This window comes from Labrenzia sp. OB1, assembly GCF_001624695.1.
Classification (GTDB): domain Bacteria; phylum Pseudomonadota; class Alphaproteobacteria; order Rhizobiales; family Stappiaceae; genus Roseibium.
The window spans coordinates 1-57,671 of sequence record NZ_JSEP01000002.1; the positions used below are offsets into that span (position 1 = coordinate 1).

At 58.8% G+C, this 57,671-nt stretch carries 52 protein-coding genes (1 of these 52 running past the window's edge); 32 read left to right on the forward strand and 20 right to left on the reverse strand.

What is annotated here, in order from left to right; genetic code table 11:
• The 4 genes from OA90_RS02375 to OA90_RS02395 form a co-directional block, all read left to right on the forward strand.
• Positions 1 to 236 (forward strand): integrase core domain-containing protein (locus tag OA90_RS02375; protein WP_156510359.1); only part of this gene is annotated, 236 nt, incomplete at its 5' end.
• Between the two features lie 580 nt (positions 237 to 816).
• Positions 817 to 1,362 carry a heme NO-binding domain-containing protein gene (locus OA90_RS02385; RefSeq protein WP_068406670.1) on the forward strand — a complete coding sequence of 182 codons (546 nt, stop codon included), beginning with the start codon at positions 817 to 819 and terminating at the stop codon, positions 1,360 to 1,362.
• Positions 1,332 to 2,720 carry an ATP-binding protein gene (locus OA90_RS02390; RefSeq protein ID WP_082836800.1) on the forward strand — a complete coding sequence of 463 codons (1,389 nt, stop codon included), beginning with the start codon at positions 1,332 to 1,334 and terminating at the stop codon, positions 2,718 to 2,720. Before OA90_RS02385 ends, OA90_RS02390 begins: the two co-directional genes overlap by 31 nt.
• A gap of 208 nt (positions 2,721 to 2,928) precedes the next feature.
• The gene (locus OA90_RS02395) at positions 2,929 to 4,425 is read left to right on the forward strand and encodes a bifunctional diguanylate cyclase/phosphodiesterase (protein ID WP_068406676.1); all 1,497 of its coding nucleotides are present in this window, start codon (positions 2,929 to 2,931) and stop codon (positions 4,423 to 4,425) included.
• A 13-nt stretch (positions 4,426 to 4,438) separates the two neighbouring features.
• Here the strand turns inward: OA90_RS02395 and OA90_RS27910 are convergent.
• A protein-coding gene (locus OA90_RS27910; protein WP_156510360.1) for an IS5 family transposase occupies positions 4,439 to 5,193 on the reverse strand; the annotation gives its coding sequence in 2 pieces (ribosomal slippage) (positions 4,439 to 4,863 and positions 4,863 to 5,193; 756 coding nt in all).
• Positions 5,194 to 5,391: 198 nt separating this feature from the next.
• Here OA90_RS27910 and OA90_RS02410 point away from each other — a divergent pair.
• The 11 genes from OA90_RS02410 (at position 5,392) to OA90_RS02460 (ending at position 19,260) form a co-directional block, all read left to right on the forward strand.
• Positions 5,392 to 6,384 (forward strand): response regulator, encoded by a 993-nt coding sequence (locus tag OA90_RS02410; RefSeq protein WP_068406681.1) that lies wholly within the window; start codon positions 5,392 to 5,394, stop codon positions 6,382 to 6,384.
• Between the two features lie 490 nt (positions 6,385 to 6,874).
• Entirely contained in the window at positions 6,875 to 8,428 is a 1,554-nt protein-coding gene (locus OA90_RS02415) for an ABC transporter substrate-binding protein (RefSeq protein ID WP_199823574.1), read from the forward strand.
• Positions 8,429 to 8,524: 96 nt separating this feature from the next.
• Positions 8,525 to 9,445 (forward strand): ABC transporter permease, encoded by a 921-nt coding sequence (locus tag OA90_RS02420; protein WP_068406688.1) that lies wholly within the window; start codon positions 8,525 to 8,527, stop codon positions 9,443 to 9,445.
• On the forward strand, positions 9,438 to 10,313 hold the full coding sequence (locus OA90_RS02425) for an ABC transporter permease (RefSeq protein ID WP_068406691.1): 876 nt from the start codon (positions 9,438 to 9,440) through the stop codon (positions 10,311 to 10,313). The genes OA90_RS02420 and OA90_RS02425 overlap by 8 nt, the downstream gene beginning before the upstream one ends.
• Position 10,314: 1 nt before the next feature.
• Positions 10,315 to 11,307: an ABC transporter ATP-binding protein gene (locus OA90_RS02430; RefSeq protein ID WP_068406694.1), complete on the forward strand. Its 993-nt coding sequence runs from the start codon at positions 10,315 to 10,317 to the stop codon at positions 11,305 to 11,307.
• A complete protein-coding gene (locus OA90_RS02435; RefSeq protein ID WP_068406698.1) occupies positions 11,304 to 12,281 on the forward strand; it encodes an oligopeptide/dipeptide ABC transporter ATP-binding protein in 978 nt (325 codons plus the stop codon). Before OA90_RS02430 ends, OA90_RS02435 begins: the two co-directional genes overlap by 4 nt.
• A 90-nt stretch (positions 12,282 to 12,371) precedes the next feature.
• Positions 12,372 to 13,184: a sugar phosphate isomerase/epimerase family protein gene (locus tag OA90_RS02440; protein ID WP_068406701.1), complete on the forward strand. Its 813-nt coding sequence runs from the start codon at positions 12,372 to 12,374 to the stop codon at positions 13,182 to 13,184.
• Positions 13,185 to 13,837: 653 nt separating this feature from the next.
• On the forward strand, positions 13,838 to 14,857 hold the full coding sequence (locus tag OA90_RS02445) for a response regulator (protein ID WP_068406704.1): 1,020 nt from the start codon (positions 13,838 to 13,840) through the stop codon (positions 14,855 to 14,857).
• Entirely contained in the window at positions 14,854 to 16,062 is a 1,209-nt protein-coding gene (locus OA90_RS02450) for an HD domain-containing phosphohydrolase (protein ID WP_068406707.1), read from the forward strand. The genes OA90_RS02445 and OA90_RS02450 overlap by 4 nt, the downstream gene beginning before the upstream one ends.
• 364 nt (positions 16,063 to 16,426) lie before the next feature.
• On the forward strand, positions 16,427 to 17,323 hold the full coding sequence (locus tag OA90_RS02455; RefSeq protein WP_082836803.1) for a phosphate/phosphite/phosphonate ABC transporter substrate-binding protein: 897 nt from the start codon (positions 16,427 to 16,429) through the stop codon (positions 17,321 to 17,323).
• Complete coding sequence (locus tag OA90_RS02460; protein WP_068406710.1) at positions 17,308 to 19,260, forward strand: ATP-binding protein; 1,953 nt, start codon at positions 17,308 to 17,310, stop codon at positions 19,258 to 19,260. Before OA90_RS02455 ends, OA90_RS02460 begins: the two co-directional genes overlap by 16 nt.
• A 216-nt stretch (positions 19,261 to 19,476) precedes the next feature.
• Here OA90_RS02460 and OA90_RS02465 read toward each other — a convergent pair whose 3' ends face one another.
• From OA90_RS02465 to OA90_RS02495, 7 genes are all read right to left on the reverse strand, one after another.
• Positions 19,477 to 19,917: a GAF domain-containing protein gene (locus OA90_RS02465; RefSeq protein ID WP_068406713.1), complete on the reverse strand. Its 441-nt coding sequence runs from the start codon at positions 19,915 to 19,917 to the stop codon at positions 19,477 to 19,479.
• A complete protein-coding gene (locus tag OA90_RS02470; RefSeq protein ID WP_068406715.1) occupies positions 19,914 to 21,068 on the reverse strand; it encodes a Xaa-Pro peptidase family protein in 1,155 nt (384 codons plus the stop codon). The genes OA90_RS02465 and OA90_RS02470 overlap by 4 nt, the downstream gene beginning before the upstream one ends.
• A 10-nt stretch (positions 21,069 to 21,078) precedes the next feature.
• The gene (locus tag OA90_RS02475) at positions 21,079 to 22,392 is read right to left on the reverse strand and encodes a TRAP transporter large permease (protein WP_244274525.1); all 1,314 of its coding nucleotides are present in this window, start codon (positions 22,390 to 22,392) and stop codon (positions 21,079 to 21,081) included.
• Positions 22,385 to 22,882, reverse strand: coding sequence for a TRAP transporter small permease subunit (locus OA90_RS02480; protein ID WP_068406718.1), 498 nt, complete (start codon positions 22,880 to 22,882; stop codon positions 22,385 to 22,387). Before OA90_RS02480 ends, OA90_RS02475 begins: the two co-directional genes overlap by 8 nt.
• 85 nt (positions 22,883 to 22,967) lie before the next feature.
• Positions 22,968 to 24,098 (reverse strand): TRAP transporter substrate-binding protein DctP, encoded by a 1,131-nt coding sequence (gene dctP, locus OA90_RS02485; protein WP_199823576.1) that lies wholly within the window; start codon positions 24,096 to 24,098, stop codon positions 22,968 to 22,970.
• Between the two features lie 34 nt (positions 24,099 to 24,132).
• Complete coding sequence (locus tag OA90_RS02490) at positions 24,133 to 24,774, reverse strand: TetR/AcrR family transcriptional regulator (RefSeq protein ID WP_068406723.1); 642 nt, start codon at positions 24,772 to 24,774, stop codon at positions 24,133 to 24,135.
• A 220-nt stretch (positions 24,775 to 24,994) separates the two neighbouring features.
• Positions 24,995 to 25,636, reverse strand: a complete 642-nt coding sequence (locus OA90_RS02495) for a TetR/AcrR family transcriptional regulator (protein WP_068406726.1) — start codon at positions 25,634 to 25,636, stop codon at positions 24,995 to 24,997.
• Between the two features lie 139 nt (positions 25,637 to 25,775).
• On the opposite strand from OA90_RS02495, the gene OA90_RS02500 reads away from it, so the two are divergent.
• The 6 genes from OA90_RS02500 (at position 25,776) to OA90_RS02525 (ending at position 32,553) form a co-directional block, all read left to right on the forward strand.
• On the forward strand, positions 25,776 to 26,609 hold the full coding sequence (locus OA90_RS02500) for a xanthine dehydrogenase family protein subunit M (protein WP_068406729.1): 834 nt from the start codon (positions 25,776 to 25,778) through the stop codon (positions 26,607 to 26,609).
• The gene (locus OA90_RS02505) at positions 26,606 to 27,106 is read left to right on the forward strand and encodes a (2Fe-2S)-binding protein (RefSeq protein WP_068406732.1); all 501 of its coding nucleotides are present in this window, start codon (positions 26,606 to 26,608) and stop codon (positions 27,104 to 27,106) included. Before OA90_RS02500 ends, OA90_RS02505 begins: the two co-directional genes overlap by 4 nt.
• On the forward strand, positions 27,103 to 29,484 hold the full coding sequence (locus tag OA90_RS02510; RefSeq protein ID WP_068406735.1) for a xanthine dehydrogenase family protein molybdopterin-binding subunit: 2,382 nt from the start codon (positions 27,103 to 27,105) through the stop codon (positions 29,482 to 29,484). The genes OA90_RS02505 and OA90_RS02510 overlap by 4 nt, the downstream gene beginning before the upstream one ends.
• A 47-nt stretch (positions 29,485 to 29,531) precedes the next feature.
• Positions 29,532 to 30,587, forward strand: coding sequence for a C4-dicarboxylate TRAP transporter substrate-binding protein (locus OA90_RS02515; protein WP_068406739.1), 1,056 nt, complete (start codon positions 29,532 to 29,534; stop codon positions 30,585 to 30,587).
• A gap of 77 nt (positions 30,588 to 30,664) precedes the next feature.
• Positions 30,665 to 31,228 carry a TRAP transporter small permease gene (locus tag OA90_RS02520; protein ID WP_068406742.1) on the forward strand — a complete coding sequence of 188 codons (564 nt, stop codon included), beginning with the start codon at positions 30,665 to 30,667 and terminating at the stop codon, positions 31,226 to 31,228.
• Positions 31,225 to 32,553: a TRAP transporter large permease subunit gene (locus tag OA90_RS02525; RefSeq protein ID WP_068406745.1), complete on the forward strand. Its 1,329-nt coding sequence runs from the start codon at positions 31,225 to 31,227 to the stop codon at positions 32,551 to 32,553. Before OA90_RS02520 ends, OA90_RS02525 begins: the two co-directional genes overlap by 4 nt.
• Positions 32,554 to 32,705: 152 nt before the next feature.
• Here OA90_RS02525 and OA90_RS02530 read toward each other — a convergent pair whose 3' ends face one another.
• Entirely contained in the window at positions 32,706 to 33,620 is a 915-nt protein-coding gene (locus OA90_RS02530) for a PhzF family phenazine biosynthesis protein (RefSeq protein WP_068406748.1), read from the reverse strand.
• A gap of 85 nt (positions 33,621 to 33,705) precedes the next feature.
• Here OA90_RS02530 and OA90_RS02535 point away from each other — a divergent pair, with 85 nt between their 5' ends.
• Positions 33,706 to 34,638 (forward strand): LysR family transcriptional regulator, encoded by a 933-nt coding sequence (locus OA90_RS02535; RefSeq protein ID WP_068406751.1) that lies wholly within the window; start codon positions 33,706 to 33,708, stop codon positions 34,636 to 34,638.
• 57 nt (positions 34,639 to 34,695) lie between these two features.
• Here the strand turns inward: OA90_RS02535 and OA90_RS02540 are convergent, their stop codons facing one another.
• A complete protein-coding gene (locus OA90_RS02540) occupies positions 34,696 to 35,610 on the reverse strand; it encodes a DNA-binding response regulator (RefSeq protein ID WP_068406753.1) in 915 nt (304 codons plus the stop codon).
• Complete coding sequence (locus tag OA90_RS02545) at positions 35,600 to 38,989, reverse strand: ATP-binding protein (protein WP_068407699.1); 3,390 nt, start codon at positions 38,987 to 38,989, stop codon at positions 35,600 to 35,602. Before OA90_RS02545 ends, OA90_RS02540 begins: the two co-directional genes overlap by 11 nt.
• Before the next feature lie 363 nt (positions 38,990 to 39,352).
• Between OA90_RS02545 and urtA the strand changes: the two genes are divergently transcribed.
• The 8 genes from urtA (at position 39,353) to OA90_RS02590 (ending at position 49,511) form a co-directional block, all read left to right on the forward strand.
• The gene (urtA, locus tag OA90_RS02550) at positions 39,353 to 40,639 is read left to right on the forward strand and encodes an urea ABC transporter substrate-binding protein (RefSeq protein ID WP_156510361.1); all 1,287 of its coding nucleotides are present in this window, start codon (positions 39,353 to 39,355) and stop codon (positions 40,637 to 40,639) included.
• A 166-nt stretch (positions 40,640 to 40,805) separates the two neighbouring features.
• On the forward strand, positions 40,806 to 42,428 hold the full coding sequence (urtB, locus tag OA90_RS02555; RefSeq protein ID WP_068407703.1) for an urea ABC transporter permease subunit UrtB: 1,623 nt from the start codon (positions 40,806 to 40,808) through the stop codon (positions 42,426 to 42,428).
• Positions 42,425 to 43,654, forward strand: coding sequence for an urea ABC transporter permease subunit UrtC (gene urtC / locus OA90_RS02560; RefSeq protein WP_068406758.1), 1,230 nt, complete (start codon positions 42,425 to 42,427; stop codon positions 43,652 to 43,654). The genes urtB and urtC overlap by 4 nt, the downstream gene beginning before the upstream one ends.
• A 4-nt stretch (positions 43,655 to 43,658) precedes the next feature.
• Positions 43,659 to 44,405 (forward strand): urea ABC transporter ATP-binding protein UrtD, encoded by a 747-nt coding sequence (gene urtD, locus OA90_RS02565; protein ID WP_068406762.1) that lies wholly within the window; start codon positions 43,659 to 43,661, stop codon positions 44,403 to 44,405.
• A gap of 100 nt (positions 44,406 to 44,505) precedes the next feature.
• Complete coding sequence (gene urtE, locus OA90_RS02570; RefSeq protein ID WP_068406765.1) at positions 44,506 to 45,201, forward strand: urea ABC transporter ATP-binding subunit UrtE; 696 nt, start codon at positions 44,506 to 44,508, stop codon at positions 45,199 to 45,201.
• Between the two features lie 133 nt (positions 45,202 to 45,334).
• A complete protein-coding gene (locus OA90_RS02575) occupies positions 45,335 to 46,633 on the forward strand; it encodes an ArgE/DapE family deacylase (protein WP_068406767.1) in 1,299 nt (432 codons plus the stop codon).
• A 190-nt stretch (positions 46,634 to 46,823) separates the two neighbouring features.
• Positions 46,824 to 48,131 (forward strand): UDP-glucose/GDP-mannose dehydrogenase family protein, encoded by a 1,308-nt coding sequence (locus OA90_RS02580; protein ID WP_068406769.1) that lies wholly within the window; start codon positions 46,824 to 46,826, stop codon positions 48,129 to 48,131.
• 627 nt (positions 48,132 to 48,758) lie between these two features.
• Positions 48,759 to 49,511, forward strand: coding sequence for a sugar transferase (locus OA90_RS02590; RefSeq protein ID WP_068406774.1), 753 nt, complete (start codon positions 48,759 to 48,761; stop codon positions 49,509 to 49,511).
• 70 nt (positions 49,512 to 49,581) lie between these two features.
• Here the strand turns inward: OA90_RS02590 and aroQ are convergent, their stop codons facing one another.
• A complete protein-coding gene (gene aroQ / locus OA90_RS02595; RefSeq protein ID WP_068406777.1) occupies positions 49,582 to 50,025 on the reverse strand; it encodes a type II 3-dehydroquinate dehydratase in 444 nt (147 codons plus the stop codon).
• Between the two features lie 194 nt (positions 50,026 to 50,219).
• Here aroQ and OA90_RS02600 point away from each other — a divergent pair, with 194 nt between their 5' ends.
• A complete protein-coding gene (locus OA90_RS02600) occupies positions 50,220 to 50,438 on the forward strand; it encodes a hypothetical protein (protein ID WP_068406780.1) in 219 nt (72 codons plus the stop codon).
• Positions 50,439 to 50,470: 32 nt separating this feature from the next.
• Here the strand turns inward: OA90_RS02600 and OA90_RS02605 are convergent, their stop codons facing one another.
• Positions 50,471 to 50,992 (reverse strand): response regulator, encoded by a 522-nt coding sequence (locus OA90_RS02605; RefSeq protein WP_082836831.1) that lies wholly within the window; start codon positions 50,990 to 50,992, stop codon positions 50,471 to 50,473.
• Positions 50,993 to 51,270: 278 nt separating this feature from the next.
• Here OA90_RS02605 and OA90_RS28450 point away from each other — a divergent pair, with 278 nt between their 5' ends.
• Complete coding sequence (locus OA90_RS28450; RefSeq protein ID WP_156510362.1) at positions 51,271 to 51,459, forward strand: hypothetical protein; 189 nt, start codon at positions 51,271 to 51,273, stop codon at positions 51,457 to 51,459.
• Positions 51,460 to 51,471: 12 nt separating this feature from the next.
• Here OA90_RS28450 and OA90_RS02610 read toward each other — a convergent pair whose 3' ends face one another.
• The 7 genes from OA90_RS02610 to OA90_RS02640 all read right to left on the reverse strand — a co-directional run.
• Entirely contained in the window at positions 51,472 to 52,140 is a 669-nt protein-coding gene (locus tag OA90_RS02610; protein ID WP_199823578.1) for a class I SAM-dependent methyltransferase, read from the reverse strand.
• A 76-nt stretch (positions 52,141 to 52,216) separates the two neighbouring features.
• Positions 52,217 to 52,369, reverse strand: a complete 153-nt coding sequence (ccoS, locus tag OA90_RS02615; RefSeq protein ID WP_068406785.1) for a cbb3-type cytochrome oxidase assembly protein CcoS — start codon at positions 52,367 to 52,369, stop codon at positions 52,217 to 52,219.
• Between the two features lie 7 nt (positions 52,370 to 52,376).
• Positions 52,377 to 54,623 (reverse strand): heavy metal translocating P-type ATPase, encoded by a 2,247-nt coding sequence (locus tag OA90_RS02620; protein ID WP_068406787.1) that lies wholly within the window; start codon positions 54,621 to 54,623, stop codon positions 52,377 to 52,379.
• A gap of 10 nt (positions 54,624 to 54,633) precedes the next feature.
• Positions 54,634 to 55,146: a FixH family protein gene (locus OA90_RS02625; RefSeq protein WP_068406790.1), complete on the reverse strand. Its 513-nt coding sequence runs from the start codon at positions 55,144 to 55,146 to the stop codon at positions 54,634 to 54,636.
• 10 nt (positions 55,147 to 55,156) lie between these two features.
• The gene (gene ccoG / locus OA90_RS02630) at positions 55,157 to 56,620 is read right to left on the reverse strand and encodes a cytochrome c oxidase accessory protein CcoG (protein ID WP_199823580.1); all 1,464 of its coding nucleotides are present in this window, start codon (positions 56,618 to 56,620) and stop codon (positions 55,157 to 55,159) included.
• Between the two features lie 167 nt (positions 56,621 to 56,787).
• A complete protein-coding gene (gene ccoP / locus OA90_RS02635) occupies positions 56,788 to 57,666 on the reverse strand; it encodes a cytochrome-c oxidase, cbb3-type subunit III (protein WP_068406792.1) in 879 nt (292 codons plus the stop codon).
• 3 nt (positions 57,667 to 57,669) lie between these two features.
• On the reverse strand, positions 57,670 to 57,671 hold a 2-nt sliver of the coding sequence (locus tag OA90_RS02640; protein WP_068406794.1) for a cbb3-type cytochrome c oxidase subunit 3. The gene runs 154 nt beyond the window's last position; just 2 of its 156 coding nucleotides fall inside the window; its start codon lies off the right edge, out of view; the stop codon is cut by the window's right edge — 2 of its three bases fall inside, at positions 57,670 to 57,671.

Here is a 57,671-nt window from a genome sequence, read left to right on the forward strand (position 1 = left end):
TCTCGATGGACGGCAAGGGCGCTTGGCGGGACAATGTCTTCGTCGAGCGGCTTTGGCGGTCTATCAAATACGAGGAAGTCTACCTCCACGCTTACAAGACGGTGTCCGAGGCCCGCGCTGGCATCGGCCGCTATCTGACCTTTTACAATACCCGACGCCCTCACTCATCCCTTGACCGGCAGACGCCGGATCAGGCTTACTTCAAAGCGCTGGCGCCGATGATGGTGGCGGCATAATTGAGGCGGAAATCCACTTAGCAAAACGCCCGAAACTGTTCAGACAAACCGAACCACCTCTGTGTGCCGCATGGCCGGTATCAGCAACACGGCGTTCTATAATTTGCGCAAGCGCTGTGGCGGCATGACACCATCGGTGGTGTTTCGAGCGTCTTCACCATAGCCCGCCCAAGCCCGTCAACGGCCGCTGCGGGCTCCGGGTTCGGATGGGCCGGAAGGCGCGTATAAAGGCAGTTTACGCTTCCAAGGCACTCACCGCCCGCCAGGAGCGGAAAGTTGACGATTGCCGGGATTCAGAGCGCGATGATCGCCGCGTAGTCGTCGAAATGGGCGCGGATGGCCGAATGGTCATTCGATATCAGGGGGCTTTTGCGGTGGATCAGGTGATTTGCCCAGGGCGCACCTGATCACATGCACGATGCCGGAAAAGACACTTGCATGAACCTGGGCGTCCACGCATGGAGCCTCCGGCAGACCCGGCACGGTTCAATAAAAATAAATTTTCACCTTTAGCTCCCCAAATGGGTACTGCGGACGATTGAATAAGAGACTAGGTCTTGTCTTAGAAAAGGAGAACACTATGAAAGGTATCGTTTTCAATGAGTTTTTCTCTTTGGTCGACGAGGCATTCGGTGCAGAGGTGACCGAAAAGATCATCGTTGATGCAGAGCTCGCGAATGATGGGGCTTACACAGGCGTTGGCAACTACGACACAGCGGAAATGGTTCGGCTTGTCAAATGTTTGCACGCGGAAACAAACGTTCCTGTCGCCGACTTGCTGCAGACATTCGGAAAACATCTTCTGGGAATCTTCAAGGCAGGGCATACTGCCTATTTCGAATCTTGCAAAAGCCTGTTTGAATTCGTCCGGTCGGTCGAAGATCAAATCCATGTCGATGTCCTGAAGCTTTATCCGGATGCAGAATTGCCGCATCTGACAGCCACACAGGTCAGCAGTGACGAACTCAGTCTGGTTTACCGCTCAAGCAGGCGTATGGCTGATCTGGCCGAGGGCCTTCTGTGGGGCGCAATCGACCACTACGGTGAGACAATAGAGCTTACGAGAACCGAACTGCCGGACGTGGATGGCGACCAATGCGCCCAGTTTACACTCGTGAGGAGGTGACCCTGACAAATCTGCCTTACGACACTTTGGTCAAACGGCTTGCAAGGGAGCGGAATGCTCGACTGGAAGCCGAGAATCTTTTGGAACAAAAGAGCCTTGAGCTCTACGAAAAGAACCAGGATCTCGCCGCCTCACTTGTCATGTTCGACAAGGAGAGGACGCTGATGAGTGCTGTCTTCAATGCACGCTCTTCAGGGCTCGTCCTTACGGACAATGCGCTTCGAATTGTCAGATTGAACCTGTCGGCATCCACACTTCTGGACGTGCCGCAAAAGCCGGAACTGGCAGCGCCACTGACCACGTTTCTCGGAGGGTCCGAGGACACCAATGCATGGATAAGCGCGCGCTCCGGGCCGCAAGCCCGTTTCGATGACAGCACGGTGGAAGGGGAAGTGACGCGCCCGGATGGCGAGAAACTGCCTGTCAGAATTTCATGCACCGAGATCGGGCACGATGGGTTGCTTCTATGGATACTGGTGGACATCAGACAGCATCTGTTGATCGAAGCCGAGAAGGAATTGCTGGAACACAGCCTTAACCAGGCACAGAAGATGGAAGCGCTGGGCACGCTCGCGAGTGGCGTTGCGCATGAAATCAACACGCCAATTCAATATGTTGGAGACAACGTAAAGTTCTTTCAGGAATTCTACGATGGTGTTGTCGGCTTACTGAAGGCCTATGATCCGCTGAGAGAGGCCGTGATCGAAAAAAATATCCTGGCCGACCTGACGACCGCTATCGCGGAACAGTATGAAGAAGGCGATATCGATTTTCTTCTTGAAGAGGCTCCGGTCGCCATCGAGCAATCCCTTCATGGCCTCCAGCAGGTTGCCTCCATTGTCTCGGCGATCCGGGAGTTTTCGCATCCTGGCGATGCTGAACTTCAAACCGTGGATATCAATAGCGTCATTGAAACCACGCTGTCCGTTTCACGTAACAGTTGGAAGCATGTGGCTGAATTGGAGCAGGACATGGACGAAGACCTGCCCGAGATCATCGGTCAGCCGGGCGACCTGCACCAGGTATTGCTGAATTTGATAGGTAACGCGGCGGATGCGATCGAGGAGAGCTCGCCATCAGCGGGCGGCCAGATCCGCATTGGAACACGCAAGGCCGGAAAATGGGTCGAGGTTTCGATCTCGGACAATGGCACGGGTATCGACGAAGCCACCCGGGAGCGGATTTTCGACCCTTTTTTCACCACCAAGGCACCCGGCAAGGGAACCGGTCAGGGTCTCGCCATCGTCTACAAGATCGTTCACGTCAAGCATGGCGGCCAGGTTACGGTAGACAGCAAACCCGGGGAAGGAACGACCTTCCGGCTAAAGTTTCCACGTGCGCAGCAAACAAATCACTGACGCAACCAGTGTGAAGTTTAGGTGTGGACGCCGATCCCGCAAGACAGGTTTCGGATCATGAGCATTGTCACCTGTTTTCGAGTTTTCTTGTCCAATGTATCCAGGCGTCCCCAAATGAGGATATCGTTCGGCCCGTCCGTTCAGTTTTAATGCCAGAACAAACAGTTCGGTCCGCCAGAGTGGCGGTTCGACCGGGAAGGCAAGTTGAATGGTCAAGGGCAATTGTAGAACGGATCTGGTATCCAGGATATCGAGTGGTATTGCCCAGGCCCTCGGGAACGCGGCAAGCGGAATTGCGGTCTTGCTCCCTCAGGGTACGGGTGCGCAAGCCAAGGCCCGGCTTTTTCAGAGTGATCCTGAATCTTGTGGCCACCATTCTGCCGACCGGGATTGCAGCAGACAATTCGACACCCTTACGCGACTGCCTAATCGCAGGGTTTTTTTCGATCATGTGAACAAGGTCTTCAGCAGCGCCGGTGACACTCCCTCTTTTGGGTTGATTGTTCTGAAACTGAGCCGTTTGAAACATATAAATGCTCATTTCGGCTATAGCTGTGGAGACATGATGCTGGCCCATGTCAGCAACGAACTGGCAACATACGTTCGTAAACTCGATCAAAGGAACTACATTGCACGCACCGGAGATGCGGAGTTTTCGTTTTTAGTGCACAATGTGGCGGATGATTGTGACCTGAAGGTCCTTGGGCACATCCTGCTGACAATCGCAAATGTTCCGCAAATTCATCAGAACTTCTATGCACGACTAGATGGGAATGTCGGCGTTGCCGTCGCCAACGGTGAATGCTTGTCCGCTCGTGAACTGGTGCTTAGAGCTGATCTGGCCATGCAAGAGGCGCGCAAGAACGGGAGCAATGAGGCCGCCGTTTATACGCCTTCCCTTAAAAGCGGCCCAAATCGAAATCGAAAGATCGAGAGCGAGATTCAGTTGGCGATTAAATCCCGGGAGATTTACGCCGTCTATCAACCCCAGTTTGACATTCTCAGTGGCCAAATGGTCGGCATGGAGGCACTCGCACGTTGGAAACACCCGGAATTGGGAATGATTCCGCCAACTGAATTCATTGACGTCGCGGAGCGCGCGGGAAGTATTGTTCCGCTTGGACAACACATCTTGCGGCTCGCTTGCGAAGACGCGGTTGCCATGCGCGGTGCCCCATGTGTGTCGGTCAATCTCTCTGTGCTCCAGATTGTTCAGGATGACTTGCCGGAGTTCATCAAACATGTGCTCAACGCTACGGGTCTGGAGCCTTCGCGACTAAAGCTGGAAGTCACTGAATCCGCCATCATCAAAGACAGCAAACGGATTTTCGACACGCTCGCCAGTTTGAAAGCGCTTGGCGTTTCGATCTCGCTGGACGATTTCGGGACTGGCTATTCGGCGCTGTCCTATCTGACCGACTTCGATTGGGACGAATTGAAGATCGACAGGAGTTTTGTCGCAAAGGCACTGAAATGCGACAAGGCACGACATGTTGCACAGACGATCGGCGGAATCGCTGAGAAAATGAAGGCCCGACTGACAGTAGAGGGAATAGAAACTTCCGCGCAGCGAGATTTGTTTGCGTCCATTGGTTACCAGGTTGCGCAAGGCTTTTTTTATGCCAAACCGATGGCATACGCAGATCTCAATCTATCGCCGTATGTCTTGAACAATCAGCAACACGCCCTCGCGGATTTTCACTAGGGCTGAGACTCATTCATAACCAGAATGCGACGAGGATTGCGAGGGCGACGGCGGAGAGGAAGTTTCTGGCGAGCTTGTCGTAGCGCGTTGCGACGCGTCTGAAGTCCTTCAAGCGGCAGAAGGCATTCTCGATGAGATGGCGGCTTTTGTATCGCCTGACGTCGTAGCGGATCTGGCGCTTGCGGTTTGAGCGGCCTGGAATGACGGGGACGATTGCCGACTGGCGCAGATGTTTTCGCAGGCTGTTGGCGTCGTATCCCTTGTCGGCGAGCAGATATCTCGCGCCTTTCAGATCGGCCAACAAACGTGGTGCTACCGGGCTGTCTGCCGCGTTGCCGCCGGTGAGCATGAAGGCAAATGGGCGTCCGATCACGTCCGAGAGGACATGGATTTTGGTGGTTTGCCCGCCTCGCGACGGCCCGATAGCCTGATTTTTCGCCCCCCTTTGCCGCCATGGGCTGAACGGTGCGCCTTGACGTAGGTGCTGTCGATAGAGGTGCTTTTTGTCACCGCACCAGACGTTGCTAGCGCCTCGACCAGATCAGTCCAGAACCGTTTGCGAGACCAGCGGTTGAAGCGGTTGTATATTGTTGTCGACGGTCCGTAGTCGGCCGGACAATCGCACCACCGGCAACCAACCTTGAGAACATGGATGATGCCGGAGATCACACGGCGGTCATCGACCCGGCGCGCGCCACCCTTGTTATGCGGCAAAAGCGGCTCGATGACTGCCCATTGTCCATCCGACAGCCAAAACAAGTGACCCATCAAAGCCTCCAATCCGTTAATTGGAGCTCTTGAATCTGATTTGCTTCAGAAAATCAATGTGATCAATGGGTTTTGACCCTAGGGAACGCAGTACAAAGAGAAGAATAACATCGCCCTTATTACCTGTAAATATTATCAATATGTTTTCTTATTATGCGCCTAAACACTTGTTTTACTTTGTAGGACTAGTGTTGCCGCATGAATGCAGATCGGCAACGTATCCTTTTCGTCGATGACGAAGTCATTGTACTGGATTCCCTTCACCGGGTCCTGCGGGGCGAGCGCGAGCGTTGGGAGATCGTCTTTGAGTCCGATCCGCTGAAGGCAATCGAGCTAGTACGTTCAGAACATTTTGACGTTGTGGTCAGCGATCTGCGCATGCCCGGCATGACGGGCATCGAAATGATCGAGAAGATACGTCTGCAGCAAACTGCGGATACAGAGTTCATCTTGCTCACCGGCAATGCAGACCTGGCATCTGCGATAGATGCCATTAACAAGACGGGCGTTTTTCGTTTTTTGACAAAACCATGTTCCGCAGAGAACCTGGTGGAGGCTTTGGATGTCGCCCTGTCTGCGATCAAATGCCGTCAGGAACACCCCGGAAATATGGCGACGGCGGCGCTTTCCGCCATGTCGCCGGCGGTTGCCGTCGTCGACGGGGAATGCAGGATTATCTACTACAATGACAGTGCCGCCGAAGTTCTGAAAACACACAGCGGCATCGTTGTTGATCGCAACGGCGCTTTGAAAGTCAATGCCTCGGTAGACCGGCAGGAGTTCAAAGAGGCCGTGCAGAAGGCCTCCATGGACATCGACAAAATGCCAAAATTCGTGTCGCTGACCGACCCGCATGATCTTGACCCGCTTACCGCAGTGATCACACCACTGGGACAGAAACGGGTTGCAATCATGTTCACTGTGCCTGGGCGTTTTGAGCCGCCTTCAGCCGAAAGTCTGATCGATCTGTTTGGATTGACCCCAGTGGAAGCCGTGATTGCGCAGACAATAGCCAACAGCGGAACTGTCGAGGACGCGGCAGCCAACTGTAATGTCACCCAGGAGACAGCCCGGACTTATCTCAAGCGCATTTTTCAGAAAACCGGTGTCCGACGTCAGGTCGATCTGGTGCAACTGATACTGACGACACCTGCAGCATTGGTTCGTTCGCGGACCGTAGTGACTGACTAGGGCGTAAACTCATAAATTCTTCTGACACATTTTCTGCCGATCCGTCAGCGTCCGTTGAACCCGACCTGCCGCTTTTCGATTTGATGCCTTACACCAACCGCAACAAACAAGACCCTATTGGATGGCTTGTTCAGGACCGTCTGCAAGGCGCGGCGCGCAGATCGACCTGGTTGGCCGCCAGGGACGTGGGCGTAGTCAGGCGGGCCTGAACAAGCCACCGGAGGCCATGACAAAGCTGGTGTGAAAACTTCCGACTTGCCAATGACCTGCGTTGCCATTGGCAAAGGCGATGACATCAATTGATATAGATATTACCTCATCCGCAAGCCACCTCCCATAGTGAGAGCGTCAAATAACAGCAAGCCCGGGTCGCTTTGACCCAAAAAAAGGGATGCTCTCCAGACAGGGAAAATCGATGTTTTATAGAGACCTATATATCAAATGTACCCCAAAGCGCTTGCTCGCAGCCGTGCTGCTTTCGGGAACAGTCTTGACCGCTGGCGGCCTGACCAACACGGCCTCCGCAGAGGAAAAAGTCGTGGTTGCCGTGAGCCCTCTAGGGGCGGACTCCAATCTTTATTGGGCCACAACCGGTGCCTTCATTTTTCCGTCCATGCAAACACTTGTGGGCAATGATGCGCAGACCGGCAAATATGACAACAGCCAACTCGCAGAAAGCTGGGAACACAACGAAGACTTCACCTCCTGGACGTTCAAGCTTCACCCGGCGGCCAAGTTCAGCGGCGATTGGGGCCCTGTGACTGCGGCAGATGTGGTGCATAGTTTTAACCTCCATATCGGAGAAGACGCCAAGCTCAGCGGGATCAGCAATTTCCGCAAAATGGAAATCACGGCTGTAGACGACCACACAGTCCGTTTTGATCTGCCAAATCCGACGCCGAACTTCCTGTTTTCTCATGCAGGACGCGGATCACTGGTGATCTACAGCAAAGCACAATTCGACGCTGAAGGTCTGGCTGGATATGAGGCTGCGCCTGCCGGCTCCGGCCCCTTTGAATACAAAGAACGTGAAGTGGGCCAGTCACTCACGTTTTCCACCATCGCGGATCACTGGACTGGTGTTAGCCCCGAATTCGACGAGATCGAATTTCGCTGGGTGAGCGAACCTTCGACCCGTCTGGCGATGCTGTCTGCCGGTGAAGCCCATGCGGTGACCCTGCCGCGCGATCTGCAGGACGATGCTGCAGAGGCTGGCCAGAAAGTGCTCTCCTCCAGCGAGGGTGCAATGCAGTCCACCATGTTGTTCACCGGGCAGTTCATGAATCCGGAAGCAGAGGAAAACCGTGATGCACGGACCTATGCCTGGGCTGACCAACGCGTGCGCGAAGCTGTAAACCGCGCGCTGGACCGGGACGCGATCCTGGAAGTGCTTTATGGCGAGGGCGTGCGGGCACTGCCTGTCTATACAATGGATCCACGGTTCCCGGGCTTCTCGGAAGAGATTGCGAAGGGCTTTGACGACGCCTATGGGTATGACCCGGAAAAAGCGATGGCCTTGTTGGCCGAGGCCGGTTACCCGGATGCGTTTGACACCCCGGAGATCCCTCTGGTTGTGACCTCCCTGGCCGGAAACCCGGAATTTGCGCAGATGGCGGAACTCGTTCAGGCCTATCTGGACGTGGTTGGCATCAAGACCCAGATGCGCGAACAGGACTGGGCAACAGGCAACACTGCCATCCGTGGTTTTACTGCAGATTTCGTGACCCCGATGCGCAACGCCCCTGTTCGTCCCAGCGCCCTGGGTGTGCAGATCTTCTTTACCAAACACGCCAGCCCGCATCTCGATATCGGCGATCCGGAACTCAATGACCTCGGTGGCAAACTGATTTCCGAGACGGATCCAGCAGCACGGGATGAAGTCCTGAAGGCGATGTTCACGCGCATCTTTGACAGCTATGCGCATATTCCCATGGCGACGGTTCCGGCCTCAGTTGTGGTGAACGGCGATCTTGTCGAAGGCTGGAACTTCCCGGGTGCATCCTCTTCCGGCCTGAGCCACTACCACCTGATCGACCTGAAGTAACACAGCTTCGGACAATCGTGCTGCCTTGAGCGCGGCGGGACCTCTTGCGGGGCCCCGTCAGCCCATTGCTGCGCCGAAATATTAAGGATTGCCCGAGTGTTGAAATATCTCTCACGCCGGATCGCATCGAGTCTCTTTGCGCTTCTGGTCATTACATTCATCGTGTTTTTGCTGACCCAATTGTCTGGCAGCCCGGTGGATGCCCTTTTGCCGGACGACGCAACCCAGGAACAGATTGACAGCTTCATTCGTGAATGGGGTTTAGACAAGCCGCTTTGGCAACAATATCTGACGTTCCTTGGCAATGCCGCGCAAGGCGATTTCGGCACCTCACTGAAGTGGCCCGGACAAGATGCCATGGGCTTTGTCCTGGACAGGATGCCTGCCACCCTGGAACTTGGTGGCCTCGCCATCCTGATGAGTGTGGTGATTGCGCTGCCGCTGGGGGTCGCCGCCGCTGTCTATAAAGGCGGATCGATTGACAATGGCGCGCAGATCTTCGCGCTGGTCGGGCAATCGATGCCGAGCTTCTGGCTCGGGATTATCCTGATCTGGGTATTTTCGGTCTGGCTTGGCTGGTTGCCAACATCCGGCATGGGCAGCTTTTCCCATGCCATCCTTCCCGCCATCGCCATTGCCTGGTTCCAGATCTCCGCGCTGGCCAGGCTGACCCGCTCTGCGATGCTGGAAGTGCTCGATGTGGAGTACATCAAACTCGCACGGGTCAAAGGCGTTTCGGAATGGAGCGTGGTCTGGAAACACGCGCTGCGCAATGCCGCTGTGGTTCCCCTGACCTACTTCGGCATTCTGGCTGCCTCGATCCTGACAGGCTCAGTCGTGATTGAAACCGTGTTTTCATGGCCAGGCATGGGGTGGGTTGCAATTGAGGCTATCCGGGGACGCGACTTTCCGGTCGTTCAGGCAGTCATCATTGCCTATGCGGTCATCTACATGATCTCAAACCTTGTCGTAGACCTGCTCTACGTCGTTGTTGATCCGAGGGTCCGGCATGGCTGAGCTTCACCTGCAATCCCACCGTTTACAGAACCTCTGGCAAAAAGCCCGCGAACTGCCGCTTTTGCCAATTGGGGTCCTGCTCATAGTTTTCATCATTCCGGCCCTCTTTGCCGAAGTGATCGCCCCGCATGATCCTTATGTGCCAAACCTGCGTGCCCGGCTACAGCCGCCCGTTTTCTTTGGCGGCACATGGGATTATATGCTCGGCACGGATCGTTTGGGGCGCGACATCCTCAGCCGTATTCTGCATGGCGCATGGTACGTGCTTGCGGTCTCAATGATTGGTATCGCGGTGGGGGTCGTTGTCGGCACCACGCTTGGTCTGATTGCCGGCTATGCACGTGGCTGGTTTGACGGGCTGGTCATGAGGCTTGTCGATATCTCGCTGGCGCTGCCTGCCATGTTGCTGGCCCTGGCGCTGGCTGCAGCGATCGGCGCGAGCTTTCTATCAGTGGTGATCGTGGTCGGCTTTGCGCTTTGGGCCTATTTCGCGCGGCAAGTACGCGCCGAGGTTCTGCTCTTGCGCAACAGCGATTTCGTTGCGCGTTCGCAAGTGGCCGGCGCTTCTCACTTGCGCATCCTGTTTCGCCACATCCTGCCAAATGTGATGAACACCATCGTGGTACTGGCCACCCTGCAGGTGGGCATCGCCATCATGCTGGACGCCAGCCTGAGCTTTCTGGGCATCGGCATTCCGCGACCAACACCAACCTGGGGTCTGCTGGTCTCCGATGGGCGCGATTTCATCGCAACCGACTGGTGGATTTCGTTCTTCCCCGGCCTCGCCATCCTTCTGACCGTGATGGCGGCGAACATGCTGGGGGATTGGCTGCGCGAACAGCTCGACCCGCGACAAAGGCAGATCTGACATGACACATACACAAGAAACGCCTTTGTTGGAGGTCCGTGACCTGCGCGTGGAAATCTCCACCAAGGCAGGCAAGTTCTTTCCGGTCAACGGCCACAATTTCACCCTGAACTCTGGCGAAACGCTTGGCGTTGTGGGTGAATCCGGGTCGGGGAAATCGATGACAGCCATGTCGCTGGTGCGTTTGCTGCCCAAACATGCTGCGCGCGTTACATCGGGCAGCATCAAGTTGGAAGGCCGTGAGCTGCTCTCTCTATCGCGAAGCGAGATGCGCAAGGTCAGGGGGCGAGACATCGCGATGATCCTGCAGGATCCGCAGACGTCATTGAACCCCTCTTTTACGGTCGGAAATCAAATAACCGAAGCGCTGCGCCTGCACGCGCCCGGGCCCCGCAGCACATTGCGGGAGCGCGCAATCGAAGCCTTGCGAAAGGTCAAGGTGGCGGCTCCAGAACACCGCGTGGACTCCTACCCAAGTCAGTTGAGTGGCGGCATGCGGCAACGGGTCGTGGGGGCCATCGCCATCTCCTGCGCGCCGAAGGTCATCATTGCAGACGAGCCGACAACCTCGCTCGATGTGACCGTTCAGGCGCAATACTTGCGGCTTTTGAAAGAGTTGCAAGAAGATACCGGCATGGGGATCATCTTTATCACCCATGACTTTGGCATCGTCGCCAATCTCTGCCACCGGATCGTGGTGATGTATTTCGGCCGGATTGTGGAATCCGGCACGGTGGAGCGGATATTCGCCAAACCTGCGCATCCCTACACCGAAGCGCTGATTGCCGCCGTTCCCAAATTGCATGGCCACAAAGGACGTTTGCGGACGATCCCCGGTTCTCCTCCACCGCAGTCCGAACAGCCCCCCGGCTGCCCTTTTGCGCCACGCTGCGAAATGGCAGATACGCGTTGCTTTACCGAGCTGCCTCCCACGGTCGACGCCGATGGCGACGGAGAGCATTTGGCAAGTTGCTGGAGGGTGGCCGGACAATGACCAACACTCCAATCCTCAAAGTCGAAAACCTGTCCCAGCACTTTACCTTTCAAACCGGGATGCTCAAACGGCAAACCCGAACCGTCAAGGCAGTAACCGGGCTGAATTTTGATATCTGCTCAGGCGAAACTCTCGCCCTGGTCGGCGAATCCGGTTGCGGCAAGACCACAACCACCCGTTTGCTGCTCCGCCTGCAATCACCGACCTTGGGGCGGGTGCTTTATGATGGGCAGGATATCAACGAGCTCAAAGGTGCCGGGCTCAAGGCTTACCGCTCCAAGGTACAAGCGGTTTTTCAGGATCCATGGTCCTCAATCAACCCGCGTGTTCGTATTCGCGATTTTGTAGCAGAGCCTTTGGTCGTCAATGAAAAGCTGACTTCGGGCGAAGTCGAGCGCCGGGTGCATGCCGCCCTCGATGCAGTTGGATTGCGGCCTCAGGATGCACGAAAATTCCCGCATGAATTCTCAGGGGGGCAACGCCAGCGGATTGCCATTGCCAGCGCCATCGTTTCGCGCCCACGGCTGATTGTTCTCGATGAGCCGGTATCAGGGTTGGACGTCTCGATACGTTCGCAGATCATCAATCTGTTCAAGGATCTGCAGGCCGAATATGGGCTGAGTTATATTCTGGTAGCCCATGATCTGGCCACCACCCGCTATCTCGCCGATCGGGTCGCCGTGATGTATCTGGGCCAGATCATCGAACAAGGAGCCACTGACGACGTCTTTGATGCCCCCGCTCACCCCTATACCGAGGCGCTGTTGTCAGCCGCGCTCTCGGCAGATCCGGGTGAGGTGCGCAACGAGATCCCCATGAGCGGCGAAGTTCCTTCTCCGCTGAACCCGCCCAGCGGTTGCGCGTTCCATCCGCGCTGCCACCGCAGCATGGGAGAAATCTGTCAAAGCCGTAGCCCCGTCCTTGGGGAGCAAGCTCCAAATCGCGCCGTCAGCTGCCATCAATACGCCCCATAACCCGAAACCCTCCGCAAGTCTGCACCTGTCCGCCTCGGCGGGCAGGTCGCACGCCTGCGCTCGTGTCTCTATCAAGAAGAAAGACCAACTATGAAAATTACTGCCGTCACCAATGAAGTCTACCCTGACATTTCTTCTGCCAGCCTGCCCAAGATCTTTGGCCGGGCGACAGAAGCAGGCATTCGCTCGTTTGAGCTGCGTGTGGTTGAAGGCAAGCGCTTTCCCATGTTCGAGCCGGACGCATGGGACCGTTTGAAAGCACAGTCGGAATCCTATGGTATCCAATACACCGCCGTCTCCCCCGGCCTGTTCAAAGCTCCCCTGCAAAGCGAACTGATGCAGTTGCATGCGGACCATCTGTTGCCGATGGGTCTGGATCTGGCCGATGCGATCGGCGTCAAGACGCTGATCCTGTTTGGCCCGACCCGCTCGGAGCCCGAGCTGCCTGGTGAGTTCGAACAGGTCGTCGAGTTGATCAAAACCGCCGTTGACAAGGCGGTTGCGCGCGGCTTCACGGTTCAGCTTGAGAACCTGCCTGGCAGTTGGGCAGATACCTCAGACGCTTGTCTGGCCCTGCTGAAGGCCGTTGACCGGCCCGAATTTGGCTATGTCTGGGACACGGGCAACCTTTATGAAGCCGAACAGGAACACTTTCGCGCAGGCTATGAAAAACTCAAACCCTACATCCGCAATGTCCATCTCAAGGATGGCGCTGTGGTTGACGGCAAAATGGTCTGGAAACGCTACGGCGAAGGCGTCACCGATGTGAAAGGCCAGGTCGAAGCCCTCATTGCAGATGGCTATGAAGGTACCCTGGTGCTCGAGGCGGCGTGCCAGCCACACGAATTGGAAGATTTTCCGACGTCGATGGCCTATCTGAATTCCATCCTCGCCCGAGACTGATCTGCTTCCGATGAATCCGACCAGCCCCCTGGTTGGTTTGGATATGATGCGGCTTTTCAGGTGAGATTTCATCAAGCCGCATTGTGCCCGATCCAAGGCGTTGTTGCCCGACAGGCAACAACGCCTGACGTTTGAACGTTGTCTTTGCCGTCATGTGCGCTTCCTCGTCGGTCAGCCCGCTGATGCCATGGCGCTGTAAACAGCGATGCAGAGACGACCCCTTCCGATTGATACCGTATCGCTTCGAAAGTCGAACTCACGGAATTGTTCCGGTCCCGGGCTCATTTGCACCGCCTTTCTTTCGAAGAAAGTGCGCTTTTCCATTCCAATGCCGTGGTCGCAACAGTCTTCAAGACGTTGAAGGCCGAGCTGACCTGGCCCGTCGCATGGACGACGCGTCGTGACCTGAGACCCCAGAACTCCTCCAATTTTGTGTAGAGTCCGTTCCAACCCGGTCAGACGGCATTCACCGCACGCATTCAATAATTTAACCGCTGTGAACCCTGCTACTCGTCATGGGCAGCAGCGGCAAGACACTCCAAATTTGAGTACAAAAATGATCGCGAGCAAGCGTTGTTCCCAAATGGGGATATTGGCGCACGCGCCTGGCGTTTATCTTCGTCGCTGTGAGTAGCAAAAGGGTAAAATCAAAAATGTCCCGCAAAGTGAGCATTCTGTTTGTTGATGATGAACCCAACATCTTGAGAGCGGTGCGCCGTCAAGTGCGTCACTATCGGGATCAATGGGACATGCACTTTGCGAATGGCGGAGTTGAGGCTGTTAAGGTCATCACTCTCGAAAATATCGATATCGTTGTTACGGACATGCGTATGCCCGAGGTGGACGGGTCGAAATTGTTGGAATGGATATCCTCACACCATCCGACAATCATTCGCATCGTTTTGTCGGGAGAGGCGAAGCTCGAAGAAATCTATCGTATCGTCGGCCGCAGCCATCGTTTTCTGGCCAAACCATGCTCACCGGAGGCAATCCTCTCCGTGTTGTGCGATATTGTCGATGCTCAGCTGCATGACAATCTGGAGAACGGCAGCTTCGAGCTGTCCATGCTCGACAAACTTGGAACTCCGGCAAAGACCTTTGAAGAGCTGCGCTGCGCGCTCAATGCTGATGAACCAAACATCGAGCATGTGCATCAAATTGTGGGCAGTGACCCAAGTTTGTCACTTCGCGTGCTGCAGCTCAGCAACTCTGCCTATTTCAAAAAGCCTGTCAGCACATGTTGCGTAAGAAGGGCCGTAGCGAACCTCGGGATCGACCGGCTTCGCGATCTCATGGATGTGGCGCGCCTGGGACAGGACAGCAGAGCACCGATTGAAAGTGAGCTGGCTACGGAAGAGGCATTTTGGCTCGCACGTGCTTGCCGAAACCAATGCGCAGAGTCCACGAATGACCCCGAAGCATTGGCGGCAGCGTACCTGTTAGGACTGGCCCTGCGATGCGGCGCCGTCGATACCACAGGCTCACTTGCCCAGGTCGCCAAGAGAGCGGCGTTTTTGACTGTTTTGTTCGGACTGCCCCAAGTGCTGCATGTCTCTCTTTTGGGCCTGGCATCAACCAATGCGGCAGCTCCTTTTGAACAATGGCCGCGGCTGATAGCCAACGCCATCATCGAGTTTGGAAACCAAACCAACAACAACGAGGCCGCAGCATGACACAGAACCGCAAAGTTCTTCTTGTCGACGACGAGATTCATGTTCTCAACGCCGCCAAACGCGTGTTGCGCCGCTCAGTAGAAGTTGTAACAGCCAACGGACCTCAGGAAGCGCTGGAGAAAATCAAGAGCGTAGGTCCGTTTGCAGTTGTGGTTAGCGACCAAAACATGCCCGGTGTTGACGGTATTAAACTGCTTGGTCACATATCAAAAAAAGCCCCATCGACCACGCGGATTATGCTGACTGGGAACAACGACCAGGAGACGGCGATGAACGCCGTCAATGATGGGCGCATCTTTCGCTTCTTAACCAAACCCTGCGATTCCGATGCGCTCGCCAAAGTCATTGAAGAAGGAATATCACACCACCAGGCAGTCACAGCTGAACGGGAACTGCTTGAACAGACATTGTCAGGCAGCGTCAAGATACTGGTCGATGTCATTGCCATGTCGCGTCCGCGAGCTCACTTGCGCGCAACGATCATTCAGCGTTGGGCGCGCAAGGTAAACAAGGCTCTGGAAGCCAAGCCTTCACTCGAACAGGGTATCTCCGCGATGCTTTGTACACTTGGCTATCTGACCTTGGCCGACGACCTTTCCGAGCGATATTTCTGCGGCTCTGCGTTAACGCCCGAGGAAAAGAATGTCGTGAATGAATCTGCGGCCATGGCACGCGACCTTATGCTGCACATCCCCAGAATGGAAGGCATCGCCGATGCGATCTACTACTGCCGCAAGGGATTTGACGGCAGCGGGTTCCCAAAAGACGACATTAAGGGAGAAGACATCCCTGAGGCGGCCCGGGTATTGTGTGCACTCATCGATCTGGCCGAGATTTCGACAGGCGAGTCGCCATCTTATTTGGCCTGTATGGAGGAGCTGAAACAAAACGCTCCGCGCTATGATCCGCGCATACTTGAGGCCATGCAAAAAGTTCTTGGCGGAGACCAACATTTTGCTGGAAGCCCGAATGCGCAACGTATTTCTGTACCTGTTCTGCAGCTTCAGGCGGGAGATCTTCTTGCCTCCGATATTCGCGATGCAGATGACAGATTGTTGCTCGCGACAGGAAGCCTGTTAAGCGAAATCACGCTGAAAAGACTTCGCTCGATACGGACACTTGTAGAGGCCAATGCCTCCATCGATGTTTGGCGTGAAGGCGCGCAAATTTCAGACGAGCCGCAGCAAACGGCGCTCGTTTCCTAGGGCGTAAACTCATAAATGAAGATGAAATGGTTTGAGGCGAATTGGTCTTCATCAAGGAGCGAAAGCGCAGGAAATGTGGTTCATTTTCAAGCCTTTTGCGACGCAGAGGAGGACCAATTCGGTCAAATCCGAAGGACATGGAAATGGCTTCACCCCTTGTCGTCAGCGTGCTTGACCGGGCAGGAAGCCCGCTCATCGCACGCTTCCTAACGGGGTTTCGCCATTTCCCATGCCATTTCGTCTTCATTTATGAGTTTACGCCCTAAGCGTTTACCAAGGAAGAAAGGAGTAAATTTTGTCCCTATATGGGGATCGTTCCTCCTAGTCCGTTTCGGCACACTGTTGAAATCGAAAGGAACGATCCATGACCATTTTATCAGCTTTCCATGTACCCACAAACAACTCGCGGCTCTCCGCTTTGTCTGCTCTTTTGCTGCAAAGTGGAGCCGCTTTTTTGTTGTTTGGAAATCAACCTGTTCATTCTGAAACGGTCTATACTTTCGGTGTGGTGCCACAACAGTCTGCAAGTCGGTTGGCGCAGGTCTGGATTCCGCTCCTGGAAGAACTGGAAAAGTCGACAGGCTACAAGTTTCAGTTCGCAACGGCCAAAGACATTCCCACTTTCGAAGCCTGTCTGAATTCAAAGGCTTATGATTTCGCCTATATGAATCCCTACCATTACACCGTGTTCCATGAGCGCGCGGGTTATCAGGCTTTTGCACATCAGGCTGACAAGAAGCTCAAGGGCATTCTGGTCGCTCGTAGCGACAGCAACATCGACGATCTCAGCCAGTTGAATCACAAGAAAGTAGCCTTCCCCTCGCCTGCCGCATTCGGTGCCAGTGTGGTCCCGAGGGCCGAACTTACTTCGAAAAATATTTCCTTCGAACCGTCTTATGTGAAGTCGCATGACTCGGTTTATCGCAGTGTTGCTCTTGGACTTTTTCCTGCGGGCGGAGGCGTTGGAAGGACATTCAACAATATTCCTGATGAACTCAAAGCGCAGTTGAAGGTGATTTACAAAACAGATGATTACACGCCGCATGCGTTCGCAGCATCCGCAAAAGTGCACGCTGATGATCGCAATGCAGTAGCAACTGCGCTTCTAGGCATGACTGAAGAAAACATCCTCAAGTCGCTCGGAATGACGGGTTTTGTTTCTGCTTCAAATGACACATGGGACGATGTCAGAGCCTTGAACCTTTCAGTGGGACAAACGGAAATTGTTTCAGCAGGAGAAGAAAAATGTCATTCAAGCTAAAAACCATACTTGGGATTGCGCTGATTGAGGTTTTTGTTCTGGCGATATTGGTCGGCACAAGTCTTCATGATCTTAGATCTTCCAACGAAAGAGAGCTAAAGTCACGGGCGCATACATCCGCCCAGCTACTGGCGACAATGACTGCAGACGCAGTGGTTGCTTCTGACCTGGCAACCCTTGACATCCTCGTGGAACAGGCACTGTCGAACGAAGGGCTCATGTATGTTCAGATCAAGAATGATGCCGGACTTGTGCTGGCAGAAGGCGGAGCAGTTCCAGCTGCCCCCGACACCTCCGGGAACACCGTAAACGGCGCGCGCCTGGCAGATGACACATTTGGCGTGAGCGTCCCCATCGAAGTCGGAAAGACTCCCTTTGGTTCCGTCCAGATCGGCCTGTCAACATCCGTTATAGATAGCGTGGTCGCAGCGGGTTCGAAACGCATGCTGACGATCGCCGGCGTGGAAGTGGTTATCGTCGCGATCTTCGGATTTTTCCTTGGGACGATCTTGACCCGGCAGCTCAACCAACTGCGCGATAGCGCAGCTCGAGTGGCCAAGGGCGAGTTCGGGTATCTTATGCCGGTAAAGGGCAACGACGAACTGGCTTCCACTGCCCGGTCGTTTAACAAGATGTCCACTGCGTTGGAACAATATGCAAAAATTGCGAAAAATGAAAAAGACGAAGCGGAGGCGGGTCGGAAATTCGCGGAAACCTTGCTTCATAACGCGATAAACAGCGTCTCCCAGGCCATCTTCATCGTTTGTGAAGACCAGAAACTTCGTTTTGTGAACAAGGCTGCTCTGGACCTCTACAAGTTGCCGGAAGACAGCGTGCTTACGGGCGTCCCGTTCAAAGACTTACTCCATACGGCCTACGCGGCATCGGCTACGGACGATATGGAAAGTCAGATGCTTACCGTCGACGACCGACTGGGGCGCCTGGCCCTGGGTCAGGTGCAAACCTGGCAAAGCCGTTGGGCAAAGGACCAGATGATCCTCCATACCCAGCGCCCAATGATCTCCGGCGGATTCGTCCTGGTGGATACTGACATTTCGGAGATGTTTGAAGTCAACGAGAAGAACCGTCGGCTTGAAATGGAACTTATGGAAACCCACAAACTTGAATCGCTGGGAACCCTGGCCAGTGGTGTCGCTCACGAGATCAATACGCCGACACAATTCATCGGAGACAATTTGAAGTTCCTGAGTGAAGCCTTTGACGATTTGACAGAGGTTTTGGATGATCAGAAAGGCACAACTGTCGAAGCACAAGCGGAAAAACTCGAGGCCATGGATTGGGACTTCCTGAAGGACGAAATCCCGGCGGCCTTGTCTGAAGCGGCACAAGGTGTTGTCTCAATTGGGAAAATCGTTCAGTCGATCAAGGAATTCGCACATCCGGATGATTCCGAAACAACTGAAACCGACGTGATCAAACTCGTCGAGAACGCGACAACCGTATCAAGGTCGCAATGGCGCCACAGTGCGGAGCTCGACTTTAAAGCTGACGAAAACGAGATCATGATCCCCTGTTATCCGGGAGATGTTTCTCAGGTCATTATCAATCTGATTGTCAATGCGGCGGATGCCATTGCCGAACATTCCCAGTCTCGCGACTATGCTGGCGGGATGGGCGAGATTGCGGTGAACGTAACAAAGGACGATGCATATTGTACAATCACCATTGCCGACAACGGACCGGGTATTCCAGGAAAATCCCTGCGCCGTATCTTCGACATGTTCTTTACGACCAAACCGCCAGGAAAAGGAACAGGTCAGGGACTGGCCATCTGCAAATCCATTGTGGAGATCAAACACAAGGGTAAGCTGACGGTCCATTCGGAAGTTGGTAAAGGCAGCAAATTCATCGTTCGCCTCCCACTCGATCCCGCGTCCACGACAGAAACGCAACCGACGCGGTCCGAGGCTGCCTGACAGAGGGACGCAACGACAGGATCTACTGAGGGACTTTGTCGAAAATTCCTGTGCAATCGGTGTGATGAAATCGGAAGAGAATTCCCCGCTCTCACGGAGCGGGGAATAACGATTTAAACTGCCCCATCCTGATCAGTCATTCATAGACCAGTTCGCCGGTTTTCAGATCTCTCCGGCAACATCATCAAAATCCAGAATCAATCAACACTAGAAATATCAGACCCCTTGATCGCTCGGCGGTGTTTCGAGTGTCTTCACGACAGCCTGCCCGAGCCCGTCGACGGCTTTTGCGAGCGCAGGGTCCGGATGGGACGGGAGGCGCTGATAGAGGCAGTTCAGGCTTCCAAGGCACGCATCGCCCGACAGGAGCGGGAAGTTGACGATGGCCTGGATTCCGAGCGCGAGGATAGCCGCGTGGTCGTCGAAATGGGCGCGGATGGCCGCAGGGCCATCCGATATCAAGGGGCTTTTGCGGCGGATCACGTGATTGGCCCAGGGCGCGCCGGCAAGCGGCTTGGTGCCCCGGGCGGAGAAGGCCTCCGGCCGCGAGGAATACACGCGGCGCGCGACGCCCTGCTCATGGTCGTAGAGCAGGATGGTGAAGGCCGCGCATCCCGTCAGAGCGAGGATGTCTTCGGCCGGGGATTTCGCGGTCAAAGTGTCAGATCCTCAAGGGTCTCCGGGCCGTGTGTGAGAGCCTTGACGCCCGTCTCCGTCACGACGGCGGTGTCGGAGAACCTGAATCCGCCGAGACCGGGGAAATAGATGCCCGGCTCCAGCGAGAACACCATGCCCGCCTGAGCCACTGTGTCATCGCCGTCGGCGATATACGGCCCCTCGTGCGCGGTGACCCCCATGCCGTGACCGGCCCGGTGGATGACATTGTCGCCGTAGCCCTGCCCTTCGAAGAAGTCGATCACGGCGCGGTCGAGATCCTGCAGCACTACACCGGGCTTCAGACCTTCGAAAACCATGCGCCGCGCTTGCAGCATGGTTTCAAACGGGGCCTTGGCGACTTCGGGAACATGATTGATGAAGAACGTGCGCTCGACCTCGGCGCCATAGCCGTTGATCACCGAGTTGAAAACGGTGACATGCGGGCCGCCTTCCTTCATCCGGATATCCAGATCGGTGAAATTATGGGGATCGTGACTGACGTCGGCATTCTGCACCAGGGTCATGATCGAGGTGGCGTAAGGGTTCACCGAGGGATTGTCGGCAACCATCTTGGAAAACACTTCCCTGCCGATGGTAGCGTTGACTTCTGACTGGCTGAAACCGGCACGGGCTTCCGCCAGAAGACGGTCGTGTGCCTCGCATTTCAGCCGGCAGCCATAGGCGATGCGGCCAAGTTCGTAGGAGGACTTCACCTGCCGGAGGGTCTCGACCAGATCGGAGGCAACGGCGTGATCGCCGATCTCGGCGGCGATGGCATGGGGCAGCATGCTCTCGACACCGACCCTGCCCGCGGCGGGAAGCGTGTCCGCGAGACGGTCCTGCCATCTGCCGCCTTCGGGGGCCGGAAACTCCCGGTAGGCGCACAGGTCGAGAGCGCCGACATGCCGGCTGAGAACATGATCGACCTCGAGCCGGGGAATGACGAACCGGGGCGCGCCGGAGGCCGGCACGACCAGAATAAACGGGCGCTCGTGGATGAAGTTGGCGAAGTTGGTGAGCCACAGGATGTTGGAGGGCATGACCGTGACATAGGCGGCCAGCCCTTCAGCTTCCATCTGCATCTGGACACGGGCCAAACGCCCTGCCATTTCCGCCGGACTGGGCGGAGAAAAGGTTTCAACGATATCCATAATCTGTCCGTTATCTCAAAAGGGAGGGGAGCCAGAGCGTCAACTCCGGGAAGGCGACAAGAAGAACGAGTGTGAGGACATCCATAGCGATGAACCACAACACGCCCTTGAAGACGAGAGGCATCGGGACCGCGCCCTTCAGCGCGCTCTGAATGACAAAGACATTCAGGCCGACGGGCGGGGTAATGAGGCCGATCTCAAGCAACTTGATCAGGATGATCCCGAGCCAGATGAGATCGAGGCCCGCGGCATTTGCCATCGGCAGGATCAGCGGTGCCGTCAGCAGAAGGAGCCCGATGGAGTCGATGAACATGCCGAGGATGATGTAAATCAGCGCAATCATCAGGATCAGACCAATGGCGCCGATTTCGCTTCCGGAGAACACGTCGGTCAGCAGCGTTCCCAGGCCGGCAATCGCCACAAAGCGCGTCAGCAGACCTCCGCCGATAACGATAATGAAGATCGCCGTGAAGGACAGCGCGCTTTGCCGAAGGGCCTCCATCAATCTGGCGACGGAAAACTGCCCCGTCGCCATGGAAATCGCTATGGCTCCAAGCGCGCCCAGGGCACCTGCCTCGGTCGGTGTTGCCAGACCGGCGGAGATGCTGCCCATCACAATTGCGATGAGCACCGGCAACGGCGCGACATCATAGAGCATCCGCCACAGGGGGAGACGGTCCTCTTCTTCCTGGTGACCAGCACCGCCGAGTTCGGGTTTCACGGAGCAACGGACGATGATCATGCCCATGTAAACCGCGACCGACAGAAGACCGGGGATCACACCGGCCAGAAACAGCGCGCCGATGGAGACATCCGAGTAGACCCCGTACAGGATCATCAGGATGCTCGGCGGAATGAGAGAGCCGAGCGTGCCCGATGCGGCAACCGTTCCGCAGGCAAGGCCCGGGTCATATTTCCGGCTCAGCATTTCCGGGATCGCGATCCTGGACATGGCCGATGCCGTCGCCACTGATGATCCCGACGCGGCGGCGAAGAGGGCACTCGCAAGAACACTCGCACAGGCCAGTGCGCCCGGCAGCCGCGCGAGAAGCGCGCGCGAGGACCTGAACAAGCCTCTGGTCAGGCCGGTTTCCGAGGCGATGTAACCCATCAGCAGAAACATCGGAACCGCGGAAAAATTCCAGTCCGTCGCATATTGGTAAGGCAGGCGGGCTACCGAACCGATGGCAGCGCGCAAACTGGTTTCAACGGCAATGCCGATGAATGAGACAGCGATCAGCGACAGGCCGATAGGCACACGAATGGCGATCAGGAACAGCAGAAGGCCGAAGCACATGAGCACCGGCATCAATTGATCAATCATGACGGCGCGCTCCCAGCACGTATTGCACGCTGACCATAAAGGCCGCCAGCGCCGCGAGCGCGAAGACGACAGGCAAGACCCAGCGCACCGGCCATATGAGCAAGAGGTTGACCCCCATCGCGACTTCACCGGATTTTGTCGAGGACACCGCCTGCACGAAGGTGAAATAGGCCAGGAGCCCGTAGATACCGACCGAAATGATCCCGGATATGCACCGCGATACAAGCTTCAGCGGCTCGGGAAACAGGCGATAGAAAAGGTCGGTATCGATGTGGCCGCCCTTCAGTTCCAGCGTCATGATCGGCAGAAACGCGACGGGGATCATGTAGTAGTAGGATACGAGTTCCGTCGTTGCGCTGAAGGACGCGTTGAAGAAGGCCCGCATCGCGACATCAACGGATATGTTCAGCAGAATTGCGAGCACCGCCAAACCTGCGAGATGCAGCTGCAATCTGGCAAGCCGGTCGCCGGCCCGCATCAGGAATGTCATGTGAAGTCTCCCCTGCGGGCACGGCCGGTGGCGGCCGTGCCCGACTTCTGGCGCCCGATTTCCGGGGCCATCTGCAGGTTTCGGGTCAGTTCACGCCATAGGTCGACAAGTCAAGCTTGTCGTAGACTTCCGTCCGGATCAGATCTGCCAGCTTGCCTTTGTCCTCAAGAGGAACGTCGGCCAGGATCTCGTCCCATTTGTCGACGGTCGACTGGAAACGGGCAAGCAGGTCCTGCGCGTCGTCGATACCGAATTTCTCGACCACAATGTCGACGGCCTTGAGCGGCTGAGCGTCCCTGAAAGCCTTCAGGGAGTTGGCAAGATCTTCTGCCGGTTCGTGGAAAGTCACGCCCTGCTCGATCAGTTTCCCGCGGGCATCTTCCTCTTCCAGAAGCGTGCCATCCACAATCAGCGCGGCCATGGCATCGGCTTCCGCATCGAGCAGGGCCTTGCGTTGATCGACTGTGAGACTGGCCCACTTGTCCGGGTTATAGCCATGCCCGAGACCGGCCCAGAACAAGGTGACCGGAAGGTCCGTGATGTGCGGCGCGACTTCATAGAGCTTGCGAACATATGCGTCGGCAGCGGTCGTCGTCGTGCAGGTAAGCGCTCCCTTGTCGAGGGCACCGTATTGTTCATTGGTGTTGAAGGAAACGGTGACCGCACCGGCGGAGTTGGCCCACTCGGCCGGAGCACGGCCCGGCAGCCTCAGCTTCGCGCCCTTGAGGTCCGCCAGGGTGGTTATGGGCTTGTTGCAGATCAGCTTGTAGTGGTTGGTGGCGTATGAGCCGCCGAACACGACACCATGGGATTTCCATTCTGCCTGCTGCGCGGGATCGGTGGCGTTGAATTCCGCCGCCGCGGCAATGATCGTGCGCGGGTCATCGAAGGTCATGCCCAGTTCTTCAACCGCATTCGCGACCGGAAGGTCGGTCGGCGTGTATTGCGCGAAATGACCGGACACATCGACGATGCCATCGGCGATTTCCGCCAGATTGCCTGTCGCGGTGACCCGTGGAGATCCGAGTTCGACCTGAACATCAAGCGTGTCTCCCGCATATTCGGCAACGCGTTCAGCCCAATAGTCATAGAGATATCGTGAGTACTGGTGTTGCGGCGGCAGCCACGTGGCGGCGACAATCTTGTCTGCCGTCAGTGCAGGGGTGGAAAGCGATGTGACTGCAAGCGCAGCAGCCAATAGGGTTTTGATTGTCATGACAGGTCCCTGTTTTATGGAAGGCTTAGTTTGTTCAGGCGGTTTCTTTTTTGATGACCGCTTCATTCAAAATGAGCTTTTCAAAGCTCTTGCAGAACGCCAGTCTTGCTCCGGGTTCAACGCCATATGTCGATGTGAAGGCATGCCCTCGAAGGAGGTTGGAAGCCATCGCCCAATGCTGGGCGGCCGCCGCTGTATCCATGCCCTTCAGTTCAAATGTCTCGTTCCAGAAGGCGGCCAGAGAGACACGCCATTCTTCGACCGCTTCTTTGACCAGTTCGCTCAGATCAGGTTCGACGCGGATACCCAGTGCGATTTCCATTGACCCGATGAACATGTCGCTGACGAAGGTCTCGACGACCTGTTCGACAAACGCGGAAACGTCTATCCGCCCGCTTCGCAAGTCTGATCCCGACTGATGCAACGCCTCCGAGAAGGACTGAAGCAGGTCGGCAAAAGCGGCTGCGATCAGATGGTTTTTCGTCGGGAAATGGTGGAACAGGGCGCCGCGCGACACGCCTGCCTTGTCCAGGATCGGCTTGATGGAAAGTCCCGAGAGCCCCTGATTGATGAGCTGCTCGGTCGTCGCAGCCTTGAGTTCGTGCACCGTGAGATCGGAGTTACGGCGCCGGGGCTTCTTTGTGTCATCCAGAACTGGGCAATCGCTTGAGGTCATGGCAAAACACTACAAACCAATCGGTCGGTATGTCAAGTTTGACGTAGCCGAACCCGGGCGATCCTGTGCCCGGAATTGAAAATGACCGGGCTGCGAGGCTTCCCGGTCAACACCGCTTTGTTATATGAAAAGTGAGGATCTGCGCCGTTTTTCTGCAGGCCGGCTCATGGTCCGGCTGGCTGGGTTTGGCAATCCTCACACCGTGGTGTGCGGTCGCCCCTCACCCCTGCTCCACGCCGAACGCCAGCAGAAAACGGTCCACCGCGCGCGTGATCGCCACGGACGGATCGTCTGGGCACGGGGTGCGGTAGATGTGCTGGCGAATGCCGATGTAGACGATGCCGCCGTGCAGGTTCCAGATGTCCTCCATGGTCGGGGTCCCGCCGGAGCGTGCCGCGAATTCGATCTCGCCCAGAAGCGGCCGCAGGATCACGTCGCCGAGATGCTTGAGGTAGCGGCGGTTCAGCTCGGCCCCGGACAGGCCGGAGGACATGAAGATGCGCATCCACTCGTACTGGAAAATGAGCGTGCTGTATTCCGTGTAGAACGCCAGCAACCGGTCGCGTAGCGGCGTCGAGCGGTCTGTCAGGCGGTCGGGCCAGTCGGGCGCGAGCCGGTTGAGATAGACCTGTTCATAGACCGCCTCGATCAGTTCGTCCTTGGTGGCGAAATAGTTGAACAGGAGCGACTGGGTCACCCCGAGGCGTTTGGCGAGATCCCGCGTCTTGCCGTCGAAACCGACCTCGGCGAAGAAAGCCACCGCCCCGTCGATAATCTGCTGGCGGCGCTCCTGCGGCGGCAGCCTCCGCCGCCCCGGTCTTTCCTCGATGACGGTGCTTTCCACCGGTCCGTTGATGTCCATGTTTCCGTCCGCGTTTTTGCTTCGAAAAATATTCTACTTGCATTCGCGTCAGATTTATAGATCATTTGCTCAATAAGATTGATCAAATGCTCAATAAGCAATGCAAGGAGGCGTTGCGGGCATTACGGGAGGGGTGGCCATGAAGGCATCGGTGGGCGGATATGCCCGCGCATCCGATTTGCGGCATGCGCTTGAGCTGCTGTCAGGCTCGGGCGGACTTGGCCGGATTCTGGCCGGCGGCCAGAGCCTGATCGCCGCGATGAACATGCGCCTGTCGGCGGGCGACCTGTTGGTCGACATCTCGCGCGTTTCGGAGCTTTCCGGTGTATCGGATGCAGGCGACAGACTCCTGATCGGCGCCCTCACCCGGCATGTCGAGATCGGCGGCAATCCCCTTATCCGTCAACACGCGCCACTTCTGTCTCAAGCTGTCCAATACATAGCACACGCGGCGATCCGGAACCGGGGAACGATTGGCGGCGCCCTCGCCCATGCCGATCCGGCGGCCGAATTCCCGGCCTGCATCCTCGCTCTCGGCGCAACCTTGCACATCGAGGGACTGAACGGGCGACGGGACGTTGCAGCGGAAGACTTTTTCCGGGACGTCTTCGAGACCGCCATCGGCGAAGGCGAGATCCTGACCGGGATTTCGGTTCCGAAAGCCGAAGCGAAGGAAACGCAGGTGATCGAGGAAGTCGCCCGCCGGTCCGGCGACTACGCACTGGCCGGACTGTGCCTGGTGAAGCGGCCGGCCGGTCATCGGGTAGCACTGTTTTCGGTCGGACCCAGACCGCTTCTGGCCCGGGCCGCGATGACCGCCCTCGACAAGGGCGACGTTGAGGGCGCGGCGCAAGCCCTGCGCGACGACATGGACCCGCCCTCCGACACACAGGCCAGCAGCGCCTACCGGCAGCATCTCGCTCAGGTTCTCCTGCGCCGCGCCGCTGCAAGAATTGAGGGAGCGAACGCATGAGCGAAGCCTTCCGCGACAGGATAGACATCACCCTGACCGTGAACGGAGAGCCCGTCGAGGCACGCGTGGCGTCAGGTCAGCATCTTACCGACTTCCTGCGGCTCGAACTCGGGCTGACAGGCGCGCATGCCAGTTGCGAACACGGGGTTTGCGGTGCTTGCACCGTAGAGGTTGACGGCGCGCCCATCCGCGGATGCCTGATGCTTGCTCCGCAGGCGGACGGTGCCGAGGTATGGACCGTCGAGGGCCTGACAGACACGGCGGCGATCCAGGATCTGCAAGAGGCGTTCGTGGCGAAAAACGCGCTTCAGTGCGGCTTCTGCACACCGGGCATGCTGGTCGCGGCGAAAGACCTTCTTTCCCGTGGCGGAATCCCTTCCCGGCAGGAGATCCGCGAACACATGTCGGGGAACTACTGCCGCTGCACCGGCTATGAAGCCATCGTGGACGCTGTTGAAACCGTGGCGCAGGCGCGCGCCGGAAGGGGAGCGGCATGACCATCGAGTTCGGCAATCCCGACAGACCAAACTCCTACATCGGCAAGACCGTGCCGCGCCCGAATGCCGGCCGTCTGGTGCAGGGGCGCGGTCGATATGTCGACGATATCGTGCTGCCGCGCATGGTTCACGTCGCTTTCGTGCGCTCACCTTTCGCTCATGCGCGCATCACCGGCATCGATGCCGGCGAGGCAAAGTCGGTCAAGGGCGTGCTCAGGGTCTTTACGGGCAAGGATATCGCCGAGGTCTGCACGCCGTGGGTGGCCGTTCTGGCGCACCTGAAGGGCCTGAAGTCGCCGCCGGAGTATCCGATCGCCGTGGACAGGGCCTGCTGGGTCGGAGAGCCGGTCGCCGCGGTTGTGGCCACCTCACGGGCCGCCGCCGAAGACGGGTCAGCGCTGATCGATGTCGATTATGACCCGCTTCCGGTCGTCACCGACATGATGAGCGCCCTCGATGCGGACACGCCTGTGCTGCATGAGGACATGGGCGACAATCTTGCTTTTCGGCGCCTGCATGAGGCAGGCGATGTCGAAGCCGCGTTCAAGTCCGCGCACAAGGTTGTCTCGACGCGCTTCCGCACTGCCCGGCACACGGGCGTGACGCTGGAGCCTCGTTCCATTCTTGCCGACTGGAACCCGGCAGAAGGCCAGTTGACCGCCTATCACGCGACCCAGGCGCCGCACATGATACAGACGGTGCTTGCCGAGCATCTCGGCGTACCGGAAGGCCGGGTCCGGGTGATCTGCGGCGATGTCGGTGGGTCCTACGGCATCAAGGTTCATGTCTATCCCGACGAAGTGGCAACAGCCGCAATCGCCAAAATCATGGCCCGGCCGGTGAAATTCGTGGCCGACCGCCTGGAGAGCTTCACCACGGACATCCACGCCCGCGACCACGAGATCGAAGCCAGGATCGCCGTTGAGGAAGACGGCAGCATCACGGCCATGGACGTCGACGACTGGACGGCAATTGGCGCCTATTCGGTCTATCCGCGCACCTCGGCGATCGAGGGAAATCAGGTGGTGAACCTGTGCGGCGGTCCCTACGACTTCAAGAACTATCGCGCGCAGACCACAGTCGTGTTCCAGAACAAGACCCCGACATGCCAATATCGCGCCGTCGGTCATCCCATCGCAGTGGCAATCACGGAAGGGCTTGTCGATCAGGCGGCTGCGGAACTGGGCATGGACCCGGTCGAAATCCGCCGGCGCAATATGTTCCGCGACGACGCCTATCCCGTGACCTCGCCAGCCAACATGCGCTTCGAGGCCCTGTCGCACCATGCATCCATGAACAAGCTGATGGACTTGATGGATTACGACGGGCTGCGCGCCGAACAGGCGGAACTGCGCAAGTCGGGGATCCATCGCGGCATCGGCATCGCAAGCTTCATCGAACTCACCAACCCCTCCCCCTTCATGTACGGCATCGGCGGCGCACGCATTTCGGCGCAGGACGGCTGCACCGTGCGGATGGATCCGGACGGCTCCCTCGTCGCCCTGTCCGGGGTGACCGAGCAGGGCCAGGGAACCGAGGCCATGCTCAGCCAGATCGTGGCCGAAGGTGTCGGCGTGTCGCCGGACAAGGTGCGCGTCATCACCGGAGACACGCAGGTTACGCCTTATGGCGGCGGCACCTGGGCCTCGCGCGGAGCCGGCATCGGCGGCGAGGCGGCACTGCAGTCCGCCCGGGCGCTGCGCGAATCCATACTGACGGTTGCGGCCGCGATGCTGCAGACGGAGCAATCCCGGCTGGACATCCGCGACGGGCAAGTGGTTGACACCGCCACAGGCGAAAGCCGCATGCCGCTTGAGGAAATTGGCCGGATCGTCTATTTTCGGGGGGACACGCTGCCGAAAGGATTGCCCCGAGAACTGGTGCAAACCCGCCATTTCATCACCTCCGACTACCCCTTCGCGTTCACCAACGGTGTGCAGGCCTCCTATCTGGAGGTCGATATCGAAACCGGGGTCGTGAAGCTGCTGAAACACTGGTGCGTCGAGGACTGCGGCCGGATCATCAATCCGCAACTGGTTGATGAGCAGATCCGCGGCGGTATCGTCCAGGGCGTCGGCGGAGCGCTTTTCGAGGAAATTCACTACGACGGGGACGGCCAGCTTCTGAACGGGTCGATGGCCGACTATCTCGTGCCGATGGCGGCCGAGATGCCGGACATGGTCGTGGGCCATGTGGAAACGCCGACGAAGGAGAGCCTTCTCGGCGCGAAAGGCGCGGGAGAAGCGGGCACGGCCGGGGCCCCGGCCGCGGTCATGAATGCGATCAACGATGCATTGCGTCCAAGAGGCGCTCAGATCACCGAGATGCCGTTCACGCCGGAACGTATCCTGCGGGCACTGGGCGTATTGAAGGACTGAACCAGCGGGGGCTTTGGAGGAAAGGCCCCTCATCCAGGGAGGAAAAAATGAAACTCATAACCCTAGCAACAGCGACTGCGATCCTTGCCGGCTCCGCCGGCTGGGCCGCCGCGGAAGAAACAATAACGGTCAACATAGGTTCGTCGCACCCGGAACAGAACATCTGGGTCTACGCGATGAAAAACACCTTCCAGCCGGAGGTGAACCGTATTCTTGAACAAGCGGGCGACTACAAGATCGACTGGGTCGAGGCCTACGCCGGCACGCTCTACAAGTTCACCGATACGCGGGAAGCCGTCATGGACGGCATCGTCGATGTCGGCATGGTCGGCACGGTCTGGGAAGGCGCCAACATGCCGCTCCAGAACGTGACCTATTTCACCCCCTTCGCGACAGAAGACCACAAGATGATCATCGAGATTTTCGATGACCTTTCCGAGAACCTGCCGGAGCTGCGCGACAGCTGGGCGGACAACGGCATGGTGCATCTGTCCTCGCTCATCACCGACAGCTACGACATCTACGCGACCTTCCCGGTCAGCTCGATGGCGGACCTGCAGAACCGGAAGCTGAACGCGCCGGGCACTTCTGCCAACTGGCTCCAGGAAACCGGCGCCACACCGGTCGACGGAGCCCTGACGACCTACTACACCAACATCCAGACCGGCGTGACCGAGGGCACCCTGTCCTTTGCCTCCGGCATCCTGCCGACACGCGTCTATGAAGTCGCTCCAGAGCTGACACGGGTCGGCATCGGGTCGATGTATTTCGGCGGCATCGCAGCCAACAAGGCGTTCTTCGACGGTCTGCCGGAGCCCGTTCAGGCGGCATTCCGGGAAGCAGCGAAAGCCACCTCCGCCGCGCATGGCCAATATGTCGAGGACCTCGCAAAGCGGGCCCTGGTCGAAATGCAGGAAGCCGGCCTGACCATCCACGAATTGCCGGAGGCTGAAAAGACCGCCTGGGTCAATGGCCTGCCGAATATCGTGGCACCCTGGCTCGAGCAGACCGGCGATGACGGACGCGTGGTGCTGAAGGCCTATTTCGATGCCTTGCGCGCCCGGGGCGCAGAACCTCTGCGGTCCTGGGATGAAGGCCTGTGATCTCAGGCATTGACTGACCTCTGGCCCGCCCGGCACCATGCCCGGGCGGGCTTTTTCAACACAGGGCGGGTTTTATAATGAGCGACGAGATCGCGGCCGGGAACGACGATGCCTTCATTCCGAAGTTCTCGGAAGCTCCCTTCGGAGCGCTCCTGGGCACGGTCGCCGCGGTCATGTCATCCATAGGCACACTGGGGATCGGCGCCCTGATGGTGCTGATCGTAGCCGACGTGCTGGGCCGCAACTTCTTTAACGCGCCCATCACCGGTGTTGCCGAAATCGCAGGACGCACCGTCGTTGCCATCGTTTTCCTGCAGATCGCCGCGGCCATCCTGCAGAAGCGCCTGACCCGGGCCGACTTTCTTATTCGTCGCCTGAACGTGCGGTCTCCGCGCGTGGCGGCGATGATCGAAATGATCTTCGCGCTGACCGGCGTGATCGTTCTTGTCGCAATCCTGTGGGCCTCCTGGCCCAAATTCGCCGATGCCTGGCAGACGTCGGAGTTCTTCGGCGTCCAGGGTGTCTTTACCATTCCCACATGGCCATTCCGCGGGATAACGATCCTCGGTTCGGCGGTTGCCGCACTTGCCGCGCTTTACCGGGCGCAGGATGAAGCCCGCAGGTTCTGGAGGCTCGCATGACGACTCTCACCATCGGCCTTCTGCTTGTCTGCGCGTTGATCGCTCTGGTCCTTCTTGGAATGCAGATCGCCTACGCGCTGTTCACGGTGGCCTTCGCCGGAATCTGGATTATCCGCGACAACATCGGCCTCGCCTTTCGCATGCTGGAGCTGACGGTCTATAGCGGTATCGCCGATTATCTCTTCGCCACAATCCCTCTTTTCGTGTTAATGGGCCTGCTCGTCAGTGTGTCCAATGTCGGACGGGATACCTTCGAAGTGGCCGAACACCTGCTACGCCGGGTGATCTGCGGGCTTGGGGTTGCAACCGTCGCCGCCAACACCATTTTCGCCGCGGTCACAGGGGTTTCCATCGCCTCCGCCGCCGTCTTTACCCGAGTGGCCGTGCCCGAAATGCGCCGTCACGGCTATCGCGCGTCCTTTGCCGCCGGAACGGTGGCGGGGTCCTCTGTACTTGGCATGCTGATCCCGCCCAGCCTGCTGCTGATCATCTATGGTGTGCTCGCCGAGGTTTCCATCGGCGGCATGTTCATCGCCGGCATCGTGCCGGGCCTGTTGCTCGCGGGCGGCTTCGTGACGATGCTGATCACCGTCACCGCGCTGTTCCCCGGCTTCGTGCTAACCGATCCGGGCGCCTCACGCGAGCGCCGCCTCGACCGGGATATAGACCCCATGCCCGCAGGACAGATGATCGGCAAGCTCATCCCGATCGTCCTGCTGGTCGTTCTGGTGCTCGGCGGTCTTTATACCGGCTATTTCACCCCGACCGAGGCCGGTGGCGTGGGCGCTTTCGGAGCGTTTCTCGTGGCGCTGTCACGGCGATCCCTCGACCGGCACAAGCTGTGGCAGGTGATGAAACAGACCGGCGTGATCTCGGTCTCGATCCTGCTTCTGCTGATCGCGGCGAGCTTCTATTCCCGTATGCTGTCAATCGCCGGACTGCCGAACGCCATCGCAGGTCTGGTGAGCGACACCGGGCTTGGGCCGTTCGGCTTTCTGGTCTTCTGCGCGCTTATCATCCTGATCATGGGAATGATCCTCGACAGCACATCGATCCTGCTGATCATGGTTCCGATCACGGCGCCGATTGCTCAAAGCATGGGGATCGACCTCAGTCATTTCGGCATCGTGATCGTGATAGCGGTCGAGATCGGGCTGCTGACGCCCCCCTTCGGCATATCGGTCTTCACCGTTCACAACACCCTCAACGATCCAACGGTCTCGGTGGAGCAGATATTTGCCGCCACACTCCCCTTCATTGCGGTGATGCTGTGTGTTCTGGCGCTCGTCATCCTCATGCCCGGTGCAGCCACCGTCTTTCTGTAAGGACTGCCTGACCGCCTGTCTGCCCGTTATCTCTGCCAAATCCAATGCCGGGACAACGGGCGTGTTCACGCAGAAAGATTCACGTCTCTCCGGCGGCCTCACTTCCATACCTCGACAAGACCGGCGTCCTGCCGAGGCTCAGCCGCCCGTCGTCATATGGTGACGGTCATTTCCTCCATGACCGATCCGTAGCCACCTGCCATCAGGCCGGTAATCCTTCCGTCCTCAAGTTCGAGGTCGACGGTTATGACGCTCGGCGAGGGCGGCTGCATGAAGTGACCCTGCTCGATGACCAGACGGGGCTTTTTGATGTCCATCAGGTCGTGGAGCACACTGGCCAGAGGCCCGGCCGCCATGCCGGTGGCCGATTCTTCATCGATCGCATATCGCGGCGCGAACATACGGGCCGTGGCATCCGCCCGGGTGGCGCTGCGGTCGGTAGTGAAGATGTAGTAACCGACCAGGTCCAGCTTGTTGCTGATAGCGTCGATCATTGCCTGATCCGGCGCAATCCCCTTCAGAACACCGGCGTCGCGTACAGCCACGACGACGAAGCTGTTGCCCGTGTTGACGAGCACAGGCCGGAGGCGCGCGTCCAGCTCGTGTTCGCCGATACCGAGCGAGGCCAGCACATCCGCCTCGCCGACACCGCGCTCGGCCCAGTCCGCACTCTGCTCGTATTTCGGAGCAAGCTGTTCCATGTAGGCAGCGCCGTCCCTGATAATGATCTTCCGCGGGCCGTCGACGGTTTCCTTCGACGTGACCCCGTCCTGCACCCGGCCCAGTTCCGCCAGATAGCTGAAGGTGGCGATGGTGGCATGACCGCAATGGGCGATCCGCCGATTGGGCGTGAAAAAATCCAGCTTGAAGCCCTCGGCCGTGGAGTTCGACACGAAAGCCGTTTCGGAAAGTCCGATCTTGCCGGCTATCGCAAGCATGTCCGCATCGGACAACATGTCGGCATCCAGCACGACCCCGGCAGGATTGCCGCCATGGGCCTGTGACTCGGGTTTGCGCGTGACGAACCCGTTGACGATACGGGCGGCGATTTTTCTGGTTTCATTCATATCCGTGACCTTTTTCTCATTAACTGATAACAATAATCATCCTGATAAAACAAAGCAGCAATGCCTGAATACATGAGTGAAATTCATGAATAGCGACGATGCCCTCCGAGACCGCCTTATGCAGAATGCGACCCTGCTGAATGCGATCCTCGAGGAGGGAAACTTTTCCCGGGCGGGATCGGCGGTCGGTCTGGAGCAATCGGCCGTCAGCCATCGCATCAAGTCGCTTGAGACGGCGCTCGGTACGAAGCTGTTCGAGCGGACGACACGCCGGATCGTGCCGACAGAGGCGGGCCGGATCGTGTGCGAGGCCGCGCAGCGTTGCCAGGAAATCTGGGGCAGCGCCCTGGTGCGGATCGCCGACGTGAAGACGTCCAGGACCCTTCGTCTTTCCGTGTCCTCGTCCCTCGCCATGAAATGGATCGTGCCGGCGCTTCAACGCGCCCAGGCGGACGGTCTTGACCTCGTGGTCGATGTCGAGGATCGGCTGGCCGATCTTCACGGGGGCGAATCCCAGGCGGCGATCCGCTACGGTGTCGGCCCCTATCCGGGTTTCCACGCCGATGCCCTCATTCACGCCCACCTTGTCCCGGTTGCCCGTCCGGGCCTCGTTTCCGGCAGTCTGGCTCCGGCTTCCGGGAATGGCGTGCCGCTTCTGGCCGACAGCTCCGGCGAGACGGACGGCACGGGCTTCAGCTGGAGCGCCTATTTCGATGGGCGCAACTGGCCGGGCGCCCCCGGCAAGATAACCAATTCCTTTGCCCGGGCCGATCTTGCGATCCAGGCAGCCATCAGTGGCATGGGGGTCGCCCTCGGTCGGACGCTCCTGATCGAAAACGATATCGAAGCGGGTTTTCTCGAAGTTGTCGGAAAGCCTGTTGCCTCAAAGGCAAGATACTGGCTGGTAACGACGGCATCCTATTCGGAAACGGAAGGCTACCGCCATCTGCGAGACTGGATCCGCCGCGAAATCGACACTGCACGCAGACAACACGAGGATCTGTTCTCTCTTCCCTGACGAAGACAAGACGTCAATCGACGGTCAAACCTGTCTCCGCAGGCAGTGCAGATCCCCTCACAGCGCATAGATCACTTCCGCGGCCCTGACCGCAGCGGAAGCCCGGTTTTCGACGCCCAGTTTGACGAAGATCTGTTCCAGATGCTTGTTCACCGTGCGCGGCGAAAGCCCGAGAATTTCGCCGATATCCTTGTTGGCCTTGCCCTTGGCGATCCAGATCAGCACTTCGGCCTCTCGCTGGGTCAATTCGAAGCGTTGTTGCAGGGCGCGGATCTGGCCGGCTTCGTCTTCCGCCGTCACCCGGAAGAGATTCTCGTCCGGGCCGACCCGGCCCAGCGGGTGGAGCTGGACCGCAAGGTCCTCGGACAACCCCAGCATGAAGCTCTTGCGCCGGTCGTCCGCAAGCTCGGCGCTGTCCAGCCAATCCCCGAGCGCCCGACCGAGAGCAAACAGGCTGGTCTCCGCATCGCCGGTTCTTTCCAGAAGATTCTGGATCTGCGGTGTCGACCACAGCACGCCACCATCGGCCGAAACGGCCACCAGGTGACGACCGGCGGCGTCAAGCGCCACATGAGCGCTCTGAACGGATCTGGCGTTTTTCAGATGAACCTTGATGCGGGCCTTGAGCTCATCGACATCGATTGGCTTGGTCAGAAAATCGACACCGCCGGATTCCAGCGCCTTCACGATGTGCTCGGTTTCCGAAAGCCCCGTCATGAAGATGACCGGGACATGCCGGAGCGCCGGATTGTCCTTGATGCTCCGGCAGGTGTCGAAGCCGTCCAGGCCCGGCATCACCGCATCCATGAGGATGGTGTCCGGCGTCACTTTCTCGCATATGGACAGCGCCGCTTCGCCGCTGGTCGCCACCAGAACGGCAATACCGGTCTTTTTCAGCGCCTCGGTGACAAACCCGAGGGTCTCCGGGCTGTCGTCCACCACCAGGACCGTATCGCGGCGATCATCCGTCATGGGTTTCCAGTCCGCTGAGCACTTGCCTGTAGGCGTCGAAGTCGAAACGGTTGAGGTGTCCATGCAGCGTATCGATCAGCGGCCCGTTTCCCGGTGTCTGCGCGAGTTCGCTCAACTTGGCTTCGATCCCCTCCACATAGCCTATCTCCGCCAGCGATATCAGGTCCGCCACATGATCAGCGCCCGGAGAGCGGAGCGGGTTGCCGGGGGCCGGCGCCGGGCCCGCGTTCTGCGGCTTTTCCGTCCAGACGACATTCAGGTGTTTTTGCAGAAGATCGAGAAGCTGGCCGATGGTGAAGGGTTTGGCGAGGGTCGCATTGTGGTGAACCGGACCGTCTGGACGCAAGGCCTGATCGCCGATATTGGCTGAGAGCATGATGATCGGCGCGGCATCGCCCCGCGCCCGCAGTGTATCCACCAGCTCCCAGCCGTTCATGCCGGGCATCAGGATATCGACAAGGTAGAGATCCGGGTTCAAGCCCTGGACATGTTCCAGACAGGCCGCGCCATGCTCCGCTTCCACGACCGTGAAGCCTACGGGTTTGAGAATATCGCTGACAAGCGCACGGTGGTTGGAATTGTCGTCGATTACGGCGATGGTACGGCGTGCGCCCTCATAGCCGCGCACCTGCCGTTCCAGCCGGACGGTATCCACCGGCCGGTCGACGGCGGAGAGCATGAGGCGTACCTCGAAGGACGCGCCCCTGCCCGGCTCGCTGGACAGGGCAATCGCGCCGCCCATGGATTCGGCCAAGAGCTTGGTGATCGTGAGCCCGAGGCCTAGGCCAGGCGTGCGCGCACCGGCCGCCGCCTTGCTGCGTCCGAAGGGCTCGAAGATTTTCGCCTGTTCGTCCAGCGCGATGCCGGGGCCGCTGTCGGCGACAACAAAGGCGGCGACCTGCGAGCGGTAGCTTACCTTGAAGGAGACCTTGCCTTCCTGCGTGAACTTGATGGCGTTGGAAAGCAGATTGACCAGGATCTGGCGCAGGCGTTTTTCATCTGTGCGGACAAAGACAGGCAGGTTCCGGCCACGGACATACTCGAACCCGAGCCCCTTGGCGGCAGCTTGCATGCGGAACATGTCGACAATCTGGTCGAGAAATTCGTGAATGTTGATTTCGTTGGAATAGATCTGCAGGCGTCCGGCTTCGATCCGGGAAATGTCGAGAAGCCCGTCGATCAGGCCGGAGAGATGTTCCGCGCTACGGCGGATGGTGCTGACGGCGGGTTTGCGCGCCGCCGGCAGCGTATCGTCGCGTTCCAGCACCTGGGCATAACCCATCACCGCATTGAGCGGCGTCCTGAGCTCATGACTGAGGCCGACCACATAGCGGCTCTTGGCCAGATTGGCCGCCTCTGCGTCCTCCTTGGCCTTCTGGAGCGCGGCATCGGTCACGCTGTGGGCATCGATCTCCTTCTGCAGAAGCGCGTTCTGGCGAGCCGATTCCTCTTCCGCCACCCTGCGTGTGTCATTGGCAAGAACCAGAAACCAGCAAGCGATGCCGGCGACGATTGCAAAGACGAAGAAGATCAGCCCGACGGTCTGGCCGATGATGCCTGTCGGATCCCCCAGCCGGTTGGCGGCTTGAGCATAGATGATCCACAGCACCAGACCGATGGCAGTGATCGACAGGATGGACGTCAGGGCATAGCGCCCCAGTCGGGTGCGGAAATAGACAAGCAGCGCTTCGGGAAGAACATAACCGGCAACCGTGCCGAGTTGATGGGTGAACCGGGCCTTCGGCTTGCAGGAATCATGACAGCGGGCGTCGAGCGTGCAGCACAGCGAACAGATCGGTGCCTGATAGGCCGGGCAGTAGGCCATATCCTCCGGCTCAAAAGGATTCTCGCAGATGGAGCAGGCGATCTGCTGCAATTGCTGCCAGCTCTTGCGGGGTTTTCGCGCCAGATAGAACCGGCCCCTTGTGGCGAGGGCGATCGCGGGCGCGGCGATGAAGGCAACCCCCATGGCAAGGAAGGTCGCCAATGCCGCGGCGGCTTCTCCGAACTGGCCGAAATGAGCTGCCAGCGCGATGCCCGCGGCGAGCAGCATCGCGCCGGTGCCGACCGGGTTGATGTCGTAAAGATGGGCCCGCTTGAACTCGATTCCGGGTGGCGACAGGCCGAGCGGCTTGTTGATGAAGAGATCGGCCGAGATGGTCGACAGCCAGGCCATTGCGATGATGGAAAAGACCCCGAGCGTCTCTTCCAGCAGACGATAGATCCCCAGTTCCATCAGCAGGAGCGCGATGCCGACATTGAACACCAGCCAGACCACCCGGCCCGGGTGGGAATGGGTCAGACGGGAAAAGAAGTTCGACCATGCCAGGGAACCCGCATAGGCGTTCATGACGTTGATCTTGAGCTGGGCGACGACGACAAAGGCCGCCATCAGCAGCAGGACAAGGGTCTCGTTGGGGATCATATAGCCGAAGGCAACCGCATACATGCGCGAGGGCTCGTCCGCATGCTGCACGGGCACCCCGTGGGAAAGGACCAGCACGGCCAGGAACGATCCGGCGATCATCTTCGGCGCGCCGAGCACCACCCAGCCGGGACCCGCCAGGAAGAGCGCCAGCCGGTGGCGGCGGCGGCCGAAGTCCCGGGCGGGCAGAAAGCGCAAAAAGTCCACCTGCTCACCAATTTGCGCCATCAGTGCGAGAATGACCGCCGAGGCAGCGCCGAAACTGACCAGACTGACGCTTTCCCAGCCACCGGGGCCTGTTTTCGGCGCCTGTGTCAGCGGATCGATACCCGTAAACTCAAGCCAGGTCCCGACAGCCTGCCAGTCGGTGAAGGCAATGAAGACGAAAGGCAGAATGTTCAGAACGATCCAGAAAGGCTGGGTGGCGATCTGAAACCGGCTGATCCAGGTTATCCCGTGGGTCACCAGCGGAATGACGGCTACCGCGCTGACGATATACCCGAGCCAGAGTGGCATGCCGAAGGCGAATTCCAGCGCACTTGACATGATAGAGGCTTCGATGGCGAACAGGATGAAGGTGAAGCTGGCATAGATCAGAGACGTCACCGTCGAGCCGATATAGCCAAAGCCCGCGCCCCGGGTCAGAAGATCGATATCGACGCCGTAGCGCATGGCATAGCGGCTGATCGGCAGGCCGACGACCAACAGCACAATGCTGCCGACGAGTATGGCGATAAATGCATTGGCGGTGCCGTGCGACAGCGTGATCGCGCCGCCGATGGCCTCCAGCGCCAGAAAGGAGATCGCGCCGATGGCCGTCTGCGAAATCGCGCGGGAGGAGAAGCGGCGCGCGCTTTTGGCGGTGAACCGGAGCGCGTAATCCTCGAGGGTCTGGTTGTTGACCCATTTGTTGTACTGACGGCGGACTGGAAGAATGCGCTGACGGGCAGTCATGGGCATGTCGCGGCAATGTCCGGGCAGGACAGCACCGGCAGCTTCAAGGGTCCTTGGACGCCCTTGCCGCAAGGATACGCGCACTGAACAGCCCTATTTATCACCACTTGCCTGTTTTTTTGGCAAATGCATCTGTCCATAGCCCGATTTTCCACCCCGTTTTTCAGATCAGCCATCTTACTGAGCACAATTCATGCCGGAATGGACCCGCATCGTAACAGAGCGGCGTGTGTCCGATTACGTCAAACGACGTATGTTGCAGCGCAGCGGTTCCGGCGCACCATCCTTCCCCGACAGCGGCACTCCTTCCAGCCGCCAACCGCCGGCACGGGAACCGGCGGCGTCATGCACAAGGGGAACTCAATGAAAAAGACCTTCACCAAACTCGCTCTGGCAGGCCTGCTCGCCTCCACGATCATCGGCGGTGCATCCGCCCAGGAAGACACGATCAAGGTCGGCATCCTGCACTCGCTGTCCGGTACGATGGCGATTTCCGAAACCACGCTGAAAGACGCCATGCTGATGCTCATCGAAGAGCAGAACAAGAAGGGTGGCCTTCTCGGCAAGCAGCTTGAGGCTGTCGTGGTCGATCCGGCCTCCGACTGGCCGCTGTTCGCCGAAAAGGCGCGTGAGCTGATCGAAGTCAACGGCGTCGATGCCGTGTTCGGCTGCTGGACGTCCGTGTCGCGCAAATCCGTGCTGCCGGTCTTCGAAGAACTGAATTCCATTCTCTTCTACCCGGTCCAGTACGAAGGCGAAGAAAGCCAGCGCAACGTCTTCTACACGGGCGCCGCACCGAACCAGCAGGCCATTCCGGCCGTCGACTACCTGATGAACGAAGAAGGCGTCGAGCGCTGGGTTCTCGCCGGTACCGACTATGTCTATCCGCGCACGACCAACAAGATCCTCGAAGCCTACCTGAAGTCCAAGGGTGTGGCTGAAGAAGACATCATGATCAACTACACGCCGTTCGGTCATTCCGACTGGCAGACGATCGTGTCCGACATCAAGACCTTCGGGTCCGCCGGCAAGAAGACCGCCGTCGTCTCCACCATCAACGGCGACGCCAACGTTCCCTTCTACAAGGAACTCGGCAACGCCGGCATCAAGGCTGAAGACATTCCGGTCGTTGCCTTCTCCGTTGGTGAAGAAGAACTCGCCGGTCTCGACACCGCCCCGCTCGTCGGCCACCTGGCCGCCTGGAACTACTTCCAGTCCGCCGACACCGACGCCAACGCCGAATTCATCGAAACCTGGCAGGCCTATGTCGGTGATGAAGACCGGGTGACCAATGACCCGATGGAAGCCCATTTCATCGGCTTCAACATGTGGGTCGAAGCTGTCGAGAAAGCCGGCACCACCGATCCGGACGCGGTGATCGATGCCATCGTCGGCGTCAGCGTTCCGAACCTGACCGGCGGCTACTCGGCGATGATGCCGAACCACCACATCACCAAGCCGGTGCTGATCGGCGAGATCCAGGATGATGGCCAGTTCGAGACCGTCTGGGAAACCTCCGGCCTCGTCGTCGGCGATGCGTGGTCCGATTATCTTGACGGATCCAAGGATCTGATCTCCGACTGGCGCGCTCCCCTGTCCTGCGGAAACTTCAACACCGCAACCGGCAAGTGCGGCGGTTCCGGGTCCTAAGCCGGACCAGGATCGGGGCGGGCCTTCCCAGGTCCGCCCCTTTCCCGGGTTTTGTCCAAGAGAATACCCCCACCCCTAACCCCTCCCCACAAGGGGGAGGGGTTAGGGGTGGGGGGCCTTCGACCCCTCGAGAAACATGCAAACAAATCCTCGCAAGGCGGACACGATGTCCCTTCTGAAATCATTCTTCCTGCTTGTCGGCCTGATGGTCTGCGCGTTGAGCGGGCCATCCTTCGCCCAGTCGGATCCGGAAGCCCTGCGGCCTCTGATCAACGGGCTGGCCGAAGGCAAATACGCCGAGACCGAGAAGCAGATCGGCGCATTGGCCGCAACCGGTGATCCTGCGGTCGCCCCGACGCTGGAAGCGCTTGGAGAAGGTGATCTTTATGTCCGCAAGTCGGACGGCGCGGTGTTCATCACCAAAAAGGCCGGCAAGGGCTACGCGCTTACCGACCCGCTGACGCTTGAACCGGCCGGAGAGGCCGGCCGCCGCGAAGTTTCCAAGATCAAGGTCAACAACAAGCTGCGGCGTGTGCTGCGTTCCGCGCTGGGATCGCTCACGCTGATGGCGGCGGACCCGCATGTGCGTATGGCTGCCGCCGAGGCGATCTTCAAGGCGCGGGATCCGGACGGCATCGAAGCGCTGGACGCGGCGCTCGCGGCGGAGACCGATGACGGCGTGCGCAAGGTGATGGAGGAAGCCCGGGCGGCCGCCGTGCTGAATTCCGATCTGGACGAAACCCGGAAGCTGGAGGCGATCGAGACACTTTCGGTGATGGGCAACCGGGATGCCCTGTCTCTGCTGATCGGCGTCCAGTCGAGTGCCAATGGCGCGGTGCGCGATGCGGCAACGCAAGCCGTCGCCAAGATCGAGAAATCCATTGCCGCCTGGGATGCGGCCCAGAATATCTGGTACGGACTGTCACTTGGTTCGGTGCTGCTACTTGCGGCCATCGGCCTGGCCATCACCTTCGGTGTGATGGGGGTCATCAACATGGCCCATGGCGAGATGGTTATGATCGGCGCCTATGTCACCTTCGTGGTGCAAGAGTTGATCCGCACCTCGGCTCCTGGCCTTTTCGACTACTCCCTTTTGATCGCGCTGCCACTGGCTTTCCTGACGTCCGGCCTCATCGGCGTCGCCATCGAGCGCGGCGTCATCCGCTGGCTCTACGGACGCCCGCTGGAAACCCTGCTCGCCACCTGGGGGATTTCCCTGATACTGCAGCAGGCGGTGCGTTCGATCTTCGGGCCAACCAACCGGGAAGTAGGCAATCCGGACTGGATGTCCGGGGCATTCGAGCTTGGCCAGATGACCATCACCTATAACCGCATGTGGATCATCGTCTTTGCGATGCTGGTCTTCGCCGGGCTGATGCTTGTGCTGAAGAAAACTCCCTTCGGTCTTTATACCCGTGCTGTCACCCAGAACCGGCGCATGGCCGCCTCCATGGGTATCCGCACGCCCTGGGTCGATGCGATGACATTCGGCCTCGGGTCCGGCATCGCCGGCATCGCGGGTGTCGCGCTGTCGCAGATCGACAACGTCTCGCCGAACCTCGGCCAGGGCTACATCATCGACAGTTTCATGGTCGTGGTCTTCGGAGGCGTCGGCAACCTGTGGGGCACGCTTGTCGGGGCCATGACCCTCGGCATCGTCAACAAGTTCCTCGAGCCCTATGCAGGAGCCGTGCTCGGCAAGATCTTCGTGCTCGTGATCATCATACTCTTTATTCAAAAGCGTCCGCGGGGCCTGTTCGCCCTCAAGGGCCGGGCAGTTGAAGCATGATGACTTCCTTTCTCTTCCGCGCCATGGATACCCGCGCAGGGATCTTCCTGGCGATCATGGCCGCGGCGATCATTCTGGTTCCCGCCGGAAACCTCCTGGCTCCGGAAGGATCCGCCTTCCATGTGCCGAACTACGCCGTCACCCTAATGGGAAAATATCTGACCTATGCGCTGCTGGCGCTCGCGGTGGATCTCGTCTGGGGCTATTGCGGCATCCTCTCGCTCGGTCATGCCGCCTTCTTCGCCCTAGGCGGCTATGCCATGGGCATGTACCTGATGCGCCAGATCGGCACGCGCGGTGTCTATGGCGATCCGAACCTGCCAGATTTCATGGTGTTCCTGAACTGGCAGGAGCTGCCCTGGTACTGGTACGGCTTCGACATGTTCTGGTTCGCCGCCCTGATGGTGCTGCTGGTGCCCGGCTTTCTGGCCTTCGTCTTCGGCTGGTTCGCCTTCCGCTCACGGGTCACAGGCGTCTATCTGTCGATCATTACCCAGGCGCTTACCTATGCGCTTCTGCTTGCCTTCTTCCGCAATGACATGGGTTTTGGCGGCAACAACGGCCTGACCGACTTCAAGGACATCCTCGGCTTCGACATTCAGGCCGATACGACCCGCGCCGGCCTGTTCGCCGCCTCGGGAATAGCGCTGGTCCTGTGTTTCATTGTCTGCCGGGCGCTGACGCGCTCCAAGCTCGGCAAGGTGCTGGTCGCCGTGCGCGACGCGGAAAGCCGGACCCGCTTTCTCGGCTACCGGGTCGAGCACTACAAGCTTTTCGTGTGGACGCTGTCCGCCATGATGGCGGGAATAGCCGGCGCGCTTTACGTGCCGCAGGTCGGCATCATCAATCCGGGCGAGTTCGCCCCGGCCAATTCCATCGAGGTGGTTATCTGGGTCGCCGTCGGCGGACGCGGGACGCTGGTTGGTGCGGTGCTTGGTGCGGTTCTGGTAAACTTTGCCAAGACGTGGTTCACCGGCGCCCTGCCCGATATCTGGCTGTTCGCCCTCGGTGGCCTCTTTGTGTTCGTCACCCTGTTCCTGCCCAAGGGCATCGTCGGCACGGTCAGCCAGGGCTGGACAGCCCTTCGGCAACGCAAGGCGTCCGCCGCCTATGAATCCGGGTCGGGCGATCCGCCCTCCGCACCGCCGCAATCGCCAGGCGCACCGGCCAATGTGAAGCATTCGAACCGGGCGCCGGTCACCGCCGAACCCCAGCCAGCGGAGTAGACCCATGGCCAGAGCAAGCAGTCTTCTTTATCTCGACGGCGTGTCGGTCTCCTTCGACGGCTTCAAGGCCCTGAACGACCTGTCGCTGACCATCGGGCCGGGCGAAATGCGCGCCATCATAGGTCCCAACGGCGCCGGTAAAACCACCATGATGGACGTCATTACCGGCAAGACCCGGCCGGACAGCGGAGAGGTTTTTTTCGACGGCAACATCGACCTGACCGGCGAGGACGAAGCCTCCATCGCGGAACTCGGCATCGGCCGCAAGTTCCAGAAACCGACGGTTTTTGAAAGCCACACCGTGTGGGACAATCTCGAACTGGCGCTCAAGGCGCCGCGCGGGCCGTTCGCGACCCTGTTCCATGTCATTTCCGGTGCAGAAAAGAAGCGGATTGAGTATCTGCTTGAGCTTATTCGCCTTGGCGGCAAGCGCGGCGACCTCGCCGCCAACCTCAGTCACGGCCAGAAGCAATGGCTGGAGATCGGCATGCTGTTGGCCCAGGACCCGAAGCTGCTGCTGGTCGATGAACCGGCGGCCGGCATGACGGATGCCGAGACTGCGGAAACAGCAGAATTGTTGAAGGATATTGCCAATGATCACTCAGTCGTCGTGGTCGAGCACGACATGGTGTTTGTGCGTTCCCTGGGTGTCAAGGTTACGGTCCTGCACGAAGGCTCCGTCCTTGCCGAAGGATCCCTCGACCACGTCTCAGCCAATGACCGGGTCGTCGAAGTTTATCTGGGACGGTGACGGTCAGGCATGAATTCCAGCCGCAATCATCCCCGAAAACGAATTGAAACACAGAGTCCGGAACGCCCTCCAGAATACTGTTTCCGTTAGGTCAGAACCCATGTTGCAAGTTGACAATATCGATCTCCATTACGGTGCTGCCCAGGCTCTCAAAAGCGTGTCTCTCACCGCCGAGACGGGCAAGGTCACCTGCCTGATGGGCCGCAACGGCGTCGGCAAGACGTCCACCTTGCGCGCCGTCGCCGGTCAGCACGGCATCACGTCCGGCAGGATCGTCTGGAACGGGGAAGACATCTCCTCCCTGCCCGCGCATGCCCGTGCCCGAAAGGGCATTGCCATTGTTCCGCAGGGCCGGGAAGTCTTCCCGCTGCTGTCGGTGAAGGAGAACCTCGAGACCGGCTACGCGCCGATCGCCCGCAGGGACCGGTTCATTCCCGATACCATCTTCGAACTCTTTCCGGTGCTGAAAGATATGCTCAGCCGACGGGGTGGCGACCTTTCCGGCGGACAGCAGCAGCAGCTTGCCATCGCCAGGGCGCTGGTGACCCGGCCGAAACTGCTTGTGCTGGACGAACCGACAGAAGGTATTCAACCCTCGATCATCAAGGATATCGGCAGGGCGATTTCCTGGCTGCGTGACCAGGGCACCATGGCGATTGTGCTGGTGGAACAGTATTTCGAATTCGCCCGGGACCTCGCGGACGACTATGCGGTTATGGACAGGGGCGAGATCGTTCTGTCGGGGACCGGCGCGGATCTGTCGGAAACCGAAGTCAGGCGCTTTCTGACGGTGTGACGGGGACCAGCCGAGCACGCGACCGGATGTGTTGAAGCCTTCGCCTCTTCAACGCGAGATTTGACGAAGCAGACCGGATTGATAGGGTGCGGGCAAACATTCAGCCCGCCTTTCCCTTCCCATATGGACTGCCATGCCCTCCTTGCTTCCTGAAAACGCCATCTCCGCCATAACAGATGCGGTAGACGCGAGCTTCGAAAAAGAAGTCGCCTTTCTGCAGGAGCTCATTCGCTCCCCATCCCTGCGCGGGCAGGAAGCGGGCGTGCAGGAGATTGTCGCCGACGCGCTGAATTCAAGAGGCTATCAGGTCGAGACCTTTCCGATAGACATCGAAGCGCTGAAAGACCATCCGGCCTATTCCCCGGCCACAATCGACTACGCAGGCACATTCAATGTCAGCGGACGGAAACAGCCGCAAAACGCACAAGGCCGGTCGCTGATCCTGAACGCCCATGTCGATGTGGTGCCGACCGCCAATCCGGATCACTGGACCCATCCGCCATTTGCCGCGGTCCGCGAAGGCGACTGGCTTTACGGGCGCGGCGCCGGCGACATGAAGGCAGGGCTCGCGGCCAATCTCTTTGCAGTCGATGCGATCGAGGCGGCGGGTTTCCAGCTTCAGGCCCCGCTGGAATTCCAGTCCGTCATCGATGAGGAGGTCACCGGCAACGGCACGGCCGCGGCCATCCTTCGCGGCGCTTCAGCCGATGCCGTTCTTATTCCCGAACCGACGGATGAAGATGTCATCTTCGCCAATTCGGGGGTCATCAAATTCCGGATCTCGGTTCAGGGCGTGCCGGCGCATCCCCGCGAGCCGGCTTCCGGCCTGAGCGCCATAGAAGCAGCGTTTCTCGTCATCGGCGGCTTGAAGACCATTGAAAAGCGCTGGAACGACGAGAAACATCAGCATTCCGGATTTGACAAGCTGAGCAATCCGGCCAGCCTCAATATCGGCACCATTCACGGCGGAGAATGGCCGGCCTCGATCCCCTTCGAATGCAAGCTGGAGGGCCGCATCGGGTTTTATCCGGGAGATACGCCCGCGCACAGGATGGCGGACTTCGAAAAGGCCCTGGAAAGCCTGTGCAGCGAAGACCCGCGCCTGGCAAGGGCGAAGCCTGAGCTGGAGTGGATCGGGACCTGTCAGGCGGGTTATCGGCTGGAAGAAGGTTCGGCGGCAGAAGCGGCGCTTTCCGCAGCCCATGAAAGCGTGACCGGCACGCCGCTGCGCAGATCGATCATGGCCTGCTATCTGGATGCAGCGCTCTACATGAACCATTGCGGCATCCCTGCCCTCACCTATGGTCCGCTCACCCGCAACATTCACGGGATCGACGAGTGCGTGAACCTGCCTTCGCTGAAACGCGTGACCCGGACGATTGCCCTGTTTGCCGCCCACTGGTGCGGCGTTTCGCCTAAATCCGCGCTTTGACATTGATCTCAATGCAAGCCGATTGATTGCTGCGGCGAAAGCCGGTACCAACGCGCTCGAATTGAGTTTTCGGCCTCGGCGGCCCAGTAATGGTCCGTCCGGCCTTCCGGGTATCGCCGAACCCGTGCCTTCCGGCATGGATGCAGTATGCACCGGATAACACCGACACTGAAAAACTTTAGGACTTGCCATGCGCGTTGCAATGATTGGGACCGGTTACGTCGGTCTGGTTTCCGGGACATGTTTTGCCGATTTTGGCCATGTGGTGACCTGTATCGACAAGGACGCCGGCAAGATCGACGCCCTTAACGCCGGCTCGATCCCGATCTTCGAACCGGGGCTTCAGGACCTTGTTGCGAAAAACGTGGCTGAAGAGCGGCTGTTTTTCACCACGGAGCCTGAAGAAGCCATCCGCGATGCGGATGCGGTGTTTATTGCCGTCGGCACGCCGACCCGCCGGGGCGACGGACATGCCGATCTTTCCTACGTTTATGCGGCGGCTGAGGAAATCGCCGGTCTGATCGACGGTTTCACAGTGATCGTGACCAAGTCGACCGTGCCCGTTGGAACCGGTGACGAAGTCGAAGCCATCATCCGCAGGACCAATCCGGACGCCAATTTCGCAGTCGTTTCCAATCCGGAGTTCCTGCGCGAAGGCGCGGCGATCAACGATTTCAAACGGCCGGACCGTGTCGTGGTTGGAACGGACAGTGAAGAGGCCGTTGGCGTGATGCGGGAGCTTTACCGTCCTCTCTATCTCAATGAGACACCGATCATCGTTACAAGGCGCCGCACGTCCGAACTCATCAAATATGCCGCCAACGCGTTTCTTGCCGTCAAGATCACCTTCATCAACGAAATCGCCGATCTGTGCGAAAAAGTCGGCGCCAACGTCCAGGAAGTTTCCAAGGGAATCGGGCTCGACAACCGCATCGGTTCCAAGTTCCTGCATGCCGGGCCGGGATATGGCGGTTCATGCTTTCCCAAAGACACGCTCGCGCTTTCCAGGATCGCCGCAGACGCCAACAGCGACCTGAAGATCGTCGACTCGGTTATCGAAGTGAACGCCGCGCGGAAGAAGAAGATGGCGGACAAGGTCATCGACTTCATGGGAGGCGACGTCAAAGGCAAGACCGTCGCGCTCCTCGGCCTCGCCTTCAAACCCAACACCGACGACATGCGGGAAGCCCCGAGCATCGATATCATCGAGAAGCTGCAGGCCGAAGGTGCGAAGATCCGCGCCTATGACCCGGCCAGCATGGAAGAAGCGGGCCACGTGATGTCCGACGTGTTTTTCTGCGACGGTCCCTACCATGCCATCGAAAACGCGGATGTGGTGGTGATCGTCACGGAGTGGGACCAGTTCCGCGCACTGGATCTGGAGCGGGTCAAATCCCTTTTGAAAGCTCCGAAGGTTGTCGATCTGCGCAATATCTACACGCAGGACTACATGAGTGCGCATGGGTTCGAATACACCAGCGTCGGCCGGAGTTACTGAAGCCGCCGGCCTGAAGCACAGCCGGTCCGGCCTCATGGACGCCGGAACCGATGATACCCAATGGGCCGCTTTTGCGGCCCTCAGACGGCAGCCGAGCCCTCAGCGCGTCTTTCCGGACAAGAGCAGCGCGAGCGCAAGCGAGCACGCAACCAGTCAAGCCTTTCAAATCATGAAACAAGACGCGCCTAAGGCGCGAATTATGTCTGGATCCCGGATCTGGGCATGCAGCTATCGCTGAAGACCGTCCGGGAAAACAACCCGGGGGGCTGTGCTCAGCTTCTCAGTTCACTCGACAGAGTTGATGACGCGCCGAAGGGTTGGCTGCTGTCTGAGGGCCACAGGGATCGTATCCCGTCCTGTCTTCATCATGACCTGCACCCCCTCCCTAAACGCGGGATTGCATTTCCCCAGTATTCGCGTGGGAAATGTTACCAATATTTCATGACGGAATCGCTTTCGCGATGTTGTCCTGCCGCCTGCCGCATGGTAACCAAAGCCTTAATGGATTAAAACTTTCCAAGAATTTTAACTATTTGGTAAAGATGCCTTAGCGTGAGCTGACGCAACCGAATATGTTGATATTCGGAACTGTTTTGGTCACTGCGCAATAGGCAGAGGCTGTCAAAGTTGGTTGACGAAACTGTTTCATATCACCGTAAAGACGGTCATCGGCAGGCGATTGATTTCACCGGTTACGAGGTGCTTGGCTTCCCGCTCAAGAAGCGTTCGAACGGCTACAACCCGGCCTTTATACGCCGGGGAAAATTGCACCGGATTAGTGGAAATGTTTTCAAGAGAAGTCTCGACCTGGCCGGGGCCACGCTGGGACTGGTGATGCTGATCCCGCTCTTCGCCCTTATTGCGATTGCTATCAAATCGAGCAGCCGCGGTCCGGTCTTTTTTCTGCAGCAACGACATGGCCTGAACGGCGCGCTTTTCACCGTCATCAAATTCCGTACGATGCACCTGCATATGTGCGACAATTCCGGCATTTCACAGACAGTCGAAAACGACCCGCGCGTGACGTGGGTCGGCAAATTTCTCCGCAGCAGCAATTTCGACGAACTGCCGCAGCTTTTCAACGTCCTGAAGGGTGACATGTCCCTGGTGGGACCACGTCCCCATGTCCCCGGCATGATCGCCGCAGGGGTGCCGTATGAGGTTTTCGACCCCCGGTACATGAGCCGTCATCAGGTTCGGCCGGGCCTCACGGGGCTTGCCCAGGTAAATGGTTTCAGAGGCGAAACCAAAGACAGGCATTCCGCCCGTATGCGTCTGGAACACGACCTCAAATACATCGAAAGACAGTCGTTCCCGCTTGACGTCAAGATCCTCGCCGACACGATCGTTCAGGAGTTTTTCAAAGGCAGCGGCTACTGAAGGATCCGGTTTCCGGATCAGCTTATGACCGGACGGTATTGACTATGCGCCGACCGGTCCTTGGACGACTTTATTCAGACGTGACCAAAGTTGCCATATGCTGCATGGCGAGCTGATATCCATCCACGCCGCATCCCGCGATCACCGCGTCCGCTCTTGCGGATACGTAGGAATGATGCCGGAAGCTTTCCCGTTTGTGGATGTTCGAGATATGCACCTCGATCACCGGAAAACTGCAGGCTGACAGAGCATCCAGCAGGGCAATGGACGTATGGGTGTAGGCAGCGGGATTTATGATCAGACCTTGTGCTGTTTCGCGGGCCTCATGGACCCAGTCGATCAGCTCGTGTTCCGCGTTGCTCTGATGGAATACGGCCTGCAGTCCGGATTTCCCGGCCTCGATTTCGCACATCGCACGCACGTCATCCAGCGTACGGACGCCGTAGATCTCAGGTTCCCGCTTGCCGAGGAGGTTGAGATTCGGTCCGTTCAGAACGTAGATGACCTTGACCATAGGTAGTTTCCTTTCCCTGCCGCGAAAGAATGACGTTCAGCGGTGAATTATTCCAGTCAGATCCGCATTTTCCCGAAAAGCTTGTGGATGGACAGCAATGCAATGCAAAAACTTCAACCACGGCTTGCCTAAACATAGCTTACGTATTATTAACAATAACATTCCAGTTTGAGATTAATAGATCAACGGAACCCATGACCAAGTTGCGCGAACGGCTGGACACTCTTGAAGCTCTGATGGCGGCGATAGAAGGCTATCAGAACCTTCCACTTGATGTCCTCTCCCAGTTTCTGCTTGACCATTATACGGTGGATCTGGACGTGTTGGCGCTGTTCGCCGATGAGATGGAAGCAAGATCTGAAAATGCGCTGAACACGGTCTACGCGGCTCCGAAGGCACACTCCGCTGCCTGAGCAGCATGCAAGCAACCTTCGAACGTCCGGAATTACCCGATAGACACGGCGTTTTGTTCGCTCTCAGCCGGTTCAGGTCCCTGACCGGCCTGCCAGATTTTCTGGCGGTTGCGGATTTCCCGAGGAGCCGGCCCGAAATAGGTCGCGGTCTTGATGAAATCGCGCGGTTGCAGGATCACACTCGACACACGCTGATACAGGGACTTGGCAGAGATCGGTTTGGACAGGAGTTCATGAACGCCCAGGCGCCGCGCTTCCACAATCCGGCTCCGCTCCGTATGGGCCGTGACCATGATAATCGGGATATAAGCGAAGGGATTGTTCGGACTGCGGATCATGCGAACCATATCCGCACCGTCCAGAATGGGCATGACCCAGTCCAGAATCAGGATATCCGGATTGGCACGGTCCATCGCTTCGAGGCCGGATGCTCCGTCCTCGGCTTCCACGATCCGGCGTGCGCCGAAGCCCTGCAACATGGTCCGCAGGATGGTGCGCATATAGGCACTGTCCTCGACCAGCAGGAATGTCAGTGAGGCAAGATCAAGGCTCACCAAATCCTCCTAAGTTTCAAGCCAAGTCTTGTCATGAAAGTCTGAACAATGGGTTAGCCTCGGAGTTTCCGATAAAAGACCCGCTCAATGCGTATGAAACTGCAGCCGCGGCCGATCATTGCTGATCAGTGCTTTACGGAACATTTTGAAACGACACGCCGGTATTCACGGCCCGGTAATCTTGCGTGGAATTAATCTTTTTGCCGAAGCGGTGTTAACGGGTCTTTCAAGCCTGCGACACCATTCTCGATCAGGACGCAGCAACAGGCGAGAGACTTTTGTCAACGATTGTACGAAACATGTGCCAGGATCTGGAAACATCAAATCAGGAGGAAACGCTTTCGTGTCAGCGCAAGCTGACCGAGCCTGTATCCGGCAAGAAGATCAGGGAAAATCTCTTGCTTCTCTCCGGTATCGGCCTTTTGCTGCTGGCCTCCGGCATGGTGCTTTCCAACATTTTCTCCTGAAACGGAACCCACTCAGGTTCTCGGCGACCTGGCAGAAAACAGTGCCACACAGCCGATCGGCTTCAACTCGACCCGAGTGAAGCGGCGTGACAACTCGGCCTCCAGACCTTCCATTGTGTCGTATTCGTTCGAAAAGACACCCTTGCGATTATAGAGGCGCATGAGTTGGCGGGCAGCAGCGGATCGGGGCCCATTGCCCTGAAGGATCGTCGCGCCGAAAACAGTCCCGTCGTCGGCAAGATGCGGCAGCAGGTGATCGAAGATCACCGCTTTTTCGGACAGGGGGCCCGGCAGGCAGTGCAGCAGATAGGAAAGCGCAATGGAGCCGAACCTGCCCAAGGATGACGGCCAGGGCACCAGGGCGTCCGCCTGAACCGTAAGCGGCCCATAGCGCCGAATTCGGCCGGCTGCCTTTTGAAGACAGTGCACGTTCGGATCGAGCAGGGTCACCTTGGGATTGGAAACGGGATACGTCGCCCTATGCGGAAAAAAGCCGGTCCCGACGCCGACATCGAGGTGGTCCGCCGAGAGATGGTTGTTGTAGAGGTCAATCATGTGACGGCTCGGACAACGCCAGATGAGCCGGTTGGTGAGCCCGAGTACGAAAGCGTCATAGAGGGCGAGCGATGTGTTTGAATAGACCGCGTAGCCCGCCCTGTGTGCGTCAGGAAACTGTTCCAAGCCTCGTCCCATCCAGATTGCCCAGACCACAGCGCTAGTTCCTCAAAGAGAGGTGGTCAAGCAGCGGCTCTTTGGTTCAGTCGTCCGGCAGGTCGTCATCTTCCAGAATGCGCCATTTGGCGCCCTCAAGATCGTCGAACTGGCCACTCTTCAAGGACCACAGGAATGCGGCCAGGCCGAGAACTCCGAGGAAAAGCGCGATAGGGATCAGATAGATCAGGACATCCATGGCAGCATCATCCTTGAGGCCTTTCGCCCGACGCCCGTTCAGATGCGGCTCGGCCTACGGGGCGCCCCTCGCCCCAACGCAGCTTAAGGGCATTGGCCGTAACGGCCAGCGAGGAGGCGGACATGGCGACGGCCGCCATCAGCGGCGTCACGAAGCCGGCGACAGCCACAGGGACCGCGATCATGTTGTAAAGGGCGGATATCCAAAGGTTCTGCTCGATGGCCGCACGGGCTCGTTTCGACAGATGCAACGCATCGGCAACGGGCTGCAGCCTGTCGCCCAGGAACACCGCGTCCGCTGCTGCCTGGCTGAGATGAACCGCCGAAACGGGCGACAGGGAGACATGGGCTCCGGCGAGCGCCGGTGCATCGTTCAGGCCGTCGCCTACCATCAACACCTTGCGGCCGGCCTGCTGCAGCGCTTCGAGACGGGCAATCTTCTGCGCAGGCTTCATTCCGGCGCGCCAGTCGGCGATGCCAAGCGCCACCGCGCAACCGGACACGGCCGGTTGCGTATCGCCTGAAACGATCTCGAGCGCGTATCCCGTAGCCTGCAAATGATCGATCACAGCTCGGGCATCCGGCCGCAGGCTCTGACGGAAAGGCAGAAGCCGCACCGGCTTGTCGCCAAGCCTGATCGCAAGAAGCGAGGCACCGGGGACCTCCCTCAAGACGTCCTCGATCTGCTGCGCCGCCGCGCCGCAGAACTGCGGGCTGCCGAGCCGTAGGCGCTCGCCTTCCACGACCGTCTCGAGGCCGGCACCGGGGATTTCCTTCACCTCTGACAAAGGGATGAGAGCATGCGTTGCCCTGACAAGGGCCATCGACAACGGATGACGGCTGGCAAGCGCCAGGCGACCCGCCAGAGCAGTCAAATGATCGTTCGCGTCGAACGGGCCACAGATCTCGGGTTCGGCAAGGGTCAGCGTGCCGGTCTTGTCGAAAAGGATGGTGTCGATGTCTGCGAGGCGCTCGATAGCGTCACCGGAATTGAGCAGCACGCCACGGCGGAAAAGCTGCCCCGAGGCGACCACCTGAACGGCGGGAACGGCAAGGCCCAGCGCGCAGGGGCATGTGATGATCAGAACCGAAATGGCGATCACCAGCGCCGGCTGCCACTCCATACCCGCGAGCAGCCAGCCCAGAAAGGTCAGCCCGGCAGCGCCATGAACGACCGGCGCATAAAGCCGCGCGGCCCGGTCGGCGATGCGGACATATTTCGATTTCGCCTGCGAGGCGGCTTCCAGAAGCCTGTTGACCTCATCAAGCAGCGTTGCCCCGGACGCGGCTTCGACGCGCATCTGAAGTGCACCGGAACCGTTTAGCGTTCCCGCATAGACGCGCTGACCGCACTCCACGGGCACAAGACCGCTTTCGCCGGTGACAAGGCTCTGATCGATCTCCGAGGTTCCCGTTTCGACCACGCCGTCGACCGGAACCCGTTCGCCCGCCGACACCAGCACGAGATCGCCCGTCGCGATCCTGGAGAGCGGGACTTCCCGCACATCGCCACCGGGCAGGATCCGGGCGGCGACTTCCGCCTTGAGAGCGGCGATGTTTTCGGCAAAGGAGCGGGTGCGCCCGCGCATGTTGTGATCGAGATACCGGCCCACCAGCAGAAAGAACAGCAGCATGACGGCCGACTCAAAATAGGCGTGATGCTGGTGCTGCACCGTCTGCACAACGGACAGCGCCACAGCCAGAACCACACCGATCATGATCGGCACGTCCATGTTCAGGCGCCCGGACGCCAGCGCCTTGAAGGCGCTTCTGAAGAAAGGCCGCCCGGCATAGGCGACCGTGGGCAAGGCTATCAGGGCCGACAGCCAGTGGAAGAAGTCCCGTGTCTCCGTGTCGATCCCGGTTGCGTTGCCTGACCATACGGAAACGGACAAAAGCATGATGTTCATGCCGGCGAAGCCCGCGACGGCAAGACAGCGCAGAAGCTCCTTGCCGGTGCGGTCCTGACGGTCTTTCTGGCTGGCCGGGTCGAACGGATGGGCGGTGTAGCCAAGCCGTGACAGCTCGGCGACGATCTCATCCGCCCCGGTCTGATCCTCCACCCAGTCGACCGCAAGGCGCTGACTGGTCAGGTTGACGCGGGCCGTACGGATGCCGGGCAGGCGTTTCAGTCCGCGCTCAATGTCCCCCATACAGGCGGCACAGGTGATGCCGTCGACGGCAAGATCCATGTGGACAGCACCGTCCTTGCCGGGGGTTACGAAAGCCTGCCAGTCGCGCTGATGAACCGTCACGCCGATTGCTCTATTCCTTCAGGAAAATCCGGTTTTCGGATTTGAATTTCCGCACACCTTCCGCTTCGATCTCGAGAATAAGTGTCCAGTTGCCTGCCGGAACCTTCTCCAGATCCGCAGTATAACGCCCCCCGCCATCGGCGGTCAGAATGGCTTCGATATCCGACGTTGCGCGCGCCGGATGCCGCAAAAGAGCGCGCACTTCAACACCATGGAGAGGCGTTCCACCGGCGTCGGCCGCGGTCACGACCAGCCGGCCGGTGCCTTCCACGGCCTGAATGACTTCGCCCGAAACCTGCCAGTTCAGCGCCGCCTGTGTTCTGGCTGCGGCGATTTCCTCATTATATGCCTGACCGGCTTCATACGGGCGATCTTCAACCACGCCAGGGAACGACCCGAGCGCGAGATAGATGAAGATGCCGTTCGCGGTGAAGATCACACCGAAGAAGGCGAACAGCCAGACAAGGACCGTCTTTCCGGTGATTGCCTTGGGGTCCTTCATGCTGGATTGAACCATCGACATTTAATCCTCCTCAAGGCTTTTCCGGCGCTTTGAAATTGTCTTTTGCGGTCACCACCTCGCCCATCACGCTGTCGGTGATGCGGAAGGTCACCGGCGTTGAAGCGGACATCTGTTCCCAGGGCGGCGAAGTCACAAGGATGCGGACTTCCCGTGTGGTATCCGGCCCGACCTCGATGATCGGTCGCCCGGCGAAGGTGGTCTCCACGCCGACAGCTTCCATCCTGGTGTTGGGCGGCATGCCCTCGATATTGAGCATAAAACTGCGGGGATGCTGGCGCTTGTTGGAAAGACGCACCGTATAGCCGTTTCGTACCGTGCCATCGGACTGTTCCACAAAGACCGGATTGCGGTCATGCAGGACGCTGATGTCGGCAAAGTCCCGGGTCAGCAGCGCAAACATCATGATGGCGCTGACAAGGACGATAAGCGCGGCGTAGATCACCGTCCGGGGCCGGACGATTTCATAGACCGGCTCCTTGCCCTCGATCCTGCGCTGGATGTTTTCGTCGGTATCGTAAGCAATCAGACCTGTCGGTTTGCCGACCTTGGTCATGATGTTGTCACAGGCATCGATGCACAACCCGCACTGGATGCAGTCGAGCTGCATGCCCTTGCGGATATCGACCCCGGTCGGGCAGACCTGGAAACACTGGTAACAGTCGACGCAGTCTCCAGCCGGAAGGCCCTGCTCTATCAGCTTTTTGTTCTGTTTCAGGGAGCCGCGCGGCTCGCCCCGGTCCCAGCGATAGGTGACGTTGAGGGCCTTTTCGTCCGTCAACGCCGCCTGAATGCGCGGCCAGGGACACATGTAGATGCAGACCTGCTCGCGCATGAAACCGGCCAGAAGATAGGTCGTCGCCGTCAGGATCGCGATCCAGACATAGGCGACGAGCGGCGCCTGAAAGGTCAGAAGCTGCCAGACGAGCGTCGGCGCGTCGTTAAAGTAGAGAACCCAGGCTCCGCCGGTCCACCAGGCGATCATCAGCCAAAAGAAATGCTTGGTGACCCGTTTGCGGACCTTTCCGAAGGTCCAGGGTTCCTTGTCCAGATTGATGCGGTCCCGCCGGTCGCCCTCGACCTTGCGTTCGATCCACAGGAACATGTCCGTCCAGACAGTCTGGGGGCACAGATAGCCGCACCAGATCCGGCCGGCGACCGCATTCATCAGGAACAGCGCCACCGCGGCAAGGATCAGAAGGCCGGTGAGGTAATAGACTTCCTGCGGCCAGATCTCGATGAAGAAGAAGTAGGCCCGCTTGTGCACCATATCGACCAGAACGGCCTGATCGGGAGCATTCGGCCCACGGTCGAAGCGGATGAACGGCAGGAAATAATAGATGCCGAGCGTGATGAAAAGCAGCGTCCACTTGATCCTGCGGAACAGGCCGTGGGTCGCCATGGGATAGATCTTCTTGGCCGACGCGAACCATTCGTCCGATTGCGTGCCTTCTTGGGTTTCGGTGTCCGTAGACATACCCGTCCGTCCTTCTGTAGATGATGATCCTGCCCCATCAGGATCAGGCGAATGCAAGCCGGGCTCCGAGCCCTCTCACATCTCAAACACTAATCCGGCGCAAGCGGACTGACTTTGCGCCGGATCAATTCATGCGCCCATAGTGCGCCTTGCCGCAGTGCCGCGGCTTATTGACCGCCCCCGAAGGAGTGGACATAGACCGTCAGCGATTTGATCGTCGCCGGGTCCAGGCGGTCGACCCAGGCAGGCATGACACCGTTGCGCGGTGCATGGATCTGCGCCTTGATGTCGTCCAGGGAATTGCCATAGAGGTAATTGGCCGACATCAGGCTCGGCGCACCGACGTCCTGAATACCTTCCAGGTTATCGCCATGGCAGGCCGCGCAATTGTCCTCGTAGAGCACTCGCCCGGCGGCCAGATCGATACCGTCCTCGGTCTCGAAACCCGCTCTTGAGGCCACGAAGTTGGCGACCTCGGCGATTTCCCGCCGGGTCAGAAGTTCGTCTCGGCCGAAGGCCGGCATCTCTCCGATGCGCGCGTCCTCATGGTCCGAGCGGATGCCGTAGAGCAGTGTGGTGTGGATGTCTTCCAGCGTTCCGCCCCACAGCCAGGTATCGTCCTGCAGATTTGGATAGCCTTCGGCTCCCGTTGCGCCCGAGCCATGGCAAGGTGCACAATTGTCGCCGAAAGCGGCCTGCCCGTTCGCCTGCGCGAATTGTTGCAGTTCCTGGTCGCTGGAGATGTCTTCCAGGGACGCCGCGATGATCTTGTCGGCGAACTCGGAACGCCCCGCGACACCCTCGGCGAAGGCGGCGGTCGCTTCGGTCCGCTGATTGGCCCCCAGCACACCGGTGGTGTAGCTGGAGATCAGCGGCCAGGACGGGTAGAGCACCCAGTAGATCACGGCCCAGACGATGCAGGCATAGAAGCTGTACAGCCACCATCTCGGCAGTGGATTGTTCAGTTCCTTCAGCCCGTCCCACTCGTGGCCGGTCGTCTCGACACCGGAGATCCGGTCGATTTCTTTGTCGTGCGTGTCTGCCATGGTTC

Coding starts and splice junctions, on each gene's coding strand:
- OA90_RS02385 (WP_068406670.1), top strand. CDS start 817: ATGAAAGGTATCGTTTTCAATGAGTTTTTCTCTTTGGTCGACGAGGCA.
- OA90_RS02390 (WP_082836800.1), top strand. CDS start 1,332: ATGCGCCCAGTTTACACTCGTGAGGAGGTGACCCTGACAAATCTGCCT.
- OA90_RS02395 (WP_068406676.1), top strand. CDS start 2,929: ATGGTCAAGGGCAATTGTAGAACGGATCTGGTATCCAGGATATCGAGT.
- OA90_RS02410 (WP_068406681.1), top strand. CDS start 5,392: ATGAATGCAGATCGGCAACGTATCCTTTTCGTCGATGACGAAGTCATT.
- OA90_RS02425 (WP_068406691.1), top strand. CDS start 9,438: ATGGCTGAGCTTCACCTGCAATCCCACCGTTTACAGAACCTCTGGCAA.
- OA90_RS02430 (WP_068406694.1), top strand. CDS start 10,315: ATGACACATACACAAGAAACGCCTTTGTTGGAGGTCCGTGACCTGCGC.
- OA90_RS02435 (WP_068406698.1), top strand. CDS start 11,304: ATGACCAACACTCCAATCCTCAAAGTCGAAAACCTGTCCCAGCACTTT.
- OA90_RS02440 (WP_068406701.1), top strand. CDS start 12,372: ATGAAAATTACTGCCGTCACCAATGAAGTCTACCCTGACATTTCTTCT.
- OA90_RS02445 (WP_068406704.1), top strand. CDS start 13,838: ATGTCCCGCAAAGTGAGCATTCTGTTTGTTGATGATGAACCCAACATC.
- OA90_RS02450 (WP_068406707.1), top strand. CDS start 14,854: ATGACACAGAACCGCAAAGTTCTTCTTGTCGACGACGAGATTCATGTT.
- OA90_RS02455 (WP_082836803.1), top strand. CDS start 16,427: ATGACCATTTTATCAGCTTTCCATGTACCCACAAACAACTCGCGGCTC.
- OA90_RS02460 (WP_068406710.1), top strand. CDS start 17,308: ATGTCATTCAAGCTAAAAACCATACTTGGGATTGCGCTGATTGAGGTT.
- OA90_RS02470 (WP_068406715.1), bottom strand. CDS start 21,068: ATGGATATCGTTGAAACCTTTTCTCCGCCCAGTCCGGCGGAAATGGCA.
- OA90_RS02475 (WP_244274525.1), bottom strand. CDS start 22,392: ATGATTGATCAATTGATGCCGGTGCTCATGTGCTTCGGCCTTCTGCTG.
- OA90_RS02480 (WP_068406718.1), bottom strand. CDS start 22,882: ATGACATTCCTGATGCGGGCCGGCGACCGGCTTGCCAGATTGCAGCTG.
- dctP (WP_199823576.1), bottom strand. CDS start 24,098: ATGACAATCAAAACCCTATTGGCTGCTGCGCTTGCAGTCACATCGCTT.
- OA90_RS02490 (WP_068406723.1), bottom strand. CDS start 24,774: ATGACCTCAAGCGATTGCCCAGTTCTGGATGACACAAAGAAGCCCCGG.
- OA90_RS02495 (WP_068406726.1), bottom strand. CDS start 25,636: ATGGACATCAACGGACCGGTGGAAAGCACCGTCATCGAGGAAAGACCG.
- OA90_RS02500 (WP_068406729.1), top strand. CDS start 25,776: ATGAAGGCATCGGTGGGCGGATATGCCCGCGCATCCGATTTGCGGCAT.
- OA90_RS02505 (WP_068406732.1), top strand. CDS start 26,606: ATGAGCGAAGCCTTCCGCGACAGGATAGACATCACCCTGACCGTGAAC.
- OA90_RS02510 (WP_068406735.1), top strand. CDS start 27,103: ATGACCATCGAGTTCGGCAATCCCGACAGACCAAACTCCTACATCGGC.
- OA90_RS02515 (WP_068406739.1), top strand. CDS start 29,532: ATGAAACTCATAACCCTAGCAACAGCGACTGCGATCCTTGCCGGCTCC.
- OA90_RS02520 (WP_068406742.1), top strand. CDS start 30,665: ATGAGCGACGAGATCGCGGCCGGGAACGACGATGCCTTCATTCCGAAG.
- OA90_RS02525 (WP_068406745.1), top strand. CDS start 31,225: ATGACGACTCTCACCATCGGCCTTCTGCTTGTCTGCGCGTTGATCGCT.
- OA90_RS02530 (WP_068406748.1), bottom strand. CDS start 33,620: ATGAATGAAACCAGAAAAATCGCCGCCCGTATCGTCAACGGGTTCGTC.
- OA90_RS02535 (WP_068406751.1), top strand. CDS start 33,706: ATGAATAGCGACGATGCCCTCCGAGACCGCCTTATGCAGAATGCGACC.
- OA90_RS02540 (WP_068406753.1), bottom strand. CDS start 35,610: ATGACGGATGATCGCCGCGATACGGTCCTGGTGGTGGACGACAGCCCG.
- OA90_RS02545 (WP_068407699.1), bottom strand. CDS start 38,989: ATGACTGCCCGTCAGCGCATTCTTCCAGTCCGCCGTCAGTACAACAAA.
- urtA (WP_156510361.1), top strand. CDS start 39,353: ATGAAAAAGACCTTCACCAAACTCGCTCTGGCAGGCCTGCTCGCCTCC.
- urtB (WP_068407703.1), top strand. CDS start 40,806: ATGTCCCTTCTGAAATCATTCTTCCTGCTTGTCGGCCTGATGGTCTGC.
- urtC (WP_068406758.1), top strand. CDS start 42,425: ATGATGACTTCCTTTCTCTTCCGCGCCATGGATACCCGCGCAGGGATC.
- urtD (WP_068406762.1), top strand. CDS start 43,659: ATGGCCAGAGCAAGCAGTCTTCTTTATCTCGACGGCGTGTCGGTCTCC.
- urtE (WP_068406765.1), top strand. CDS start 44,506: ATGTTGCAAGTTGACAATATCGATCTCCATTACGGTGCTGCCCAGGCT.
- OA90_RS02575 (WP_068406767.1), top strand. CDS start 45,335: ATGCCCTCCTTGCTTCCTGAAAACGCCATCTCCGCCATAACAGATGCG.
- OA90_RS02580 (WP_068406769.1), top strand. CDS start 46,824: ATGCGCGTTGCAATGATTGGGACCGGTTACGTCGGTCTGGTTTCCGGG.
- aroQ (WP_068406777.1), bottom strand. CDS start 50,025: ATGGTCAAGGTCATCTACGTTCTGAACGGACCGAATCTCAACCTCCTC.
- OA90_RS02600 (WP_068406780.1), top strand. CDS start 50,220: ATGACCAAGTTGCGCGAACGGCTGGACACTCTTGAAGCTCTGATGGCG.
- ccoS (WP_068406785.1), bottom strand. CDS start 52,369: ATGGATGTCCTGATCTATCTGATCCCTATCGCGCTTTTCCTCGGAGTT.
- OA90_RS02625 (WP_068406790.1), bottom strand. CDS start 55,146: ATGTCGATGGTTCAATCCAGCATGAAGGACCCCAAGGCAATCACCGGA.
- ccoG (WP_199823580.1), bottom strand. CDS start 56,620: ATGTCTACGGACACCGAAACCCAAGAAGGCACGCAATCGGACGAATGG.
- ccoP (WP_068406792.1), bottom strand. CDS start 57,666: ATGGCAGACACGCACGACAAAGAAATCGACCGGATCTCCGGTGTCGAG.